At 54.8% G+C, this 55,795-nt stretch carries 57 protein-coding genes; 22 read left to right on the plus strand and 35 right to left on the minus strand.

The window, feature by feature from the left end:
- Window positions 1-163: 163 nt before the first annotated feature.
- The 3 genes from AX755_RS22595 to AX755_RS22605 all read right to left on the minus strand — a co-directional run bounded on the left by AX755_RS22595 (window position 164) and on the right by AX755_RS22605 (window position 2,808).
- Window positions 164-859, minus strand: a complete 696-nt coding sequence (locus AX755_RS22595; RefSeq protein ID WP_062857494.1) for an alpha/beta fold hydrolase — start codon at window positions 857-859, stop codon at window positions 164-166.
- A gap of 128 nt (window positions 860-987) precedes the next feature.
- On the minus strand, window positions 988-1,704 hold the full coding sequence (locus AX755_RS22600; RefSeq protein WP_062857495.1) for an SDR family oxidoreductase: 717 nt from the start codon (window positions 1,702-1,704) through the stop codon (window positions 988-990).
- Window positions 1,705-1,974: 270 nt separating this feature from the next.
- Window positions 1,975-2,808 (minus strand): MipA/OmpV family protein, encoded by an 834-nt coding sequence (locus AX755_RS22605; RefSeq protein WP_047351743.1) that lies wholly within the window; start codon window positions 2,806-2,808, stop codon window positions 1,975-1,977.
- Window positions 2,809-3,013: 205 nt separating this feature from the next.
- Here AX755_RS22605 and AX755_RS22610 point away from each other — a divergent pair, with 205 nt between their 5' ends.
- From AX755_RS22610 to AX755_RS22620, 3 genes are all read left to right on the plus strand, one after another.
- The gene (locus AX755_RS22610; RefSeq protein WP_062857496.1) at window positions 3,014-3,691 is read left to right on the plus strand and encodes a response regulator; all 678 of its coding nucleotides are present in this window, start codon (window positions 3,014-3,016) and stop codon (window positions 3,689-3,691) included.
- Entirely contained in the window at window positions 3,691-5,079 is a 1,389-nt protein-coding gene (locus AX755_RS22615) for a sensor histidine kinase (protein WP_029883653.1), read from the plus strand. The genes AX755_RS22610 and AX755_RS22615 overlap by 1 nt, the downstream gene beginning before the upstream one ends.
- A 171-nt stretch (window positions 5,080-5,250) precedes the next feature.
- Window positions 5,251-5,730, plus strand: coding sequence for an RrF2 family transcriptional regulator (locus AX755_RS22620; RefSeq protein ID WP_013096741.1), 480 nt, complete (start codon window positions 5,251-5,253; stop codon window positions 5,728-5,730).
- Between the two features lie 58 nt (window positions 5,731-5,788).
- On the opposite strand, the gene oqxB is transcribed toward AX755_RS22620, so the two are convergent.
- Together oqxB and AX755_RS22630 are read right to left on the minus strand one after the other, a co-directional pair.
- Window positions 5,789-8,941: a multidrug efflux RND transporter permease subunit OqxB gene (gene oqxB / locus AX755_RS22625; protein ID WP_020688167.1), complete on the minus strand. Its 3,153-nt coding sequence runs from the start codon at window positions 8,939-8,941 to the stop codon at window positions 5,789-5,791.
- Window positions 8,942-8,964: 23 nt separating this feature from the next.
- Entirely contained in the window at window positions 8,965-10,140 is a 1,176-nt protein-coding gene (locus AX755_RS22630; RefSeq protein ID WP_062857497.1) for an efflux RND transporter periplasmic adaptor subunit, read from the minus strand.
- A gap of 334 nt (window positions 10,141-10,474) precedes the next feature.
- Here AX755_RS22630 and AX755_RS22635 point away from each other — a divergent pair, with 334 nt between their 5' ends.
- Complete coding sequence (locus AX755_RS22635; RefSeq protein WP_023620848.1) at window positions 10,475-10,837, plus strand: helix-turn-helix domain-containing protein; 363 nt, start codon at window positions 10,475-10,477, stop codon at window positions 10,835-10,837.
- Window positions 10,838-10,885: 48 nt separating this feature from the next.
- Here the strand turns inward: AX755_RS22635 and AX755_RS22640 are convergent, their stop codons facing one another.
- The gene (locus AX755_RS22640) at window positions 10,886-11,716 is read right to left on the minus strand and encodes an alpha/beta fold hydrolase (RefSeq protein ID WP_062857498.1); all 831 of its coding nucleotides are present in this window, start codon (window positions 11,714-11,716) and stop codon (window positions 10,886-10,888) included.
- A gap of 238 nt (window positions 11,717-11,954) precedes the next feature.
- Between AX755_RS22640 and AX755_RS22645 the strand changes: the two genes are divergently transcribed.
- Window positions 11,955-12,266 carry a YebG family protein gene (locus AX755_RS22645; RefSeq protein WP_038419338.1) on the plus strand — a complete coding sequence of 104 codons (312 nt, stop codon included), beginning with the start codon at window positions 11,955-11,957 and terminating at the stop codon, window positions 12,264-12,266.
- A 121-nt stretch (window positions 12,267-12,387) separates the two neighbouring features.
- On the opposite strand, the gene AX755_RS22650 is transcribed toward AX755_RS22645, so the two are convergent.
- Window positions 12,388-12,798: an ASCH domain-containing protein gene (locus tag AX755_RS22650; protein ID WP_062857499.1), complete on the minus strand. Its 411-nt coding sequence runs from the start codon at window positions 12,796-12,798 to the stop codon at window positions 12,388-12,390.
- A gap of 105 nt (window positions 12,799-12,903) precedes the next feature.
- Between AX755_RS22650 and AX755_RS22655 the strand changes: the two genes are divergently transcribed.
- Complete coding sequence (locus AX755_RS22655) at window positions 12,904-13,581, plus strand: DUF1963 domain-containing protein (protein ID WP_062857500.1); 678 nt, start codon at window positions 12,904-12,906, stop codon at window positions 13,579-13,581.
- Between the two features lie 52 nt (window positions 13,582-13,633).
- Here AX755_RS22655 and AX755_RS22660 read toward each other — a convergent pair whose 3' ends face one another.
- Window positions 13,634-13,951: a hypothetical protein gene (locus tag AX755_RS22660; RefSeq protein WP_062857501.1), complete on the minus strand. Its 318-nt coding sequence runs from the start codon at window positions 13,949-13,951 to the stop codon at window positions 13,634-13,636.
- A 193-nt stretch (window positions 13,952-14,144) separates the two neighbouring features.
- Here AX755_RS22660 and AX755_RS22665 point away from each other — a divergent pair, with 193 nt between their 5' ends.
- Window positions 14,145-14,645 (plus strand): DUF523 domain-containing protein, encoded by a 501-nt coding sequence (locus AX755_RS22665; protein WP_047023951.1) that lies wholly within the window; start codon window positions 14,145-14,147, stop codon window positions 14,643-14,645.
- Window positions 14,646-14,715: 70 nt separating this feature from the next.
- Window positions 14,716-15,639, plus strand: a complete 924-nt coding sequence (locus tag AX755_RS22670; RefSeq protein ID WP_061771639.1) for a LysR substrate-binding domain-containing protein — start codon at window positions 14,716-14,718, stop codon at window positions 15,637-15,639.
- Window positions 15,640-15,685: 46 nt separating this feature from the next.
- On the opposite strand, the gene AX755_RS22675 is transcribed toward AX755_RS22670, so the two are convergent.
- The 6 genes from AX755_RS22675 to AX755_RS22700 form a co-directional block, all read right to left on the minus strand.
- On the minus strand, window positions 15,686-16,156 hold the full coding sequence (locus tag AX755_RS22675) for a hypothetical protein (RefSeq protein ID WP_013096730.1): 471 nt from the start codon (window positions 16,154-16,156) through the stop codon (window positions 15,686-15,688).
- Window positions 16,157-16,307: 151 nt separating this feature from the next.
- Window positions 16,308-17,246 carry an omptin family outer membrane protease gene (locus AX755_RS22680; RefSeq protein WP_013096729.1) on the minus strand — a complete coding sequence of 313 codons (939 nt, stop codon included), beginning with the start codon at window positions 17,244-17,246 and terminating at the stop codon, window positions 16,308-16,310.
- Between the two features lie 243 nt (window positions 17,247-17,489).
- Complete coding sequence (locus tag AX755_RS22685) at window positions 17,490-20,561, minus strand: efflux RND transporter permease subunit (RefSeq protein ID WP_062857502.1); 3,072 nt, start codon at window positions 20,559-20,561, stop codon at window positions 17,490-17,492.
- Window positions 20,558-21,664 (minus strand): efflux RND transporter periplasmic adaptor subunit, encoded by a 1,107-nt coding sequence (locus AX755_RS22690; RefSeq protein ID WP_062857503.1) that lies wholly within the window; start codon window positions 21,662-21,664, stop codon window positions 20,558-20,560. The genes AX755_RS22685 and AX755_RS22690 overlap by 4 nt, the downstream gene beginning before the upstream one ends.
- Before the next feature lie 74 nt (window positions 21,665-21,738).
- A complete protein-coding gene (locus AX755_RS22695) occupies window positions 21,739-22,353 on the minus strand; it encodes a TetR/AcrR family transcriptional regulator (RefSeq protein ID WP_014831802.1) in 615 nt (204 codons plus the stop codon).
- Between the two features lie 152 nt (window positions 22,354-22,505).
- A complete protein-coding gene (locus AX755_RS22700; protein ID WP_013096727.1) occupies window positions 22,506-22,973 on the minus strand; it encodes a nuclear transport factor 2 family protein in 468 nt (155 codons plus the stop codon).
- Between the two features lie 103 nt (window positions 22,974-23,076).
- Here AX755_RS22700 and AX755_RS22705 point away from each other — a divergent pair, with 103 nt between their 5' ends.
- Window positions 23,077-23,655 (plus strand): TetR/AcrR family transcriptional regulator, encoded by a 579-nt coding sequence (locus AX755_RS22705; RefSeq protein WP_023620834.1) that lies wholly within the window; start codon window positions 23,077-23,079, stop codon window positions 23,653-23,655.
- 51 nt (window positions 23,656-23,706) lie between these two features.
- Here AX755_RS22705 and AX755_RS22710 read toward each other — a convergent pair whose 3' ends face one another.
- The 4 genes from AX755_RS22710 to AX755_RS22725 form a co-directional block, all read right to left on the minus strand.
- Window positions 23,707-24,303, minus strand: a complete 597-nt coding sequence (locus AX755_RS22710; RefSeq protein WP_020688138.1) for an NAD(P)H-dependent oxidoreductase — start codon at window positions 24,301-24,303, stop codon at window positions 23,707-23,709.
- Window positions 24,304-24,377: 74 nt separating this feature from the next.
- The gene (locus AX755_RS22715) at window positions 24,378-24,971 is read right to left on the minus strand and encodes a TetR/AcrR family transcriptional regulator (protein ID WP_062857504.1); all 594 of its coding nucleotides are present in this window, start codon (window positions 24,969-24,971) and stop codon (window positions 24,378-24,380) included.
- 63 nt (window positions 24,972-25,034) lie between these two features.
- Window positions 25,035-25,805 (minus strand): hypothetical protein, encoded by a 771-nt coding sequence (locus tag AX755_RS22720; RefSeq protein ID WP_029883111.1) that lies wholly within the window; start codon window positions 25,803-25,805, stop codon window positions 25,035-25,037.
- 1 nt (window position 25,806) lies between these two features.
- Window positions 25,807-26,004, minus strand: a complete 198-nt coding sequence (locus tag AX755_RS22725) for a hypothetical protein (RefSeq protein WP_013096722.1) — start codon at window positions 26,002-26,004, stop codon at window positions 25,807-25,809.
- Window positions 26,005-26,262: 258 nt separating this feature from the next.
- On the opposite strand from AX755_RS22725, the gene AX755_RS22730 reads away from it, so the two are divergent.
- The 8 genes from AX755_RS22730 to AX755_RS22765 are packed head-to-tail and all read left to right on the plus strand — an operon-like array spanning window position 26,263 to window position 32,135.
- Entirely contained in the window at window positions 26,263-26,697 is a 435-nt protein-coding gene (locus AX755_RS22730; RefSeq protein ID WP_013096721.1) for a nuclear transport factor 2 family protein, read from the plus strand.
- Complete coding sequence (locus AX755_RS22735) at window positions 26,694-27,413, plus strand: SDR family NAD(P)-dependent oxidoreductase (RefSeq protein ID WP_062857505.1); 720 nt, start codon at window positions 26,694-26,696, stop codon at window positions 27,411-27,413. Before AX755_RS22730 ends, AX755_RS22735 begins: the two co-directional genes overlap by 4 nt.
- Entirely contained in the window at window positions 27,410-28,672 is a 1,263-nt protein-coding gene (locus AX755_RS22740; protein WP_062857506.1) for an NAD(P)/FAD-dependent oxidoreductase, read from the plus strand. The genes AX755_RS22735 and AX755_RS22740 overlap by 4 nt, the downstream gene beginning before the upstream one ends.
- Entirely contained in the window at window positions 28,669-29,391 is a 723-nt protein-coding gene (locus tag AX755_RS22745) for a DUF1365 domain-containing protein (protein WP_062857507.1), read from the plus strand. The genes AX755_RS22740 and AX755_RS22745 overlap by 4 nt, the downstream gene beginning before the upstream one ends.
- Window positions 29,388-30,608: an SAM-dependent methyltransferase gene (locus AX755_RS22750; protein WP_062857508.1), complete on the plus strand. Its 1,221-nt coding sequence runs from the start codon at window positions 29,388-29,390 to the stop codon at window positions 30,606-30,608. The genes AX755_RS22745 and AX755_RS22750 overlap by 4 nt, the downstream gene beginning before the upstream one ends.
- The gene (locus tag AX755_RS22755; protein ID WP_062857509.1) at window positions 30,605-31,090 is read left to right on the plus strand and encodes a DUF2878 domain-containing protein; all 486 of its coding nucleotides are present in this window, start codon (window positions 30,605-30,607) and stop codon (window positions 31,088-31,090) included. The genes AX755_RS22750 and AX755_RS22755 overlap by 4 nt, the downstream gene beginning before the upstream one ends.
- Window positions 31,087-31,611 carry a hypothetical protein gene (locus AX755_RS22760; protein ID WP_062857510.1) on the plus strand — a complete coding sequence of 175 codons (525 nt, stop codon included), beginning with the start codon at window positions 31,087-31,089 and terminating at the stop codon, window positions 31,609-31,611. The genes AX755_RS22755 and AX755_RS22760 overlap by 4 nt, the downstream gene beginning before the upstream one ends.
- Window positions 31,608-32,135, plus strand: coding sequence for a DUF3833 domain-containing protein (locus AX755_RS22765; protein ID WP_058678958.1), 528 nt, complete (start codon window positions 31,608-31,610; stop codon window positions 32,133-32,135). Before AX755_RS22760 ends, AX755_RS22765 begins: the two co-directional genes overlap by 4 nt.
- Window positions 32,136-32,137: 2 nt before the next feature.
- Here the strand turns inward: AX755_RS22765 and AX755_RS22770 are convergent, their stop codons facing one another.
- Window positions 32,138-32,596, minus strand: coding sequence for a DMT family transporter (locus AX755_RS22770; RefSeq protein WP_062857511.1), 459 nt, complete (start codon window positions 32,594-32,596; stop codon window positions 32,138-32,140).
- A 4-nt stretch (window positions 32,597-32,600) separates the two neighbouring features.
- Entirely contained in the window at window positions 32,601-33,035 is a 435-nt protein-coding gene (locus AX755_RS22775) for a DMT family transporter (protein WP_062857512.1), read from the minus strand.
- Window positions 33,036-33,130: 95 nt separating this feature from the next.
- Between AX755_RS22775 and AX755_RS22780 the strand changes: the two genes are divergently transcribed.
- Complete coding sequence (locus AX755_RS22780) at window positions 33,131-34,072, plus strand: LysR family transcriptional regulator (protein ID WP_062857513.1); 942 nt, start codon at window positions 33,131-33,133, stop codon at window positions 34,070-34,072.
- Here the strand turns inward: AX755_RS22780 and AX755_RS22785 are convergent, their stop codons facing one another.
- The 4 genes from AX755_RS22785 to AX755_RS22800 form a co-directional block, all read right to left on the minus strand.
- Window positions 34,073-35,101: a methionine synthase gene (locus AX755_RS22785; RefSeq protein WP_062857514.1), complete on the minus strand. Its 1,029-nt coding sequence runs from the start codon at window positions 35,099-35,101 to the stop codon at window positions 34,073-34,075.
- Window positions 35,102-35,128: 27 nt separating this feature from the next.
- The gene (locus AX755_RS22790; RefSeq protein WP_013096709.1) at window positions 35,129-36,103 is read right to left on the minus strand and encodes a DUF1852 domain-containing protein; all 975 of its coding nucleotides are present in this window, start codon (window positions 36,101-36,103) and stop codon (window positions 35,129-35,131) included.
- 145 nt (window positions 36,104-36,248) lie between these two features.
- Complete coding sequence (locus tag AX755_RS22795) at window positions 36,249-36,740, minus strand: Hcp family type VI secretion system effector (RefSeq protein WP_045295210.1); 492 nt, start codon at window positions 36,738-36,740, stop codon at window positions 36,249-36,251.
- 253 nt (window positions 36,741-36,993) lie between these two features.
- Complete coding sequence (locus AX755_RS22800; RefSeq protein ID WP_062857515.1) at window positions 36,994-37,515, minus strand: DUF2778 domain-containing protein; 522 nt, start codon at window positions 37,513-37,515, stop codon at window positions 36,994-36,996.
- Between the two features lie 268 nt (window positions 37,516-37,783).
- Here AX755_RS22800 and AX755_RS22805 point away from each other — a divergent pair, with 268 nt between their 5' ends.
- On the plus strand, window positions 37,784-38,323 hold the full coding sequence (locus AX755_RS22805) for a DUF2058 domain-containing protein (RefSeq protein ID WP_013096708.1): 540 nt from the start codon (window positions 37,784-37,786) through the stop codon (window positions 38,321-38,323).
- A 6-nt stretch (window positions 38,324-38,329) separates the two neighbouring features.
- On the opposite strand, the gene AX755_RS22810 is transcribed toward AX755_RS22805, so the two are convergent.
- Both AX755_RS22810 and azoR read right to left on the minus strand, forming a co-directional pair.
- Window positions 38,330-39,016: an RluA family pseudouridine synthase gene (locus AX755_RS22810; protein ID WP_062857516.1), complete on the minus strand. Its 687-nt coding sequence runs from the start codon at window positions 39,014-39,016 to the stop codon at window positions 38,330-38,332.
- A 90-nt stretch (window positions 39,017-39,106) separates the two neighbouring features.
- Window positions 39,107-39,712 carry an FMN-dependent NADH-azoreductase gene (azoR, locus tag AX755_RS22815; protein ID WP_013096706.1) on the minus strand — a complete coding sequence of 202 codons (606 nt, stop codon included), beginning with the start codon at window positions 39,710-39,712 and terminating at the stop codon, window positions 39,107-39,109.
- Between the two features lie 204 nt (window positions 39,713-39,916).
- Here azoR and hrpA point away from each other — a divergent pair, with 204 nt between their 5' ends.
- Window positions 39,917-43,819 (plus strand): ATP-dependent RNA helicase HrpA, encoded by a 3,903-nt coding sequence (hrpA, locus tag AX755_RS22820; protein WP_062857555.1) that lies wholly within the window; start codon window positions 39,917-39,919, stop codon window positions 43,817-43,819.
- A gap of 64 nt (window positions 43,820-43,883) precedes the next feature.
- Here the strand turns inward: hrpA and AX755_RS22825 are convergent, their stop codons facing one another.
- The 4 genes from AX755_RS22825 to AX755_RS22840 all read right to left on the minus strand — a co-directional run bounded on the left by AX755_RS22825 (window position 43,884) and on the right by AX755_RS22840 (window position 48,761).
- The gene (locus AX755_RS22825) at window positions 43,884-44,543 is read right to left on the minus strand and encodes an O-methyltransferase (protein WP_062857517.1); all 660 of its coding nucleotides are present in this window, start codon (window positions 44,541-44,543) and stop codon (window positions 43,884-43,886) included.
- An 84-nt stretch (window positions 44,544-44,627) separates the two neighbouring features.
- Window positions 44,628-46,007, minus strand: coding sequence for an efflux transporter outer membrane subunit (locus AX755_RS22830; protein WP_057072204.1), 1,380 nt, complete (start codon window positions 46,005-46,007; stop codon window positions 44,628-44,630).
- Window positions 46,004-47,086 (minus strand): HlyD family secretion protein, encoded by a 1,083-nt coding sequence (locus AX755_RS22835; protein WP_062857518.1) that lies wholly within the window; start codon window positions 47,084-47,086, stop codon window positions 46,004-46,006. Before AX755_RS22835 ends, AX755_RS22830 begins: the two co-directional genes overlap by 4 nt.
- Before the next feature lie 22 nt (window positions 47,087-47,108).
- Window positions 47,109-48,761 carry an MFS transporter gene (locus AX755_RS22840; RefSeq protein ID WP_032618457.1) on the minus strand — a complete coding sequence of 551 codons (1,653 nt, stop codon included), beginning with the start codon at window positions 48,759-48,761 and terminating at the stop codon, window positions 47,109-47,111.
- A 221-nt stretch (window positions 48,762-48,982) separates the two neighbouring features.
- On the opposite strand from AX755_RS22840, the gene AX755_RS22845 reads away from it, so the two are divergent.
- A complete protein-coding gene (locus tag AX755_RS22845; RefSeq protein WP_062857519.1) occupies window positions 48,983-49,777 on the plus strand; it encodes a YdcF family protein in 795 nt (264 codons plus the stop codon).
- A 68-nt stretch (window positions 49,778-49,845) separates the two neighbouring features.
- Here AX755_RS22845 and AX755_RS22850 read toward each other — a convergent pair whose 3' ends face one another.
- The 3 genes from AX755_RS22850 to gap form a co-directional block, all read right to left on the minus strand.
- Window positions 49,846-50,508, minus strand: coding sequence for a DUF1120 domain-containing protein (locus AX755_RS22850; protein ID WP_061771904.1), 663 nt, complete (start codon window positions 50,506-50,508; stop codon window positions 49,846-49,848).
- A gap of 260 nt (window positions 50,509-50,768) precedes the next feature.
- Complete coding sequence (locus tag AX755_RS22855; protein WP_062857520.1) at window positions 50,769-51,431, minus strand: DUF1120 domain-containing protein; 663 nt, start codon at window positions 51,429-51,431, stop codon at window positions 50,769-50,771.
- Window positions 51,432-51,681: 250 nt separating this feature from the next.
- On the minus strand, window positions 51,682-52,683 hold the full coding sequence (gene gap / locus AX755_RS22860) for a type I glyceraldehyde-3-phosphate dehydrogenase (RefSeq protein WP_013096696.1): 1,002 nt from the start codon (window positions 52,681-52,683) through the stop codon (window positions 51,682-51,684).
- 189 nt (window positions 52,684-52,872) lie between these two features.
- On the opposite strand from gap, the gene cybB reads away from it, so the two are divergent.
- Entirely contained in the window at window positions 52,873-53,403 is a 531-nt protein-coding gene (cybB, locus tag AX755_RS22865; RefSeq protein WP_062857521.1) for a cytochrome b561, read from the plus strand.
- A 68-nt stretch (window positions 53,404-53,471) separates the two neighbouring features.
- On the opposite strand, the gene AX755_RS22870 is transcribed toward cybB, so the two are convergent.
- Both AX755_RS22870 and AX755_RS22875 read right to left on the minus strand, forming a co-directional pair.
- Window positions 53,472-54,539, minus strand: coding sequence for an oxidoreductase (locus AX755_RS22870; protein WP_062857522.1), 1,068 nt, complete (start codon window positions 54,537-54,539; stop codon window positions 53,472-53,474).
- Window positions 54,540-54,552: 13 nt separating this feature from the next.
- A complete protein-coding gene (locus tag AX755_RS22875; RefSeq protein WP_020688693.1) occupies window positions 54,553-55,296 on the minus strand; it encodes a DeoR/GlpR family DNA-binding transcription regulator in 744 nt (247 codons plus the stop codon).
- Window positions 55,297-55,795: the final 499 nt, after the last annotated feature.

The following is a 55,795-nucleotide window of genomic DNA, read 5'->3' on the forward strand; positions in this document are numbered from 1 at the left end:
ACGCTTCTTCATGGGGATGTCCTCATGTGGCTTATGAAGACATTACTAACATCGGGGTGTACTAATCAACGGGGAGCAGGTCAGGAGGAGTGAAATATGGGCTGTTGCGCTACATACCCTGATGAAGTAAGTCAGGATATTTGCCGGATAAACCCCCAATAATTTACGTAGCCGGGATCCATTCAACAATAGTTCTTGCCAACTCCCTGGGCTGTTCGAGCGGAATCATATGGCCGCAATCCAGAATGATTCTTAACGACGCATAAGGTATGGCTTCGACCAATTCTTCTGCCTCCTTCATCGAACGGATGGCATCATCTTCACTGGCGATAACCAGTGTTGGACAACGTATCGTTGCAGAAGGTATACCTTGCCTGGATAAGGATGATTGCGTGATGAAGGCTTCAAATCCCAGAGAGCATCCCATTTTCTGGATAGCTGAAATCATATCCTGATTTGATGTGTTTAGAGGGTGGAGTGACCGGGCAATAGCATGTCTGCTCAGCCCCTTAAACGTTGTGGGGGACAATGACTGCACGCTTTTCCGCTTTGCTTCAGCCTCTAACGGCGTATCTTCCCGTAAGGAACTGGCAATAAGCACTAAGGACTCTACACGTTCAGGGAATTCTGCTGCCAGTTGCCGGGCAATATACCCTCCCATCGAAAAACCTATCAAAGAAAACTTCTCAGGCAGAAGAGTAATCAAATGCTGCACTACATCATGAATGGTTCGTCCTTCAGTTACAGATGCATGATGAACAATACAGTTTGACGGGAGGTATGTTTCAAATTCATGCCAAAGCATTTCATTCAGCATAAACCCGGGAATTAAAACGATTTTACGCGGCTTTAAACTCATAGATCTCGCTTCAATGCATCAGTGTATTTATTGGATTAGACAGGTTAAAAATATCTTACTAACTGCGACAATATCAAATTTCGGCCCTGGATAGGCGTTATCTATTTCCACAGAGTTTCTGAATGTTTCTAACGTCCTCCCAGGCTTCCTCCACCATCAACAGGCAGCACTACGCCAGTAATAAAACTCGCTTCTGGTGATAAAAGAAAGGCTATTGCTGAAGCCACTTCAGCAGGAGAACCCAGTCTGCCCATTGGGATTGTCGATAAAATACGTTGTTCTGCTTCACTTCCAACAGGTCGTGTTTTATGAAAAAGCTCTGTCTCTATTGGCCCAGGAGCAATCGCATTTGAGGTGATCCCGAATTGAGCAAGCTCTAATGCCCAGGTCCGTGTACAACCTACCAGAGCACTTTTTGCTGCTGAGTAAGCTGTTCTGTCAATCGCACCGTAGATGGCACGGCTACATACATTAACTATTCTTCCCCAGCCTCTGCTCTTCATGTTGCCGATGAGTGCTTGTGTTATTTGAACTGCCACCCGTACGTTTATATCCATGACATGCAGGAACGTTTGAATATCAATGCCTCCAAGTTGTTGGGGTAAGGCTACACCCACATTATTTACAATGCCGTGAATTTCGTGATTTTTGACTATTTTTAATAAAATTAAGTTAGTCTCATCAGCGCTACTCAGGTCAGCCGTATATAAAACCCCCGGAAAGCTGGCATCAACATTACGGGCAATACCCACAACCTGGTGACCCTGTTCTGATAATTTGTCACTGAGTGCTCTTCCTATCCCTTTTGTTGCACCAGTGATTAGATAAGTGCGATAAGGCCCCATATTAAAATCCTCAGTTTCGTTTGGCAGAATGAGAATCCAATGCTTACTGAAATCCCATTTTTTACTAACCCTTTATTAGGCTAGCAGAATAATTGCCAACGTTTGCTCCTCGCTCAAAACCGACGCTCACGCAGGAACAGAATGGCGTATTGGTACACATGCCAGCCTGCAATCATGACCTGTCAACCTGACGCGATACGTTCCTTATCCCTATCAAGTGCCGCCCCGTCATCTAACACGGGGCGGATTTTGGCGTTCCATCCAAATAAATCAGAAACTGTACGTAACCTTCAAACTTCCCGTCGGCGAGGTTTTTCGCTGAACAATCGGGCTGTCGGCTGCATCCCCCATCAGCTGCGTAACGCCTGCGCCAGCAACCACGCTCCAGCGTTGGGTGAGCTTGTGCGTCCAGTCGAGATTCGTTGACCAGGCATAAATTCCGGCGCCAGCGTCATATCGGGCAAACCCGGATGCGGCGGACTGGGATGCATTCACCCCGTAGTAAGTCTGCATGTACTTGCTGCTGCCCCAGCTACCGGTCAGCGACAGCGTCACCGCGTTGTTCGGTGAGGTAAAGAGCGGGCTGGAAATGCCGAAATGCAGCGCTTCGCCGTTGTCTCGCTCCGAAACCGGCACCTCTGCCTGTAATTGCAGATTCAGCCAGTCGGTGACTTTGTACCCCAGCCCTGGCACCACCAGAGCCGAACCTTTGATGTCGCCCATACCGCGCAAATAATCGCTGCCGCCGCTGATCGAATCGCTGTCCACGTCTCGATCCTTACGGCCCGCGCGATAGCTCAGCGCCGCGCTGTAATCCAGGTTGCCGATGTTGTTGCCGTAACCGATCCCTCGCGTGGTGCTGACGAAGAATCCGTTATACATCGCGTAATCCACCACCACCGCCGTGGTGGCGCGGTTTTTATCCGAACCCGAATAGCGGGGCGCAACATCCACGCCTCCGCCTAAGGTCAGCACGTTGCCCTGTTGTTCTGAGGCCAGTACCGGGGTGGCCAGTAATGCCAGCAGCGCGCCTGGCACGATGTTCTTCAGACTGAGCCCCGGGAGCGAAAGGGGGAACGAGTGACGCAGTTCGATATGTCTCATTAAAGAAGTCCTTTTGGATTCAAATGATTACGTTACAAGCGGTGTTAATCGCCAGAGCGCCCAGTTTGAATGTCCACCCTAAGGTTCTTATGAGCTCAAAATGAAGAAAGACTGAAGCAGATGCCGATGATGCAAAACTGTTAAATTACCTGTTACCGTCTCTTTCTTAAGACGTTCTTCATTCACGGTTGATAAAGTTGCCCTTGTGAAAATATTACTAATTGAAGACGACCTGGATCTCGGCAATGGCGTGCGTATTGCCCTTGCAGATCAAGGATTAGATGTCATATGGGTCCGCCGCAAAGAGGATGCGCTGCATCAACTTGCTGTCTGCGCGCCTGAACTTATTCTGCTCGACCTGGGGCTGCCGGATGGCGATGGTATGAGCCTGATGGCGTACGTGCGTCAGCAGCTAAAAGGCATCCCCGTTATTATCCTGACGGCGCGAGGAACGCTGCAGGATCGCCTGAGCGGGCTGGATGCCGGTGCCGATGACTATCTGGTTAAACCGTTTGTGCTCGCCGAGCTGCTGGCCCGGGTGAGGGCGCTTGCGCGACGCAGTTATGGCTATCAAAACGAGGCGGTAGAAATCAGAGGATTATCCCTGCATGTGCCGACGCGTCGCGTCACGGTGAGTTCCCGCCATATTGAGCTGACGGCCAGCGAATACGCGCTGCTTGAAACCCTGATGTTGCGTGCTGACCGCGTGCTTACGCGCCGTTTTCTGGAAGAAAGGATCTTTGGTGCGAAAGAAAACATGAGTAATGCGCTTGATGTGCATATGGGGAACCTGCGTCGAAAAATTGGCGACGGCTATGTACGAACGGTGCGGGGCGTCGGGTATGTCATTGATACCGTTGCGATTCAGAAGGGAGCATATTGATGCGAAACCTGTGGCGTTTCCTGCGGGTGCCCACGCTGGTGCGGCGAATCATGGTCGCTCAGATGCTTCTGCTGACACTGCTGTGGTGTCTTTTTTTAACCTGGATGCTGTGGGATGACTTGCGTAGCCCCCCGATCCTGACCGGCGATAAGACATATAAAACCATATTTACCCTTGTTGAACACATGGAAGGGCGTACGCAGGAACGAAGCGAGGTGCTGGAGCAGTTCAGCCAGGCGTTGCGGGAAGATTACGGCGGAGGAGACGATGCGGGACTCTCCATCACCATGATTATTCGCAAGCATAACGCAATACTGTATGCCTCTGCTGGCGCACCGATAGGCGTGAAAAATACCCGGTTGGGGAAGATTGAGCGAATTCACAGCGACGGGCGTAGCTGGACCAGCCGCACGCTAAAATCCGCGAATTCCGACGTGGAGGTGACGCTGGTGACGCCTGCTGCGGGGTGGAATTTCTTTATCTACCTCAACTCGCGCGGCTACTACATCATGCCGCTGCTGGTGTGTATTCCTTTTCTGCTGTTTCCCGCATGGCTGTCCATCCGCATCGCTATGCGCCCGTGGAACAACGTCGTGAATGAAATTGCCTCACGCGCGCCAGAAGATCTCTCTCCGTTAAAGGCGGTTCCAACGCACCGGGAGCTTAGCCAGATGGTGAATGCGACTAATCAGTTCCTTGCCAGGGTGCGAGAAAGCACGGAAAGGGAGCGGGTATTTATTGCCGATGCCGCTCACGAACTGCGCACGCCGCTGGCTGCGATGCGAATCAATGTGGAGGCGTTGCAGGCCTACGTCAGCAGTGATAATCAACAGGCGCTGCTGGCGGGAATTATTCGCAGCAATAGCCGGGCGGCACGTCTGGTTAATCAGCTTTTGCTGATGATGCACAGCGAAGCAAGCGTGGATACGGCGATGGAGCCGGTGCCGCTTACGACGCTCATCCAGGAGCGCATGGCGGTGCTGGCACCGCTCGCCGCGGAACGTAATATTGAGCTTGAATTCTACGCTCTGGAAGAAAGCTGGGTGAGCGGTGTCAGAGAACGTCTGATGTCGCTTATCGATAACGTGATTGAAAATGCCATTAAATACAGCCCGCAAGGCGGGCGGGTGGCGGTCGATCTCTTTTCGGCGGAGACGTCCACTCAATTCAGCGTCTCCGATGCCGGGCCGGGTATTCCGGTTGCGTTGAGGGAACGGGTGTTTGACCGGTTTTTCCGCGATCCGAATCAGGTGCAGAACGGGAGCGGGCTGGGTCTGGCCATCGTTAAAGCGGTGGCGCAGCAGCACAACAGCAGCGTGAGCCTGAGTACCTCTGCTGACGGTGGGCTCAGGGTGACGGTTGATTTTCCCAACCCGGCGTTTGCCTGAAGAAAACGGGAGGGTGATCCCATTTCGTGCGCGATGGAAACTCTTTTTTACGGGGCGGGTCAAAGTAGATAGCTTCAAAATAATTACGGTATTTGTTATATTGTTGCTTATTGATTATTCACCTCTGCGGTGCCAAAAAGAATAAGATTCACCGCAACCCAGGATACGTAAATGTTAGATTACCGCTTCCCGACAGCTTTGCAGATGGTTCTCAGCGTAGCGATGGCGGAGCAATTGGGTGAACGTTCGACGAGTGCGATTCTGGCCTACGGCCTGGAAGCGAATCCGAGCTTTATCCGCAAACTGATGGTTCCCCTCACGCGTGACGGTATTATCGTCTCAACGCTTGGTCGCAACGGCTCAATTCATCTTGGCCGCCCGCCGGAACAGATCACCCTGCGTGATATCTACCTTTCTGTTATAGAAGACAAAAAGCTGTGGGCGTCGCGCCCCGACGTACCGGCGCGCTGCGTGGTGAGCGCGAATACGTGCTGGTACTTTAAATCCATCGCTGAAGAGGCCGAGCAGGCGTCACTCGCGGTCTTAGCCGGTCATACCGTGGCAAGCGCGCTGGAAGAGCTCAAGAAAGCGGATACCAGCGGGTGCGATCCGGTGCCCGAACTGATTGCCCAGTACAAGAAAGCGCATTAATGGCTGCATAAAAAAACCGCCTTCATCGTGAAGGCGGTTTTTTGTTATCTGCAGCGTATTACGCGGGCAAGACCTCTCTTTCCACTTTGCCGCGCGTGACAAATTTACGCAGCGTCACGTAAAACACCGGCGTCAGGAACAGGCCAAACAGCGTTACGCCCAGCATACCGGAGAATACCGTGATCCCGGTGACGCCGCGCACTTCTGCACCCGCACCGTGGCCGAGGATGAGCGGGATGGTCCCGGCGATAAAGGCGATGGAGGTCATCACAATCGGGCGTAAACGCAGGCGGCACGCTTCGAGCGCCGCTTCCATTATACCTTTGCCCTGGATTTCCAGCTCGCGGGCGAACTCCACGATAAGAATCGCGTTTTTACACGCCAGCCCCATCAATACTACCAGCCCCACCTGCACGAACACGTTGTTATCACCGCCGGTCAGCCAGACGCCAAACAGGGCAGAGAGCATCGTCATCGGCACGATAAGGATCACCGCCAGCGGCAGCGTCCAGCTTTCGTACAGTGCCGCCAGGACCAGGAACGCCAGCAGAACCGCGACCGGGAAGACGATTAACGCCGTGTTCCCCTGAGTGGCCTGCTGGAAGCTCAGATCCGTCCACTCGATATTCATCCCGTTCGGCAGAATCTGCTTAGACATCCCCTCCAGTTGCGTCATTGCCTGGGTAGAGGAGAGGACGCGCGGGTCGGCATCGCCAATCAGGTCCGCCGCCGGATAGCCGTTGTAGCGGATCACCGGATCGGGCCCGTAAGTGGTACTGATATTGACCATACTGCCAATCGGCACCATTTCGCCCTGATTATTACGGGTGCGCAGATTCGCAATATCTTCCACGCTGTCGCGATACGGCCCGTCGGCCTGCGCCATCACGCGCCAGGTGCGGCCGAACTGGTTAAAGTCATTCACATAGGACGATCCCAGATAGGTTTGCAGCGTCCCGAACAGATCGGTCAGCGACACGCCCTGGGCTTTGGCCTTATCCCTGTCGACCTGCACATCCAGCTGCGGAACGTTCGCCTGGTAGGTGGAGATAGGGAAGTGCATTCCCGGCGTCTGCATAATTGCGCCCGACATGGTGTTCACCGCATTTTGCAACGCACCGTATCCCAGACCGGCCCGATCCTGGATGTACAGCGAGTAACCCGACCCCTGACCCAGCCCCAGAATAGGCGGCGGCAGAATGGAGAAGCCAAAGCCCTGCTGGATTTGCGCGATTTTGGCGTTGATCTCGGCGTTAATTTCCGCCGCCGTGTGTTTACGCTGATCAAACGGTTTCAGGCCAAAGAAGACCGTCCCGGTATTCGGCGTATTGGTGAACTGCAGCGCATTCAGCCCCGGGAAGGCGACCGCATAATCCACGCCCTCGGTGTTCATACCGATTTCGCTCATTTTGCGGATCACCGCATCGGTACGTGCCAGCGATGAGCCTTCCGGCATTTTCACGCCGCCAATCAGGTACAGCTTATCCTGAGTGGGAATAAACCCGCCGGGTACGGCTTTAAACATCACGCCTGCGGCACAGAGCAGCAGAACATAGACCACAAACACCGCACCGCGTCGTCCGAGCGTTTTGCCCACCAGCCCCTGATAACCGTTCGAGCTACGGTGGAAGAAGCGGTTGAACGGACGGAAAATCCAGCCGAACAGGCGATCGATAAGCCGGGTAGGGAGGTCCTTCGGCGCGCCGTGCGGCTTCAGGAGCAGGGCGGCCAGCGCAGGCGAAAGCGTCAGCGAGTTAATGGCGGAGATCACCGTTGATATCGCGATCGTCACCGCAAACTGCTTGTAGAACTGACCCGTAACCCCCGAAAGAAACGCCATCGGCACGAACACCGCGCACAGCACCAGCGCAATCGCGATAATGGGCCCGGAGACCTCACGCATCGCCTGATGCGCCGCCGCCAGCGGCGCAAGCCCCTCTTCGATGTTTCGCTCGACGTTTTCCACCACCACAATGGCGTCGTCCACGACGATACCGATCGCCAGCACCAGCCCGAACAAACTCAGGGTGTTAAGCGAAAAGCCCAGCAGATAAAGAACGCTGAACGTGCCGACCACCGAGACCGGCACCGCGATCAGCGGAATGATCGACGCACGCCAGGTTTGCAGGAACAGAATGACCACCAGTACAACCAGCACCACCGCTTCCAGCAGCGTCTGCACGACCGCGCGAATGGAGTCACGCACGAATACCGTCGGATCGTACGGTGCCGCCCATTTCATGTCTTCCGGGAAACGGGTAGACAGTTCTGCCATTTTAGCGCGCACCGCGTTAGACAGATCGATGGCGTTCGCTCCCGGCGACTGGAAGATACCAATCCCGACCGCGTCTTTATTGTTGAGCTGGGAGCGCAGCGCATAGCTGCCGGAGCCCATTTCAATGCGCGCCACATCGCGCAGTCGCACCAGCGAGCCATCCTGCGCGGTTTTCAGGATAATATTGCCAAACTCTTCTTCAGTATGCAGACGACCCTGCGCGTTAATGGAGATCAGGAAATCGCTCTCTTTCGGCAGCGGCTCGGCGCCCAGCTGTCCGGCGGACACCTGCACGTTTTGTTCCTGCATTGCCGTTACCACGTCCGAGGCGGTCAGGCCGCGTGCCGCCACCTTATTCGGATCCAGCCAGACGCGCATCGCGTATTCGCCCGAGCCAAAAATCTGGATTTGGCCGACGCCGGGCAGACGCGCCAGTTCATCCTTCACTTTCAGCGTGGCGTAGTTACGCATATAGAGTGAATCGTACTTACCGCCGGGCGAAAACAGATGCACCACCAGCGTCAGCGTCGGCGACTGCTTCTGGGTGGTGATACCCAGACGGCGAACGTCTTCCGGCAGGCGCGCTTCGGCCTGTGACACGCGGTTTTGTACCTGAACCTGGGCCTGATCCGGGTCGGTTCCTGGGCGGAACGTGACGGTGGTCACCAGTACGCCGTCGGAGCCGGCGACGGACTTCATGTACATCATGTTTTCAACGCCGTTGATCGCTTCTTCCAGCGGCGTCGCCACGGTCTCTGCAATCACCTTCGGGTTGGCGCCGGGATACTCCGCGCGCACCTGCACGCTTGGCGGCACAACGTCAGGGTATTCGCTCACCGGCAACAGCGGGATGGCGATTAAGCCTGTGATAAAAATCAGTATCGACAGCACCGCGGCAAAGATTGGCCTGTCGATAAAAAAGCGGGAAAAGTCCATGGGTCGGATTCTCAGATAAGGGATCAGTTAAGGGCGGCGCGGGTGGTCATGGCAACGGTTTTCGCGTTTACCGGCATGCCCGGCATAAACACTTTTTGTAAACCGTCGACGATGACTTTATCGCCAGGCTTCAGCCCCTGCTGGACGATACGTAAACCGTCGGCCAGACGCCCTGGCGTAATATCACGACGCTGCGCTTTACTCTCTTTATCAACGACATAGACATACTTACGATCCTGATCGGTCAGTACTGCCTTGTCGTCGATAAGCGTGGCCTGGAACTCCGCGCTGCCCGGCAGGCGGACGCGGGCAAACAGTCCCGGCGTGAACTGACGCTGTGTGTTATCCAGCAGCGCGCGCATGCGGATGGTGCCGGTACTTGGCGTTAACTGATTATCAAGAAAATCGACTTTGCCCTGATGGGGATAGCCATCCTCGCCCACCAGCCCAATCTCAACCGGTAGCGCCTGGTGATTGCTGGCGGCACCTTGCCCGCTGAGGGCGAGTTTTTGATAGTGAAGGTAGGTTGACTCATCCACGTCAAAGTAGACGTAAACCGTCTTCTGCGAGACCAGCGTGGTGAGCACGCTGGCGCTGTCACCGGCGGTAACGAGGTTCCCGCTGGTGATCAACGCGCGGCTGGCGCGCCCGTCGATAGGGGCGGTGACTTTAGTGAAATCCAGGTTCAGTTGCGCGGCATCCACCGCCGCCTGTGCGGCGCGAATGTCGGCCTGGGCCTGGACGGCAGCAGCGCGGCGCTGCTCCCACTCTTCACGGGATACCAGATGGGTATTGACCAGTTTATCGGTACGGTTTGCCTCGCTTTGCGCCAGGCTGGCCTGCGTTTTGGCTCTTGCCAGCGCTGCCTGCGCCTGTTCCAGCGTGGCGCGATAGGTTCTGTCATCGATCGTGAACAATACCTGGCCTTTTTTGACCTCCTGACCGTCGGTGTAATTCACTTTATCAATGTAGCCGGAGACGCGAGGGCGGAGCTGTACGCTTTCCACCGCTTCGATCCGGCCATTAAAGCTATCCCACTGGCTAATGGATTTGACGACCACGTCAGCGGCGCTGACGGTGGGCGCTTGTGGCGCGGCATTTTGCGCGACACCCTCGTCACACCCGACGAGCAGGGCGGAGAGTAACATCGCGCCCAACGCGTTCAGATGAAAATTACCCCAGGTTTTTTGCAGGCTCATTATTTTTATTCCGGTAGTTGTAGCCGCCGGGCAAGACGCAACGGGGGACGCCGCGCCACTTCCTTTGTCCGGGCTGGCTTAAGGCCATTTGTGTCGTTCATCGCCACAAAACTGTAACAATTGTGAATACACTATCGCGGCGATTGTAGGTAGGCGCTAAATTTAGTGCAAGAATAATTGTTGCACTTTATGTGCTATTTGAGGCCGGGGAAAAAGGCGCGTTTCCGGCAGGGATTTAAATGCAACAATAAAACTTGCATTTAACATCAAAACGGGCCATCTTTAAATGCAACAAACAAAGGTGCTTTTTACTACGTGGCGTGTGGGGGAGAAGATGGACACTGGCGCATTTATTCACGATCTGCTCGACTGGATCGATAACAACCTGGATAGTCGTCTGGACATTGAGACCGTATCAAAGCGTGCAGGCTATTCAAAATGGCATCTTCAGCGGATCTTCAAAGAACACACGGGTTATCCTATTGCCGAGTATATCCGTGCGCAGAAACTTCAAAAATCGATGGAGCGGTTAACCCATAGCGATGAGCCGATCCTGAACGTGGCGATTGCGTTGGGCTTTGACTCCCAGCAGTCTTTCAATCGCAGCTTTAAGCGTCAGTATGGTCAGGCGCCGGGGGCATGGCGTCGCAGCATTGTCAGCCCGAAAACGCAGCATCTATGCCGAACATCCCCCTAGCCTGGGCGGGAACCGTTTTGCTCCCGCCTGAGGGGATAATGTGCGGGGTTAACTGTTTATAAAGGCGAGAAGATCGGCATTGATCTGATCGGCATGTGTCGTTGGGATACCGTGAGGCGCGCCTTTATAGGTATGCAGGGTTCCGTTCTGGACCAGCTTGACTGACATCGCGCCGGAATCTGCATACGGCACCACCTGATCGTCATCCCCATGGATGACCAGAACAGGGATGGATATCCCTTTGAGGTCTTCCGTGAAGTCAGTCTGCGAGAAGGCCACAATCCCATCGTAATGCGCCTTGGCGCTTCCCATCATCCCCTGACGGTACCAGTTATAGATGACCGCTTCGGAAGGCTTCGCCCCCGGGCGATTAAATCCATAGAACGGTCCCGCGGGCACGTCATAATAGAACTGAGGACGATTCGCCGCCAGCTGGGCCTGAAAATCATCAAACACTGACTTTGGCGTACCCTGAGGATTACTCTCCGTCTTCACCATCAGGGGCGGTACAGCACTGATCAGTACGGCTTTGGAAACTTTGTCTTCACCGTGCCGGGCGATATAACGCACCACCTCACCGCCGCCGGTTGAATGCCCGACATGCATCGCACCCTGTACGCCAAGATGTTCCACAACGGCGGCCACATCGTCAGCGTAGTGATCCATATCATGGCCGTCCCACACCTGATCTGAACGACCATGACCGCGACGGTCATGGGCCACAACGCGGAATCCTTTATTGACGAAGAACAGCATCTGGGCGTCCCAGTCATCACTGCTTAGCGGCCAGCCGTGATGGAAAAAGATCACTTTCCCGTCTTTTGGACCCCAGTCCTTGTAGTAGATATTGACGCCATCGCGAGTTGTTACATAACCCATGATTATTCTCCACTCAGATAGACAGATTGCATGAAAGGCAGAAATGAAATGCGGTATACGGCCCGAGTCGGCCGCGAATTAAGAAGTGTAGTTCATACGCTGGCCGTCTGGGTTAAGGCTCACCCACAGGCGGGCAGAGTGGGGCAACGGTAAGGGGGACGGACAGAAAATAAATTTTAGCTGCAACCTACACCGTGAAGGGTTATACTGTATATAAATACAGTTAAAGGGGCGCGTCATGGCGGTTGAAACAAAATATGTTGTTGTAAGAAAAGGTGAAGAGAAAATGACATTTGCCAGTAAGAAAGAGGCTGACGCGCACGACAAACTGCTCGACATGGCAGACGCGTTCACCGACTGGCTGCTGCAAAGCGGACTGCAGATGGACGAAACGCAGGCTGAAGATCTGGGGCTGTATCTCGCCGAGCAGAAAGAGGCCGTGCAGCATATTCTGCGTACCAGCAAACTGCCCGATCTCAACGCTGTAACCGACAAAACAGAATCTGATGAGGCTGGCAGTAAAAAAATCCGAGCCGTGAAAGCTGCCTGACAGGGACATTTACGGTGGAAAAACAGTCGAGGTACTGCAATACGTCTTACACAGGGCGCCGGTGGCGCCTTTCACCCCCTCACTGCTATGTCCTGGCCCGGGCGATTAATTTTCTCTCCTTTCACAGCACCTCAACCACTTCAAATTCTTCTGCTATCAACTCCATATCTTCAGAAAAATGACCTTCTCGGGTGAAAAATCGTTGATGCTCTTTCTGCCAGTATTCAAGGCTTAAATCGCCTTCACCTTCTTTACGGGCAAACGCCTCGGTCACATCACAAAAACGCACCAGTCGCATTGAAACCAGCCGGGTTACACAGACCGGAACATTCTGGCCATCAAGAATAATGTTATAACTCCCGATCCGCGGGGCAGACTCCTCCTGCTGATAAGAGGCAAAAGATCCGCAGGAAGCGGTTTTGATCCCTTTTTTAATCAGGTCTGCAAGCTCGCTGGCCAGTTCCGGGTTGTCGCCCATTTGCCAGGCACCGGCGCCTGGGTACTTCACTTTTAATTTCTCAACCGCAAACATGACAAGCCCTTTTTATATGCAGGTCTGATGAATAATGATTACGATATAATAAAAATGTCTTTATTTCAGACTGTATAGAGCATCTCCATACGTAAGGCGACAAATATGAAATCCAGGAGTGCGTTAGTTTTAGACGAACTCAGATCCAAATTACGTCCTGCATCGGTGGCACAAGTGGGCGGTTTTCGTCCCCCGGCAGACCCCCTTACATCCTGGTTTTTAAACGGTGTCGCTCTTCCCGGTGAAGGATTACCACTCTGGAAGGGGCAGCCGATGTTTCCGCTTCTTCAGATTCGTATAGATGAGCTTCCCGTTATCCCTGAGCAACTGAAGGACGTGGCACTCCTGGTGCTCTTTCACAATATTGAAAGCCATCCATTTGATAAACCTCATGGTGAAGGTTGGCTCATACGGGAATATGCCACCCTTGAAGGGCTTGAGTTATTGCCAGCAACAGACACGCCTTATCGCGCATTTCCGATTCGATGGATGGGTGTTAATGATGACGCGCCGGGATGGGAGGATGCCTGGGATATTATTGACCTTTCTGACGTAAACGATGATCAGGAGGCAAGTGACCGCTTCCATGATGATTTCAAACGCTACAGGGGAACCAAGGTCGGAGGATACCCGCTGGAGATACAACATGGCGTGGGGATAGAAGACTTTGTCTTTCAGGTGGGATCAGAGGAAAAGGTCAACTGGATGTGGGCGGATAATGGTATCGGCTATTTTCACAAATCAACGGAGGGACTCTGGACGTTTTCGTGTCAGTTTTACTGAGCATACGTCATCACAATGCTATGAATGACCCATGCCCGGCCATTTCTGCGACTCAATCTCTCGACTTATCCGCCTCAACATTTACGCTGATGTTCAGCCTCTTAGCTTCCATAATCAGCATCTTTTGGGCTAGCGCCATATCGCCACCGTGCACTTTATCTATCAGATGTTGTATAAGCGACATCATCAGGAAATGCTTATTAGCGGGATAGAAATCTGTCATGTCGATGCCGTTATCCTTCAATTGATGGTGTGCCGTAGATTCTGTATCTTCAATGATTTGAGCAATTTTCTCATTCATTACGTTGATTTGCGCAAAAACAACACGGTTTATCATTTCAATTTGTTCAGGTGTGAAATTCTGTTCCATCCTAATCCCTCATCAACGTATCGAATTCAGACAATTTACGATGCTGAATAATAATACTGAACAGCCAGACGATTAAACAGGTGCTTATCTTCCTCAACTATATTTCTCACACACAGTCAACCTTCACCATCCACGCCAGTACCCGCAGCGTGTTACACTTCCTCACTTTCATCATCTACACGACAGGGAAGCGATGATAAATAAAATTCTGGTCAGTGCGTGCCTGATGGGGTTCAGGGTGCGTTACAACGGCAGCGAAAAAGCGAAGGCGATGGCGCAACTCTCCCGCTGGCAAGCGGAGCAGCGGTTAGTGATCCACTGCCCTGAACTGGCTGCCGGGTTGCCGGTGCCCCGACCACCAGCAGAGATTTTGTCGGCCGACGGTCGGGATGTCATGCGCGGGCAGGCCAGAATCATTGAGAATACGGGCCAGGATGTCACAGAGCACTATCAGCTTGCCGCCTGGCTGGCGCTACGTACCGCACAGGAGCATGGCTGTCGCGCGGCGCTGCTCACGGATGGCAGCCCAACCTGCGGGAGCCAGCATATCTATGATGGTTCTTTTAGCGGCGTGCGCAACACGGGGATGGGTGTCGCGGCAGCATTACTCGCTGAACATGGGATCGCGGTATTCTCAGAAACGCAGCTTCCGGCGCTGATACGCTGGATAGAAGAAAGTGAAAGGGTCAATTAACCGACCCGATCGTCATTTAACGTAAGCCCGGTGTATTACGGGTTTAACCGCCGCCTTGTTAAGGGAAACGATGTCGTTACCACCACTCTATGCCCTGCGCGCCTTTGAAGTCGCTGCGCGAGTAAACTCCTTCAGTAAAGCCGCTGAAGTGCTCAATATTACGCCGGGCGCGGTCAGCAGACATGTCCGCACCCTGGAAATGTGGTTCGACTGTGAGCTGTTCAAACGGCAGGGGCCGAGAGTGGAGATCAGTGAGGCGGGGCGTGTTCTGGCCGGGCAGCTTCACGAAGGGTTCAGGAGCATCGAGTGGGCCTGTCGGGCTTTCAGAAGTGAAAACCACCTGTTGCGGCTGAAGGCACCCAGTACGCTCACCATGAGATGGTTGCTTAACGTCCTGCGATCGTTTCGTGAACATCATGAAAAACCCAACGTTGAAATAGCCAGCGTCTGGATGGACATCGATACCGTTGATTTCACGCGAGAGCCCTATGATTGCGCGATCCTGCTGGGCAACGGCCATTTTGGCGAGTCAACGGAGAGCCGATTGCTTTTCAGTGAATGGCTTATTCCGGTCTGTAACCCCGCTTTACTGGAATCTGCCCGAGAGCAACTTTCGCAGTGCGATCTGATCCATCCTTCCCCGGACAGACGCGACTGGCGGCGGTGGCTGAGAAGGACGGGGTTATTCCCCGGGCTTGATATGAGTCGCGGAGCGGTTTTCGACACCCTTGAACAGGGGAGTAGTGCCGCCATGAACGGCCATGGCGTCGCGATTGCCGACCTGCTGCTTTCGCTTGACGCGCTGAATAGCGGACTGCTTGCGCTGCCTTTCAAAGAAGCCATCGCCACCGGAGACGGTTATTACATTGTCTGGCCGAAAAATTCACTCAGGAAAAAGAGTATTGAATGTCTGCTGGACTGGCTTGACCTGCATGCCCCGGTCATTCCTTCTCTTGATATCATCTGTCTGGAATACGACGAGCATCGGCTGTAGTCATCAAAAGCAGGATATGCCGCGGGCGTATCCTGCTCTATAGACTTCAGGCGTATGGAATATTTGCCATTTTTTTATACCTTTCCGGCAATGCACCGTTCAGGTTGAGAAGTTTATCGAGAATAGCGATCGCAGGCGTATTGTTTGCGCGCTCTGAATCTACTATCGCTGCACGCAATATAGTGGCAGCCGACGTGACGTTCTGAAAGTATGCCTCAGACTCGGGCGTTTGTAATTCACCTGAAAGGGCGTAACGCACCAGCGGCCATCCTGAAAAATCCAGTACGGGAAGGGGCTCACCTTCTTTTGGCAGATTAGCGGCGAGCAACGCTTCAGCTTGCATGGGGTCGTTGTGAGCGGCACACAGAATGTGAAGGCGATGCACAAAGGCCGCAAGGGTAACATCGTTCTCTTTTTCTGCTGACAGCGATTCCAGCAGTGCCGATAAATTGGCGCCGGATGAATATTCATCTAGTGAGACCAGCTTCATTAAATGAAATATAACGTCAAGCGTCATGTTTGCTCCCTGAACATTTATCAATTTTGAAGAATGATATTTCAGGGACGTCGCGTTTGAAAAACGACAAATAGTCAGAATCAATGTGAGTTTAACTCAACATCACAAAAAGGCCCCGTCAGGGGCCCGATCTTGATTAACCACAACGGGATCAGAAGCGGTATTGCAGACCCGCAGTAATGGTATAGTTGCGGTTTGAAATACCGGCAGCATCTCCGCCAATAGAGCCCGATTCGCCAGTATTGGTATCAATAATCTGCGTACCGCCTTTACCTTCTTCGTAACTGCTATAGGTAAATTCTGCGAACACTTTGGCGTTCGGCGTGACGTAATAACCTGCGTCAACCGACGCACCGTAGTAGCGGGAATCCGAGGTCTTCTCACGGAAGGTCAGATCGCGCATATAGTGCTCGTCGTTGTCGTGCGCGCGTACCCAGTCACTGAATTTAAACAGGGCATTGAATTCAAAATCATTGAAACGGTACTGACCCGCCAGGCCAATGTACGGCATGGAGAAGCGCTGGCTATAGCCAATACCGCGTTCACCTGCCGGGAAGTTGCCTGTATTGGTGCCGTTATCATAATTATAAGAGCCACCGGTCGCCGTCCAGCTGAAGCGCGTTTCCTGATAACCTGCGGTTACGCCAGCTTTATAGTTATCGCCCTGGAAGATCCAGCCTTTAACGTTGAGATCGTATTCATTGGCGTAATTGACGTTGGTCGCAGGATGGGATGAATGGTCTGTCCAGGAGGATTGTTTTGCATTCATCCAGTCGTAGTCATCCATATGACCCGAGCCTGATGCCAGAGACGTCCAGCCGCGGGCGTTCAGTGTCAAAAATGAATAAGCATCCCAGGAAATATCACCTTTCAGAATGGCGACATTTTTGATTTTCCAGTCGAGCTGGCTGATTTTTCTTCCTGTGACTTCGTCGTACACCATTTCATGGGATTTTCCGCTCAGCATCCCGGCAGAGGCTGAAACCGATAAACTTTCCGGTGAAAAATCCGGTATGGCTTGTGCGGATCCTGCATATACTGCCCCTGAAAACGCGGCCATCATCATTCCGGCAACAATATTTTTTGTCATTTTAATTTCCCTAAATCAAATTTAATCAATGCCTTGCAGACAAATCTTAAAAGTCATACAAATAAGAATCAACTGCCAGTTTTGGTATTTTTTTATTATTTGACCTAGGGAGCGATATTTAACTTTGGGCCGCCTCAGTGAGGCGGCGAAAGGTGGGATGAATAAACATTGAGTCGGTGCAAAATAGCTGTCGGTAATTAAAAATGCACTCCCGGATGTAATAAACTTAACGCATTCTCCCCGTTAATTTGAATCGCTCCTCGCAGGACGGATCCTGAACCAGATCGCATACATCGCCGGCAGGAAGACAAGGGTGATGATCGTTCCGCCCAGCGTCCCGCCAATCAGCGTATAAGCCAGCGTCCCCCAGAATACGGAATGGGTCAGTGGTATGAATGCCAGCACGGCGGCCAGGGCTGTCAGTAACACCGGCCGTGCCCGCTGGACGGTTGCTTCGACCACCGCATCGAACGGGGCGAGACCTTCCTTCTGGTTATGCGTAATCTGTCCGATAAGGATCAACGTATTTCGCATAAGAATGCCTGAAAGCGCAATCAACCCGACAAGTGCATTGATACCAAAAGGTTGATTGAACAGCAGCAGCGTGGGAACCACGCCGACAAGGCCCAGCGGGGCAGTCAGAAAGACCATCACCATCGCGGAGAGAGATCGCACCTGCACAATGATGATCAGTAACGTCAGGGCAATCATTATCGGGAACAACGGCACCATGGCCTGTGTGGCTTTACCTGATTCCTCAATTGAGCCTGCCATCTCAATGCGGTATCCGGGCGGGAGCGTATCAATGATCGGTTTTAGCTGTTTTATGATCGCCACCGACACATCCGGTGGCTGAAGATTGTCGGCGATATCTCCGCGCACGGTAATGGTGGGCGTGCGGTCGCGACGACGCAGGAGCGGGTCTTCCATTTTGACCTCAATCTGACCGATTTGCGACAGCGGCACCCGCTGTCCCGCACTGCCAACCAGGGTAAACCCGTCGATCTTCGCCGGATCAAGACGAATATCACCCGCAGCGCGTCCTGTTACTTGTACAGCGCGAATGTCTTCACGCACGGCGGTAATCGGTACACCCGATAACAGGAACTGGAGCTGCTGAGCCACGCTATTTGAGGTCAAGCCGGTGGCCTGCAGACGGTTCTGATCGAGGGTGAAATGGAGTGTGGGCACCCGTGAACCCCAGTCGGTGTTGACGGTTCTCATCATCGGGCTGGCCTGCAGAACGCCTTTAACCTTATCGGCGATGTCGCGAAGCGTATCGACATCGGGCCCCATCACACGCCAGGCAACCGGGAAGGGGGAGTAGGGGCCAAACACCAGTTGTGTGACACGCACGCGCGCTTCCGGCGCAAGTCCACCGGCGACCGCTTCCCGGAGCCGGAACTTGAGCGCCTCGCGTGACGTCTGGCTGTCCGTCATCACCACGATTTTCGCAAAAGAGGGATCGGGTAATTCAGGTGCCATGGCCAGGTAAAAACGTGGTGAACCCTGCCCGACGTAGGCGGTCACGATGCTGGCCTCCGGCTGCTGTTTTAACCACGCTTCGATTTTCGCCGTTGCGGCGCTGGTCTGCTCAATTGAGGTGCCATAAGGCATCTGCACTTCCACCAGCACTTCCGGACGGTCGGACGTAGGGAAAAACTGTTTTTTTACCAGTCCCATACCCACTACGGCCAGGGTAAAAATGAAGACCACGGAACCGGCCACGATCCACTTTCTGGCAATCACCCGGGCCAGCAGCTGGCGAAAGCGGTTATAGCGCGGGGTGTTATAGATGGCGGCATGGCCCCCTTCGACTTTGGCGATATCTGGCAGGATCTTTACGCCAAGATAGGGCGTGAACACCACCGCAACCAGCCAGGAGGCAATCAGGGCGATGCCGACAATCCAGAACATATTGCTGGTGTATTCCCCGGCGGTCGACTGGGCGAACCCGTTTGGCATAAAGCCAATCGCCGTCACGAGGGTACCGGCCAGCATAGGCGCGGCGGTATGGCTCCAGGCGTAAGCGGAGGCTTTGATTCGGTCGTAGCCTTCCTCCATTTTCACCACCATCATTTCAATGGCGATAATGGCATCATCAACCAGTAAACCCAGAGCAAGGATTAGCGAGCCCAGCGTTACGCGGTCAAAGTTTATCCCCGCCGCCTCCATCACCACGAAGACGACTGCCAGCGTCAGGGGAACCGCCGCCGCGACTACCACGCCCACGCGCCAGCCCATGCTGACAAAGCACACCACCATCACCACAAGCAGGGCGACGAAGAATTTGATCATAAATTCATCCACCGACGAGCGGATATTCACGGACTGATCGGTGACTTTGGTCAGGGTCATTCCCAGCGGCAGGTTCTCGTTGATCTTAGCCGTTTCGGCATCCAGCGCTTTCCCCAGCGCCAGACCGTTCCAGCCCTCCCGCATCACAATACCTAACAGCAGCGCCGGTTCACGCTGGTTACGGATCTGCAGAGTCGGAGGATCTTCATAACCGCGTTCAACCGTTGCCACATCAGACAGCCTGAGCGTTTTACCCTGAGCGACCAGCGGCGTATCGCGGATCTTCTGCAACGTATCAAAAGCACCATCAAGGCGAATAAAGATCTGCGCACCCTGTGTTTCTATGGAGCCTGCTGGCGTGAGAACGTTCTGACTGTTCAGCGCGTTGAAAATATCCTGCGGTGCCAGCCCCATCGTTGCCAGACGGTCATGAGAGAGGGCGATATAAATCCGCTCGGCCTGTTCGCCGATGATGTTCACTTTTTTGACGCCAGGCACATGCAGGAGTTGCTGGCGCAGGCTTTCAGCATCACGCACCAGCAGACGCTGCGGTTCACCCTTTGCCTTCAACGCAAAGAGGGCAAAGGTGACATCCGCAAACTCGTCATTGATCATCGGGCCCATCACGCCCGCCGGGAGATTTTTGCTCTCATCGCCAAGCTTTTTGCGCGCCTGATAGAACTCTTCCTGCACCTCGGAGGGGGGCGTCATGTCCTGTAAGGAGAGGGTGATAAACGCCATGCCCGGGCGGGTATAGGTTTCGGTACGGTCATACCACCTGAGTTCCTGCAGCCGTTTTTCCAGCGGTTCAGCAACCTGATCCTGCATTTCCTGTGCGGTTGCGCCGGGCCAGACGGTAATCACCGTCATTTGCTTTACCGTGAAGGGCGGATCTTCAGCCCGTCCCAGTCCAAAGAAGGCGTAAATACCGGCAAGCGTCACCAGAATAATCAGAAACAGCGTGATGGCACGCTCGCGCACGGCAAGCGCTGAGAGGTTGAAGCGTCCGTCGCTCATGGCTGACTCCCCGCCAGAGCCGTACCGCGTTGTTCAGCCAGACGGACAGCTTCACCGTCATGCAGAAGATGGGCGCCCAACGCCACAATTTTCTCGCCCGGTTTGACGCCGCCCGTCACCTGCGCGGCATCGTCGCTCACGCTCAGCACGTTGACGGGCTGCCACATCACTTTTGCGGGCTGCGCGGAGATCCGCCACACGCCGGGCCCTTTGCCTGCATCGTACAGAGATGCCAGCGGAACCTGCATTACCTGACGTTCAGCATTTTGTTCGATATACAGGGTGACGGTCGCACCCAGCGGCGCGTTAGCCAGCGAGCCTTCCAGCACATAGCGTGCTTCATAAGTGCGGGTGGTGGTATCGGCTGCATCAGAGAGCAGGCGCAGTGTCGCGGTAACAGGCTGTGCCTCGCTGCCATAGCGCGTTGCCAGCGCTTTACTACCGACGGCAGGGCGCAATGTCTCTGGCAACTGGACGAGCGCCTCGCGTTGCCCTGAGCGGGCCAGTCTGATCACCGCCTGACCCGCACTGACCACCTGGCCGGGTTCTGCAAGCGTCTCCATGACCACGCCGTCGGAATCGGCCAGCAGCACGGCATAGCCGGTCGCATTTTGCGCGACGGTGGCCTGAGCGCGTGCGGCACTGAGTTCAGCTCTGGCGGCATCCGCCGCCGCTTTTATCTGGTCATACTCCGAGGCAGAGACAGCACCTGTTGCCACCAGGCCGCGATAGCGCGCCTCATCGCTGGTGGCTTTTCTCGCCCTGGCCTGGGCGGCATCCACCGCCTGCTGCTGTGCTTGTGCCTGTAACTTCAGGTCAACCGGATCCAGACGCATTAAAGGCTGGCCCTGCTTAACGGTCTGCCCCGTATCAACAAGGCGTTCAAGGATTTTGCCCTGAACCCGGAAACCGAGATCGCTTTGCGTTCTGGCAACGACCACACCCGTAAACGCGCGGGACGCATCGTTCGCCGGTTCAACGGAGGCGGATCTGACAAGCGGTGGCTGGGTGCGCGGATCGTCGGTGGCGGGGTTATCACCGCATGCCACCAGGGCGAAAGGGAGGAGACAAACGGCAAAACGGGCTGAATGAAGCCTGAGCATGGGGAAACCTTATCGTATCAAAGGACGGTTTCCGCATTCTCAGACTAGTGACCAATAAAGTCAATGGTCACAAATCAGGGGGCCAGGCTTCGTAAAATCAGGGAAGGGAGGAGGAGTGCTGCGGTCGGGGCGGTTTCGAGGTTATATTGCAACTGCACGGGGTTGATGAAAGGGCACATCACCATGTATATGGCATAGGTCACCTCATCCAGTGGCGTTTTTCTTTCGAACTCCCCGCTTTGTCGGCCTTCAACAATGATGCTCTCAATCAGCTTCATCAGGCTCTCGGTATACCGCTCGGTAGACGGCCACTTATCCCGCGCGGCAACGGCGGCGATATCATAAAGTTTACGATCGTGGAAAAAGAGTTCGCTGCCAGCCTCGGTTAACGCCCGGAAAAGGCGGCGCATTTTTTCACTGGCCGACGGCGCGTCGGCGATGGCTGTTTCCACTGCCGTCATGATCAGCGCCAGGCGGTTAGCGCAGATAACCTCGCCAATTGCCTGTTTGGAATCGAAAAATTTATAGATATAGGCTTTTGAAAAACCGATGGATTTAGCCAGTTCTGCCACGGTGGTTTTTTCATAGCCGTAATGGCCGAAGTGCTCAAAAGCCGCTTCGACGATTTGCTCGCGGACAGAGTGGTCAAGGGGACCACGCGTGGATGGGGTGTTCATATTTTTCGTCATTGTTTCAGCTTAGCGCGACGGGCATCAGTTGACAACGAGTGACCATTATATAATTTGGTCACTCTTTTAATCATGTATTTTTCAGTGCTGTGAGCCTGAGTGTATCACTCTTTGCCCGGAGTTATTGCACAAGCCCGGAGAGATGAAGGATCCTATAACCCCAGATCGCTCAGTGATGGGTGATCGTCCGGGCGTCTGCCCAGCGGCCAGTGAAACAACCGTTCAGATTCCTTGATGGGCATATCGTTGATGCAGGCAAAACGCCGCTTCATGAGGCCGTCCGGCTCGAATTCCCAGTTTTCATTGCCGTAAGAGCGGAACCAGTTCCCTGAATCATCATGCCATTCATAGGCATAGCGCACGGCGATGCGGTTGTCAGTAAATGCCCAAAGCTCTTTTATCAGGCGATAATCCAGCTCTTTCTTCCATTTCCGCTCAAGGAACGCCTGCGCCTCCGCGCGGTTCGTGGCGAACTCCGCACGGTTACGCCACTGCGTGTCCAGCGAATAGGCCAGTGCGATTTTTGCCGGGTCGCGGCTGTTCCAGCCATCTTCTGCCAGCCTGACTTTTTCAATGGCGCTTTCACGGGTAAACGGCGGTAAAGGGGGGCGTGTGTTCATCTCGGCTACCTCGGGTTGATAGTATGTAGACAGGTCTGTCTACTTGCGTTAATCTATGCCTGTAAATACCGTCTGTCAACACACTGTTTGAGGCCAGATAAGCGTGAATACTCTCACTACGAATAACGATCAAAAAGTCAGCGTCAGGGATAAAATATTGCTCACCGCGCACGAACTCTTTTATTCCACCGGGTTCAGAGCAACGGGCGTTGATACGCTTATCAAACAGGCAAAAGTGACTAAAGTGACGTTTTATCGCCATTTCCCGAGTAAGAGTTTGCTTATTCTTGCCTATCTGCAATATCGGCACGAGCTGTGGATTACCTGGTTTGAAACCACGCTTCGACAATATCTCGAAGAGGGGCGGGCTGCATCAGACGCATTAGCAGCAACGCTTAACGGGTGGTTTATTTCCCCGTTGTTTCATGGCTGTGCGTTTATTAATGCCAGCGCAGAAGCAAAATCAGAAGACAATGAAAGTGAAATAAAAGCCATTTGCCGCAACCATAAATCTGAAACCCGGGAAAAAATTGCCACCCTCACCGGTATTGCCGATGAGGCTATTAACACGCAAATTTTAATGCTGATAGACGGTGCCATCATACATGCGCAAATGGGTATGGATACCAAAGAGGTGGTCAGTCAGTTGCGAAGGGGACTTGAAGCGCTGATACCGCGCTAATTACGGCTTTGAGTGCGCAGCCAAACCTCGGGAATGGCTGCGCCGTACGATTCAGATCTTAGTGAGGCTTTGCAGGAAATCGTCCACCTGCTGAGGAGTGGCTGAATCGGCCTGATAGAGGATATCGAGCGTCACGTTTTTAAGGCCACAGAAGCCAAACACCCCTTCAACAATCTGGGTCTGAATGGCACCGGAATAACCGTGCTTATCGAACCCGGCCAGATCGCTGCCCGCCGTTGCGACCAGGCGCACGGGCACATCACGTAAATTACCCACGATGCGACCATCTTCAGCCACTTTATAGGCCCAGTTCACGGTCAGCACCCGATCAAACCAGCCTTTCAGAAGGGCGGGAACGGACCACCAGTATATCGGGAAGACAAATACCAGCATATCCGCGCGCTCGACACGCTGCTGCTCGCGCAGCACCTCGTCCGGCAGCGCGCGGGCATCGCCGTGGTAGAGGTCAAGGTCGGGTCGAATCATGGTCGGGGAAAAACCTTCGGCATGCAGATCGGCTATTTCAACCTGCGTACCCTGTTCCTGTAACTTCCCGGCAATTCGCTGCGCGAGGGATTGGGATAACGAATTTTCGACCGGGTGAGCCGTCACGATCAGGGCAGTATTGATGACGTTTGATGCAGACATAGAGACCTCAACAGGATGAGTGAAGATGCCTCTATGTTACTATTGGTAACTTAACTGTCAATCTGGCAGGGCACTCATTTTGTGCTGTCCAGATAGGTATTGAGGACGCCGGTCATCGCGCCGCTGAGCATCTCTTCGGCAACGTTACGCGCGAGGATCCCATTTCCGGCAGCCGTACTGAGCGCATCCGCGGCCCCAATAATGGCCGTCAGGGCCGCTTCACCTGTTACCCCTTGCAGCACAATAAAAGGGGCAAGCGCCATCCGCAGGCAGTCTGCGCAGTCGTTCACGCAGGCCTCGCGGAAAATCTGCAGCGCCCGCGAGCCGGACAGAGCCGCCGCAATGGGGCCCGTTTCGGGGCCCGCAGAGATCGCGCAGTCGATATACGCGGCGCTGAAAAAACGGATCGTCTGTGCCAGCGTTTTATTGTCTCTGTTCAACGTCTCGCGAAATTTCTTGAGCTGCCTGTCGCTGAAGTCCTGGTAGAGTGCCATCAGCAGCCCTTCACGATCGCCAAAATGATCGTAAGGAATGGGTTTGGTGACGTTGGCGCGCTCGGCCAGGAAACCCAGCGTAAGGGCCTCAGTGCCTTGCTGGCGCACAATTCCGCGCGCGACTTCCAGCAGCTGTGCGCGGCGTTCTTCTTTTCTTAAGCGCTTAACAACCATCTTTTCCTCAAATCAGTTAACTACTAAAGGTAGTTTACACGTCTTACTGAATGGATGAGAAGCTCATTGCGCGGCTTTTTCCTGCTGAGCCATGTCGAGCACGCTGGCGCTTGCCGGGTCGAACAGCGCAAGGCTCTCAATCTGGTTGAGCATAATCACCTTTCTGAAATCCATCGCACTTCTGGGCTCAGAGTCGAGGGTGATGTCATGCCCGTCATACCATTTGCTGTAGTTATTTTCGATGCGAAAATTCATCGTCTGGCGATCGCGATAGCCACTCAGCATGGGAATAAGCACGATATTGGCCGTTTTCTCATATTCCAGCGTCGCCGTATGGATCATGCCGACATAGATACGCCCCGACCGTAGCGTCACCTGCGCCAGCTCGCCTTGCTCCATGCACTGATAAAGCAGTTGTTCAATCCCGCTCGCCTGTGCCAGGCGCTTATAGAGCTTTTTCCTGCCTTCACCGTCCAGTCGGGCGCTGCCCGCCCAGTTTGAGCGATAAAGACAAAACAGGATGGCGAAAGCCAGCATCACCACTACGGGTGCCTGGATACCCAGGAAACTCCAGTTCATAAAGTCCATCTGCCAGTCGGCATAACGCTCTGACGTAAAGTGGAAGGTGTTGTCAGCCGCGGAGAGGGCGAGCAGCAGCAGCCAGAGCAGCCCGGTGGCGATCACGCCTTGCAGAACGAAGATCGAGCCGTAAAGGGCAACCAGAAAATAGACATCCCAGCCGAAGGAACGCTTGATTTTGAAGCGGGTAGAGAGGTCGCGGCTGGTGTACCAGTACCCGCAGACCATCAGCACCATAAATATCGCCGTTCCCATATTACGCCCTCTTTAACGCATTGACGTGGCGCAGAAAATCCTGGCGTACCTCGTTGCTTTTGTAGTTCACCGAGGCATTACCATCCTGGTCGATGATAATCCGGTCGCCATCCTCAACGGCTTCAATGATTTCCTGCTGACTCATCACCTGAAGTAACGATTCCGGGCTGGAGAAAAGGGAGAGAAAGAAACGTCTCATCGCATGTCATCCTTATGAATAAAAAGAATAAGCCTGGAAGAGAACGGGGGAATTTACCTTAGGGTTAACCTGAAAAAGTAGCCCGATGGCGGTCAGACCTTATTGCGCCTCAACTTCAAGCACGAAAGTAACTTACCCAACCAACTGATAATTAAAATAATAAAAATATATTTCTGCACAAACTTGGACAAATAACTCGAATTGTGTAAGTTTTAATTATGCGCTTACGCTACGTTGTTTACCGCCAGGATGTGACCCATGAACCTTTTGCCTGACGTCATCAGTCGGTTTGTTGATTACTACACCGCGCTGGATTCCCAGCCGCCCTCGGCGCTGGCGGGGCTTTACCATCCCGATGCCACGCTTATCGATCCGTTTGGTGAACATAACGGCCTGTTCGCCCTGCAGCGCTATTTCACCCATCTGCTGGCGAATGTCGAACACTGTCGTTTCACGCTTGATTCCCCTTTGATCGGCGAGCATCGCTTTGTTGTCACCTGGGTCATGCACTGGTCGCACCCGCGCATTGCCGGTGGCGAGCCTCTGGAACTGCCTGGCTGCTCCGTGGTGGACGTGGAAAAGGATCGGATTATTCGCCAGCGGGACTACTACGATGCCGGAGAGATGATCTACGAACATCTGCCTTTGCTTGGCTGGGCGGTTCGCGGCGTGAAGCGGAGGGTGAAATCATGATGACGGTCCTGATCACCGGCGCCAGTTCAGGCATTGGGGCGGGGCTGGCACAATCTTTTGCCCGTGACGGTCACCATGTCATCGCCTGCGGGCGGGATCCGGCGCGTCTGGAAGCCCTGCATCAGCACAGTTCAAACATTACGGTACGCCTGTTCGATATGACAGACAGGGACGCCTGTCGCCAGGCGCTGACGGGCTGCGCGGCCGACCTGACAATCCTCTGTGCCGGAACCTGCGAATATCTGGAACATGGCGTGGTGGACGCCGCGCTGGTAGAGCGGGTGATGACCACTAACTTTCAGGGGCCTGTCAATTGCCTCGCCGCGCTGCAGCCACAGCTTGTGGCCGGTAACCGCGTGGTGCTGGTGAGCTCTATGGCTCACTGGCTGACGTTTCCACGCGCTGAAGCGTACGGCGCATCCAAAGCCGCGCTCGCCTGGTTTGCGCAGAGCCTGCGTCTTGACTGGGAGCCAAAAGGGATTGCGGTCACCGTGGTATCGCCCGGTTTTGTCGACACCCCGTTGACCCGCAAAAATGATTTCGCCATGCCGGGCAGGGTGAGCGTTGAAGAGGCGGTAAAAGCCATTCGCCGTGGCCTGGAAAAAGGGAAAAACCACATCGCGTTTCCGGCGGGATTTGGTCTGACGCTGCGGCTGCTTTCCGGGCTGCCAGCGTTCTTACAGCGCGCACTGCTGCGCAGGATGGTGCGCTCATGAAGATCGCCATTATCGGCAGCGGCATCGCCGGGCTGACCTGCGCCTGGCGCCTTGCCGGCCATCATGAGGTCACCCTGTTTGAAGCCGGTGCCACCCCCGGCGGCCATACCGCCACGGTTGACGTGCCGACGCCACAGGGTACCTACGCCATCGACACCGGTTTTATCGTCTACAACGACCGCACCTATCCGCGCTTTATGGGGCTGCTTAGCGAGCTGGGCATTAGCGGGCAAAAAACGCAGATGAGCTTCTCGGTACACAATCCGCAAAGTGGGTTGGAGTACAACGGCCACACCCTGACGACGCTCTTTGCACAACGTCGTAACCTGGTGAACCCGGCGTTCTGGCGTCTGCTTGGGGAGATTGTCCGTTTTAATCGCCTGGCGAAGCAGGCGCTGAAAGAGGTCGTGGAGCCCGGCGCGACGCTGCAAACGTTCCTGGAACAGCATCGCTTTACGCCGTTCTTTGCACGTCATTATATTCTCCCGATGGGGGCGGCCATCTGGTCGTCGTCGCTACAGGAGATTAAACGTTTTCCGCTGCCGCTCTTTTTACGCTTCTTTGAGAATCATGGTCTGCTGGATATCACTCAGCGCCCGCAATGGTACGTGGTACCCGGCGGCTCGCGGGAGTATATCCGCGCTATTCTGGAACAGCTGGGTGACCGGCTCACGCTGCACCTCAACGCGCCGGTGCAGCGGGTAAGCCGTGATGCACAGGGGGTCACCCTCGATCTTGAAGAATCGAGCCACCGTTTTGATCAGGTGATTTTTGCCTGTCACTCAGCCCAGGCGCTGGCCATCCTCGACGCACCTTCCGCCGCTGAGCAGGAGGTGCTGGGCGATATTGGCTGGCAGCGTAATGAGGTGGTACTGCACAGCGATCCGCGCTGGCTGCCGGTGCGTCAGCGCGCCTGGGCCAGCTGGAACTACCGCCTGAGCGACCAGGATCAGGCCAGCGCCTGCGTAACGTACAACATGAATATCTTGCAGGGGCTGCCCGCCGGTAGCCCGCTGTTCTGCGTCACCTTAAACCCGGAAACGCCAGTGGACGAACGCTTCGTGCTGCGGCGCTTTGTGTATGAACATCCACTGTTTAACCCGCAAAGCTGGCGGGCACAGGCGCGCCGCAGCGAAATCAACGGTCACCAGCGGAGCTGGTTCTGCGGCGCGTACTGGTACAACGGCTTTCATGAAGATGGCGTGCGCAGCGCGCTGGACGTCGTTAATGCGATAACAGCCGGGGAGGGAAACCGATGAACAGTTGCCTCTATCACGGCGTATTACGCCACCGCCGTCTCCAGCCGAAAACGCATGAGTTCAGCTACGGCGTCTTTATGGCCTGGCTCGATCTCGACGAGCTGGATAAGTTGCCCACCGTTGGCGTGCGGCGCAACCGGTTTGCCGCCGCATCGTTCCATGATGCGGATTATCCGCTGGGTTCGCCGCTTAAAGAGAACGTGCTGAATCGGCTGGAAAGCCTGACCGGCGAACGTCCTGAGGGGCGGGTGATGCTCCTGACGCAGCTGCGCTACTTCGGCTTTCATTTTAATCCCGTCAATTTTTACTACTGCTATGACCCGGCAGAGACGCTGCGCTGGGTGCTGGCCGAAGTGCGCAATACGCCCTGGAACGAACGACATTATTACGCCGTCAATGGTCAGCACGCCCAGCCCACGGAGAAAGCCTTTCACGTTTCTCCGTTTAACCCCATGGACATGGTTTACCACTGGCGCTTCAACAACCCGGATAACACGCTGCATATGCACATTGAAAATCATCAGGCGTCAAAGGTATTTGATGCCACGCTGGCGCTTCGCCGCGCGCCGCTGACCCGTCCGGCACTGCGTGGGCTGCTGCTGCGTATTCCGCTGATGACGCTCAAAACCGTTTTCGCGATTTACTGGCAGGCGCTGCGGCTGTGGCTTAAGCGCATGCCTCTGTATAACCATCCTGTCAGCAGGAGTGAACGCTCATGACCGATCCTGTCTTTGCGCTTGAACCCGATATCCCGCGCAACGTTCGCGTCGCGCGCTGGCTGCTCTTTCGCGTGCTGAGCGGCCTTCGTGGCGGCTCGCTCACGCTGCGTGAAGGGGCGCAGACCTTTCATTTCGGTGAGCTGTCTGCCGCGCTGCATGCCGACGTTGATATCCTCAGCCCGGGCGTCTACTGGCGCGTCCTGACCGGGGGCAGCCTGGCCGCGGCGGAAGCCTGGATGGATGGCGAATGGGAAACCACGCAGCTCACGTCGCTTCTGCAACTGCTTGCGCTAAACAGCCAGGTACTGGGGCGGCTCGAAAACGGGTTCCGCCTGCTTGGCAGACCGCTGGAGCGGCTTCGCCACTGGACGCGGCGCAACTCCCGGGCGCAGGCGCGGGAAAACATTGCGGCGCATTACGATCTGGGTAACGCGTTTTATGCCCATTTTCTGGACAAGGAGTTGCTCTATTCCAGCGCGCTGTTTAGCGGGGAGGAGCAGGATCTTGGCGACGCGCAGCGGGCGAAAATGGCGCGTCTGTGCGAACAGCTGGCGCTGAACCCAAGCGATCATCTGCTGGAGATTGGCACCGGCTGGGGGGCGATGGCGGAATACGCAGCCCGTCACTACGGCTGCCGGGTGACCACTACCACGCTGTCGCAGGAGCAGTATCGCTGGGCGACAGAGCGGATTGCCCGGGCCGGTCTGCAGGACCGCGTTGAGGTGTTGCTCTGCGACTATCGCGATTTAACCGGCGAGTATGACAAGCTGGTGTCGATTGAGATGATTGAAGCCGTCGGGCAACGCTATCTGCCAACGTTCTTCCGCACCTGTCAGGCGCGTCTGCGTCCGGGTGGGCGCATGGCGATTCAGGCCATCACCATTCAGGATCAGCGGTATCGCGATTACAGCAAAAGCGTGGATTTTATTCAGCGGTATATCTTCCCCGGCGGCTTTTTGCCGAGCATAACGGCGATGAACGCGCTGATGACGCGCCATACCGATTTTGTGGTGCGCAACCTGTTTGATATGGGGCCGGACTACGCGCGCACGCTGGCGCACTGGCGTCAGCGCTTTCTCCATGCCTGGCAGGAGATTGAAAAACTGGGATTTGATGAGCGGTTTCGCCGGATGTGGCTCTATTACTTTGGCTACTGCGAAGCCGGGTTTAACGCCCGCACCATCAGCGTGGTGCAACTGACCGCCGAGCGCGTATGAAACGTTACGTGCAGGTTTTCGCTTTGGCTATCGCGTTCGATCTCTACTGGACGCTGGTGGTGCTGTTTCGCGAGCGTGGCCTGATTATCTGGTGCGTGCTGGCGATCTTCGCCTGCCTGATGTTGCCGCCTGCACACCGCGTTTATGCCATTCTGCTGGCACTCGCGGGCACTCTGCTGGATTCACTCTGGGCGCTGACGGGGCTGATCGCCTTCACCGGTGAATCGCTGATGCCCGTGTGGATGGTGGCGCTGTGGCTGATGTTTGCCACCGTCTGGACGCAGCTCACCCGCACCACAACGTTACCCGGCTGGATGCTGATGCTGCTGGCTTCCGTGGGCGGTCCGGTGGCGTATCTTATCGGGGAGCGGCTCGGTGCCATCGCCTTTCTGGAGCCAACCTTTATCGTCGTCAGCTGGATGGTGCCGGGCTGGCTGGTGCTGATGCTGTTTTACCACTTGCTGACAGGGAGGCAACAATGAGAGCCGCACTCCTGTTCCTCTGGCTCATCACCCTGACGCCTTTCGCCCTGGCAGCCGACTGGCTTGGCTGGCGTAAGGTGGGGGATGCCACGCTGACCTGGGGGCCTTTCACCGTTTATACCTCCCAGTTGCGCACCCCTGAAGGGCGCTACACCGGCAAGATGCAGGATCAGGCGCTCATTATCACCTACGCGCGTGACATCGACAGTGAAGACCTGGTCGAGGCAACCCGCGACCAGTGGCGAGCACAGGGGGTTTTGCAGCAGGAACCGCAGAGCGAAGCCTGGCTGCGAATGCTTGCCTCGCTGTGGCCGGATGTCGGGCCGGGGGCGCAGCTGGCGTTCGTGCTTAACGATAAGCAGGGACAGTTCTGGTACCGCGCGCCTGCCGCATCGGGCACTTTCAGACCTCTGGGGCCGTCTCAGTCGCAAGCGTTCAGCACCCGTTTTCTGGGGATCTGGCTTGATCCCCGCACGCAATACCCTGAGCTGCGTCAGCAGTTAATCGGAGGACAACAATGAAACGTTTTTTGATCATGGCGCTGGGTGTGACGATGTTGCTGGCAGGCTGCAGCACGGACGTGACGGAGTACCGCCAGCAGCAGCCGCGGCTTGATATATTCCACTATTTCCAGGGCAAAACGGAAGCGTGGGGGATGGTGCAGGATCGCAGCGGGAAGCAGCTCCGCCGCTTCCACGTGGAGATTGCCGGGGACGTGATTGGCGACACGCTGACGCTGAATGAACATTTTGTCTACGACGATGGCGAAAAACAGCAGCGGGTATGGCATATCCGCCGCGTGGCGACCGATCGTTATGAGGGCACGGCGGGCGATATTGACGGCGTGGCGACGGGGCAGGCGGCGGGCAATGCCTTCAACTGGCGGTACAGCATGAACGTGAAGGCCAACGGCAGCACCTGGCTGCTGCACTTCGACGACTGGATGTACCTGCAGGATGGCACACACCTGTTTAATAAAACCGAGATGAAGAAATTTGGCGTCACCGTCGCCACGGTGACGCTGTTCTTTACCCGCAAGGCGTAACGTTACTCGTGGGGAGGGGCGTTTCTACTGCCTGAGTAAATGAAAAACAACGCAATACCCAGGCAGAGGACGGCGGCCAGTCGGCTCATCGAAAACGGAATGGCCGCATTGCCCAGCCAGCCAAAGTTATCAATCAGCATACTCATGGTGAGCTGACCAAAAATCACCGCGACCGTGGCGACGGCGGTGCCGATGCGCTGCACCGCCAACACCATGATCACAATGTACGGCACGCCAAACATCGCCCCGAGAAGCTGCCATTTCGGCACGTCCAGCAGGGTGACTGTCTGTTTTGGTTCAAAGAAAAAAATCAGCAAGGCGGTGACCAGCGCGCCAACGGAGAACGTCAGGAACGCGCTTTTGAATACGCCCACGCGGCTGCCGAGTTGCCCCTTGATCGCCGCCTGAACACTTAGCGTCGCGCCGCCGCACACGGCCAGAATAATCATCATCAGTGTCATCGTGTTACCCCTGTGAGACCAGAATCAGTGCCGCAATAATAAAACCCAGCGCGACGATCCGTTTCGCGTTGATCTTCCTGTGCGGTGTGCCCAGCAGACCGTAATGGTCGATCAGCAGGCTTTTAAAAACCTGCCCCGCCAGAATGCCAATCATCGTCAGGGCGATGCCGATGGCCGGGGTGGCGAGGGTGAGGATCACCACGTACACCGGGCCAAGTACCCCGCCGAGCAACTGCCAGCCAGGCTGGGCAAAAAACGACGGGCTGTTGCGCGGGCTGAAGAACAGCATCAGCAGAAACGTCAGCGCGGCGCCGACGCCAAAAATGCTGAACGTGGCCCATAAATCACCGACTTTTCCACCCAGCGGCCCCAGCAGGCCAGCCTCTACGGAAAGCCCCATCCCCCCGGCAATCGCCAGTAAAATCAAAACAAGCTGCATTGTTATTCCTCCGTTTGCAGGCGGAGAAGATTACGTCGGTCTGGTCATGAGAAAAATGCCATAATGCAGGAAACACCTTTGCAGGATATGCACGAATGTACGACGCCGGGAGCATGAACCTCCGTTCGCTGAAGATTTTTATCGCGGTTTTTGAAGCCGAGAATTTTTCCGTGGTCGCGCGCCGCGAGGGCCTTTCCGCCTCGCAGGTTTCGCGCATTATCCACCAGCTTGAGGACACACTCGGCCAGCAGCTTTTTTACCGCAATACCCGGGCGGTGATCCCCACAGAAAGTGGTCATCTGTTTATCCGCTATGCCAGGGAGATGATGACGAGTTTTGAGGAGGCTCGTCGGGAGCTGGATGCTCGTTCAACGGAGCCTTCCGGCACGATCCGCATTAATGCACCGGTCTTTTTCGGCCAGCGGCACATTGCGCCAGGGCTGCCTGGTCTGACGGCGCGCTATCCGCGGCTGAATATCGAGCTGACGCTGACCGATGATTTTATCGACCCGCACAAGAATGCCGCCGACGTGATCTTTCGCATCGGCGTGCTGACGGACTCCACCTTTCACGCGCGCATTTTTGGTCAGCAGCGCTACCATCTGGCCGCCTCGCCGGACTATCTGCGACAGCACGGCGCGCCGCAAGGGCCGGACGATCTGGCGCATCATAAATGCCTGGTCTACCGTGGTTCGTCGGGGCCTAACCGCTGGCTATTTCGCGGTCCGGGGGAGGAGTGGGTGCACTACCCGGTGATGCCATTAATGACGTCAAATAATGCGGAATCGCTGCTTGCTGCCGCGCTGGGCGGGATGGGGATTGTGCTGTTTCCGGACTGGCTGATTGGCGACCGCGTGCAGCAGGGCGAACTGGTCGCACTCCTGCCAGGGCTGGAGTGCGCCATTCATACGGAGCCCCTGAATATTGCGGCGATCTACCCAAACGCGCGGCATCCGCCCCTTAACGTCAGGGCGGTAATTGATCATTACGTCGGGTGTTTCGGTACGCCGCTGTACTGGCAAACGCAGGGCAGGTGATTACGCGCCAAGCTCGTTGCGGATAATCGCGGCTCCGGCGCTCAGCGCCTTCAGCTTACCGTTGGCAACCTGACGGGAAAGCGGCGCCATACCGCAGTTGGTTGACGGGTAAAGCTTGTCGGCATCGACAAACTGCAGTGCTTTACGCAGTGTGCCAGCCACTTCTTCCGCGGTTTCAATGGTGTTGGTTGCCACGTCGATGGCGCCTACCATCACTTTTTTGCCGCGGATCAGTTCCAGCAGATCCATCGGCACGCGGGAGTTGTGACACTCCAGCGAGATGATGTCGATATTCGATGTCTGAAGCTTAGGAAACGCCTCTTCATACTGACGCCATTCTGAGCCAAGGGTCTTTTTCCAGTCGGTATTGGCCTTGATGCCGTATCCGTAGCAGATGTGTACCGCTGTTTCGCATTTCAGCCCTTCAATGGCACGCTCCAGCGCCGCAATCCCCCAGTCGTTGACCTCATCAAAAAAGACATTAAATGCCGGCTCATCAAACTGAATGATATCGACACCTGCGGCCTCTAACTCTCTTGCCTCCTGATTGAGGATTTTAGCGAACTCCCAGGCCAGCTTTTCGCGGCTTTTATAGTGCGCGTCGTAAAGGGTGTCGATCATGGTCATTGGCCCCGGCAGGGCCCACTTGATTGGCTTATCCGTGAGCTGGCGTAAGTATTTTGCGTCGTCCACGAACACCGGTTTTTGACGCGCCACGGCGCTGACCACCGTCGGCACGCTCGCATCGTAGCGGTTACGAATGCGCACGGTCTGACGGTTTTCAAAATCCACGCCGCTGAGGTGTTCAATAAAGGTGGTCACAAAGTGCTGGCGCGTCTGTTCGCCATCGCTGACGATATCAATCCCCGCGCGGATCTGCTCATCAAGCGATAAACGCAGTGCATCCTGCTTACCGGCCAGTAACTCCTGATCCTCTAATTTCCACGGTGACCACAGCGTTTCAGGTTGTGCAAGCCAGGTTGGCTTAGGCAGGCTGCCAGCGGTTGACGTCGGGAGCAATGTTTTCATATGTATAACCCTTTTAAATTCGATTAATTAACGCGCGTAGTTATCAGACCACTGCTCGAGTACGTGTTTGTAAGGCTTAATAAATTGTTCTTCCGTGAATTTACCCTGCTCAATGGCCAGCTGGCTGCGTTCGACACGGTCATAAACAATTTTGGTTAATGAGTGATCCTGCTGATTCAGGTCGGGGCGATAGCAGTGTCCTGCCGCCGAGTTAGCGTTATAAATTTCCGGGCGATAGATCTTCTGGAACGTCTCCATCGTGCTGATGGTGGCGATCAGTTCAAGATTGGTGTAATCACTGAGCAAATCGCCGGTGAAGAAGAAGGCAAACGGCGCCACGCTGTTTTCAGGCATGAAATAGCGTACCTTCAGGCCCATTTTCGCGAAGTACTGCTCCGTCAATGACTCGCCATCCGGCGTGTACTCAATGCCCAGCACCGGGTGCTGGTTACCCGTGCGACGATAAGTGTCTTTGCTGGACACACTCAGGCAAATCACCGGTGCTTTTTTGAAATTCTCACGGTATTCCGGCGAATTAACAAAATGGCGGAAGATATTGCCGTGCAAGACACCAAACTTCTCCGGAATGGTGAAATGGGGCTGGTTTTTATTATGCTCCAGCAGCAGGACGCTGAAATCGTAATCGCGCACGTAAGAGGAGAAGTTATTGCCGACAATACCGTCGATGCGTTCGTTGGTTTTTTTATCGACGATTGTGGTTTGCAATATTTCAATGGCCGGGAAGGTTTTCTCCGCACCAATATTCAGATCCACAGAGACGATCTCAAGCTCGACCGCGTAACGATCGGCATTGGGGTTATCCCAGCGCGCCAGGGCGTTAAAGCGGTTATTGATCATCACCAGGGTATTACGCAGGTTCTCCTGACGCTTTTCCCCGCGGGCGAGGTTGGCAAAGTTGGTGGTCGTACGCGTATTTTCTGACGGGTTATAATTTTCATCGAAGCAACTGCGCTTAAGGGTAAATGTAAAAGCTTTACTCATCTTGGTTATGCATCCTAAGTTCATGTTGCCAGGAAGTTATCAATGCATAATTTATGCCTGACGCGGTAGCGCAGGGGAAGTGACTTAATTTCACAGCAACATGAGCGAACTTCATGAAGGCTCAAGGGGCATGCGCCCCTTGATGTCAGGCTGAAGGGCGTTCGTTCCAGGCGTCGCTGTGCATGATGTTCCCATCGACGATACGCCAGGTAATTTTTTCATACTGCAGGCTTACGCTTTCAACATGGTTCATTTTATCGTTGGCCGCGATTTTCACGTTCGGCACGCTGCAGTTAACACCGGTGACCTTTACATTCTCCATTAATACGGTGTAATAACAGACCTCCTGTCCAGCATCATTAATATGATAGAACTTAATTTCAGCACTTTTTAGCGCTTGCCCGGTAGAAGCTGCTTTATAGAGATAGGGCGTGGAGCTATCAACTTCCTTTTCAATCCGCATGGATGAATGTTGACGCGTGCCGGTGATCTTACCGTTAGCACTATCTACCGGGAGATTTAGACCATGACTTAGCCCTATGATCTCAATGCTACCTTCACGGTCCTGAACGTCTACGGATCCTTTAATATGTGCTCCGCCATCGTCTTTTAGCCACATATAGGGGGGAATTGGCATTCTTTATTTCCTTATTCTATTGATTAGCAGCATTGTTAATCGGTAAATAACCGTAGTAAGGGTAAATACAGTTAAAATATCTATATACGTATATGTGTCATATAGTGTTTCAGCATTAACATCACCATAAATAAAATCACATACGGAAGAAGCCACGTCATGATTAAGATAGAATTCAGCAGGCTCCAGCGTGCGACCTACCATCAGGCTAATGAGTAGAAACCCGATCGTTTTGAATAGCCTGATGCTCCATTTACGGGCAGGTGTTGGGATAGCCACTATTAATCACCTCAACCCAACCGCGTGCCATAAGTGAACGCATACAGGGAACCTGAATAAGTTCGGTACTCATCAGAGCGTTACGGATCAATGCGTAATCAGAATTATGGGCAATCGTGATACATCCTTCTGATTGCGTACCCGGATGCAGACGAAATAATCCACGATATATGTTATCAATCCAGGTTCCATCGTCGATACCCCAGTCATCCTTGTACAGAGCAAACCACTCATCACGGCCAAACTCTGCACCGGATCGGACTTTGTGCCACTGGTCCTGCAACTTAGCTTTTATCCCTGATATGAAGCCTCCGGTTCCTCTGTCAACTATCCAGTATTTTCCCGGAGGAATAGGTCCCGAGCCTTTAACAGCGCCACATAGTCCATTGTTTCGATAGATTCCCTGCCCGGAATGCGCCATAAACACGCCTACGCCGTGCAGGTTAAAAGGCGCATAGTCAGCACCGTTAAGCAGCATTGTTCCTTTTAAGGCCATATTTTCTCCGTACCCTTATAATAAGAGAAAGGCAGCCTACGCCTGTAGAGGGTACAGATACTGAACTCACATCATATTTATGAGTTGCTCATTTTTTTTAAGAAAATGACCTGACAATTTTTAATCACTCGTTAGGCGTTAACGTTAATAAATGCTGAATGAATAATGAACCAGCCTCAGGCAACTAAATGCCATGCCTACTTCTCTAACACACGCTCCGCAATTCCCGCTATAATCCCCAAAATTTCCAACCGGTTTAAACACACTCATGACAAAACTCACCTTACAAGAGCAGATGCTGAAAGCGGGCTTAGTCTCCAGCAAGAAAATGGCCAAAGTTCAGCGCACGGCCAAGAAATCCCGCGTGCAGGCGCGTGAGGCCAGAGAGGCGGTAGAAGAGAACAAAAAAGCGCAGCTTGAGCGTGACAAACAGTTGAGCGAGCAGCAAAAACAGGCCGTGCTCGCCAAAGAGTTTAAGGCGCAGGTGAAGCAGTTGATTGAGATGAACCGCATCACGGTGGCAAAAGGCAACATCACCTTTAACTTCACCGACGGCAATCTGATCAAAAAAATCGAGGTGGATAAGGCAACCCAGACCCAGTTGATTAACGGTCGTCTGGCCATCGCGCGTCTGGTGATTAACGCTAACGGCGATTGTGAATATGCCATTATCCCGGCGGTGGTGGCGGATAAAATTGCCCAGCGCGATGCCGACAGTATTGTGCTAAACAGCGCCCTGAGTCAGGAAGAGCAGGATGAAGACGATCCGTATGCCGATTTCAAAATCCCTGACGATTTGATGTGGTAAGACGGTTCAGAACGGTGCGGCGTGACGGGCGTTAACCGGCTCGCCGCTCACCGGATGAATAAAATTCAACTGACTGGCATGCAGCATCAGCCTCGGCGTTGTTCCGCTGCCAGGCCACGTCCGTCCTCCATATAAATCGCAGCCTAAAATCGGGTGGCCCAGCAGCTGACAGTGAATGCGCAACTGGTGGGTTCGCCCCGTTTCAGGCGTCAGTTCTACCCGCGTGAACGGCATCGCCGCGTTTTGATGCAGGCGTTCCACCACCCGATAGCGGGAACGGGCGGGTTTGCCGTTAACGGCACAGATCGACATCAGCGGAAACAGCGCCGGATCTTTGGCAATCGGCGCATCAATCACCCCTTCATCGTTTTCCAGGTGGCCGCAAAGCAGGGCGCTGTAGACTTTTTCCACGCTGCGCTGGCTGAACTGCTGGCACAGCGCGGCGTTGATCGACTTATTACGTGCAATCACCATCAGGCCGGACGTGCCAAAATCCAGGCGATGCACCAGCGTGCAGCCAGGAAAGTTTTGAACCAGACGATAGTGCACCGAATCGAGATTTTGCGGATTTTTACCCGAGAGGCTAAGCATACCGGAAGGTTTATTGATCAGCAGCAGATGTTCATCCTGCCAGAGGATCGCAATGTCGTCATGACACGGTGGGGCTATAAAAGAATCAATAATCGCAGACATCAGGCCGCCCGGCTGGAGAGTGGGAGCGGATGATAACGAAATGCGGGAGAAAAGAAAAACCCTCTCACCGGGCGGTGAGAGGGGGAAATCTTAGGCAGCCACCAAGCTGTCGATCGCGGCTTTCGCGTCGGTCTGTGCTTTGGTCGCCACTTCAGGACCGTAAGCGATACCTTCTGCAAACACGAAGTTCACGTCGGTGATCCCGATGAAGCCCAGGAACAGGCTCATGTACGGCGCAACCAGGTCGGTTGGGGTATCTTTATGAATACCGCCACGGCTGGTCAGCACGATGGCACGCTTGCCTTTCACCAGACCTTCCGGGCCATTTTCGGTGTAACGGAAGGTAACACCAGCGCGAGCCACCAGGTCGAAGTAGTTCTTCAGCTGGGTTGGGATGTTGAAGTTGTACATTGGGGCGTTGATCACGATTACGTCGTGCGCCTGCAGTTCAGCAATCAGCTCATCAGAGAGCGCCAGGGCTTCCTGCTGGCGTGGGCTCAGCGGTGCATCGCTTGGACGCAGCGCGCCAACCAGCTCGCCATCCAGCACAGGAATTGGGTTTGCAGCCAGGTCACGCACGGTGATTTGGTCTGCGGAATGGTGTTCACGCCACTGTTCAACGAAGTAATCAGACAGCTGACCAGACTGAGAGTACCCTGCCAGAATACTGGATTTCAAAACTAATACTTTGCTCATGGGTGATTCCTGTTTTGCATTTGATTGAAGGGGGTTGCCCCGTTGCTTGTTGACACTTTATTCACAATCCTGCCACAGAGATAGCGCAATATATCGAAGCCTATGTTCGAATTTTTTGAATAAGGCGTGGAAAGCGCTGATGTGGTACTCTATAGCAATCATTACAAAGAGATTTTATCCGGCAGTGCACTGCCCGTTAATGTTATGACAGAACAACAAAAACTGACCTTCCCGATGCTCCTGCAACAGCTTGATTCACTGATGCTGCGCGATAAACAGCGCTTTGCTCGCCGCTTGCACGGGGTGAAGAAGGTTAAAAATCCTGATGCACAACAGGCCATTTTCCAGGAGATGGCGAAAGAGATTGAACGGGCGGCAGGGAAAGTTGTGCTGCGCGAAGCGGCACGTCCGGCAATCACCTATCCTGAAAATCTGCCCGTCAGTCAGAAGAAGCAGGAGATCCTCAACGCCGTGCGCGACCACCAGGTGGTGATCGTGGCGGGGGAGACCGGCTCGGGGAAAACCACACAGCTGCCAAAAATCTGTATGGAGCTCGGCCGCGGAGTGAAGGGCCTGATTGGTCATACCCAGCCGCGTCGTCTGGCGGCGCGTACCGTGGCGAACCGTATTGCCGAGGAGCTGCAAACGGAGCCGGGCGGCTGCATCGGTTATAAGGTGCGTTTCAGCGACCATGTGAGCGATAACACCATGGTCAAGCTGATGACCGACGGTATCCTGCTGGCGGAAATTCAGCAGGATCGTCTGCTGATGCAGTACGACACCATCATTATTGATGAGGCGCACGAGCGCAGTCTGAACATCGACTTCCTGCTCGGCTACCTTAAAGAGCTACTGCCGCGTCGCCCGGATCTGAAAATTATCATCACCTCCGCGACCATCGACCCGGAGCGTTTCTCAAAACATTTCAATAACGCACCGATTATTGAAGTTTCCGGTCGTACCTATCCGGTAGAAGTGCGCTATCGCCCGATCGTGGAGGAGGCGGAGGATACCGAGCGCGACCAGTTGCAGGCAATTTTCGACGCCGTTGACGAACTGGGCAATGAGAGCGCGGGCGACATTCTGATCTTTATGAGCGGCGAGCGTGAGATCCGCGATACCGCCGACGCGCTCAGCAAGCGCGATCTGCGCCACACGGAAATTTTGCCGCTTTACGCACGTCTCTCCAACAGTGAACAGAACCGCGTGTTCCAGCCACACAGCGGGCGCCGCATCGTGCTGGCAACCAACGTGGCGGAAACCTCGCTGACCGTGCCGGGCATCAAGTATGTGATTGATCCGGGTACGGCGCGTATCAGCCGCTACAGCTACCGCACCAAGGTACAGCGTCTGCCGATTGAGCCGGTTTCACAGGCGTCGGCCAACCAGCGTAAAGGGCGCTGTGGACGTGTGTCGGAGGGGATCTGTATTCGTCTCTATTCAGAAGACGATTTCCTCTCCCGCCCGGAGTTTACCGACCCGGAGATCCTGCGCACCAACCTCGCTTCCGTCATCCTGCAGATGACCGCGCTGGGGCTGGGCGATATCGCCGCTTTCCCGTTTGTCGAAGCGCCAGACAAACGCAATATTCAGGACGGTGTACGCCTGCTGGAAGAGCTGGGGGCGATCACCACTGACGAGCAGGCCACCGCGTATAAACTGACGCCGCTGGGACGGCAGCTCAGCCAGTTGCCGGTGGACCCGCGTCTGGCGCGCATGGTGCTGGAAGCGCAAAAACACGGCTGCGTGCGTGAGGCGATGATCATCACCTCGGCGCTCTCAATACAGGATCCGCGTGAACGGCCAATGGACAAACAGCAGGCGTCGGATGAAAAACACCGTCGCTTCCACGACAAAGAGTCGGATTTCCTTGCCTTCGTGAACCTGTGGAACTACCTCGGCGAGCAGCAGAAAGCGTTGTCATCTAACCAGTTCCGCCGTCAGTGCCGCGTGGATTTCCTCAACTACCTGCGCGTGCGCGAGTGGCAGGATATCTACACCCAACTGCGCCAGGTGGTGAAAGAGTTGGGTATTCCGGTGAACAGTGAACCGGCGGAGTACCGCGAAATTCACATCGCATTGCTAACCGGACTGCTGTCCCATATCGGCATGAAGGATGCCGAAAAGCAGGAGTATACCGGTGCGCGCAACGCCCGTTTCTCTATCTTCCCCGGCTCCGGGTTGTTCAAGAAACCACCCAAGTGGACCATGGTTGCCGAACTGGTGGAAACCAGCCGTCTGTGGGGGCGTATTGCCGCGCGTATCGATCCGGAATGGGTAGAGCCGGTGGCGCAACACCTGCTGAAACGCTCATACAGTGAACCGCACTGGGAGCGCGCGCAGGGGGCGGTGATGGCAACCGAAAAAGTGACCGTCTACGGCCTGCCGGTGGTGGCCGCGCGTAAAGTCAACTACAGCCAGATTGACCCGGCGCTGTGCCGCGAGCTGTTTATCCGCCACGCGCTGGTGGAGGGCGACTGGCAGACCCGTCACGCCTTCTTCCGTGAAAACCTCAAGCTGCGTGCTGAAGTGGAAGAGCTGGAGCACAAATCCCGTCGTCGCGACATTCTGGTGGATGACGAGACGCTGTTCGAATTTTACGACCAGCGCATCAGCCACGATGTCATTTCCGCCCGTCACTTTGACAGCTGGTGGAAGAAGGCCAGCAAAGAGACGCCGGACCTGCTCAACTTTGAAAAGAGCATGCTGATTAAAGAAGGGGCGGAGTCGGTCAGTAAGCTCGACTACCCGAACTTCTGGCATCAGGGCAACCTTAAGCTGCGGCTGACCTATCAGTTTGAGCCGGGAACGGACGCGGATGGTGTCACCGTTCATATCCCGCTGCCACTGCTAAACCAGGTGGATGAGAGTGGATTTGAGTGGCAAATTCCCGGCCTGCGCCGCGAACTGGTGATTGCGCTGATCAAATCGCTGCCGAAACCGGTGCGGCGTAACTTTGTTCCGGCCCCTAACTACGCCGAAGCGTTTTTAGGCCGCGTGACGCCGCTGGAACTGCCGCTGCTGGATGCGCTGGAGCGTGAGTTCCGCCGCATGACCGGTACCACCATTGACCGCGAAGACTGGAACTGGGATCAGGTGCCCGATCACCTGAAAATCACCTTCCGCGTGGTGGACGATAAAAACAAGAAGCTGCAGGAAGGCGGTTCGCTCACCGCGCTGAAAGAGGCGCTGAAAGGCAAAGTGCAGGAGACCTTGTCCGCGGTGGCGGATGATGGGATTGAGCAGAGCGGGCTGCACATCTGGAGCTTTGGTCAGCTCCCCGAAAGCTACGAGCAAAAACGCGGCAACTACAAAGTGAAGGCCTGGCCTGCGCTGGTGGATGAGCGCGACAGCGTGGCGATCAAGCTGTTTGATAACCCGCAGGAACAGCAGCAGATGATGTGGCGCGGGCTGCGCCGCCTGTTGCTGCTCAACATCCCGTCGCCGATCAAGTATCTGCACGAGAAGCTGCCGAACAAAGCCAAGCTGGGGCTGTACTTTAACCCGTACGGCAAAGTGCTGGATCTGATCGACGACTGCATCTCCTGCGGCGTGGACAAGCTGATCCACGAGGCGGGCGGTCCGGTCTGGTCAGAAGAGGGCTTTGCTCAGCTTCATGAAAAGGTACGCGCGGAGCTGAACGACACCGTGGTCGATATTGCCAAACAGGTCGAGCAGATCCTCACCACCGTGTTCAATATCAACAAACGCCTGAAAGGGCGCGTGGATATGACCATGGCGCTGGGGCTGTCGGATGTCAAAGCGCAGATGGCGGGCCTGGTGTACCGGGGCTTTGTCACCGGCAATGGCTTCAACCGTCTCGGCGACACGCTGCGTTACCTGCAGGCGATTGAAAAACGGCTGGAAAAAATGGCCATCGATCCGCATCGTGACCGTGCCCAGATGCTGAAAGTGGAAAACGTGCAGCAGGCGTGGCAGCAGTGGTTGAACAAACTACCACCGGCACGTCGTGACGATGAAGACGTTCAGGCGATCCGCTGGATGATCGAAGAGTTACGCGTCAGCTTCTTTGCCCAGCAGCTCGGTACGCCATATCCGATTTCGGATAAACGTATTTTGCAGGCGATGGAGCAGATTTCGGCTTAACACCCTGTTTTCTCCCTCTCCCGGTGGGAGAGGGCCGGGGTGAGGGCATCAGGCCGCACAATTTTCACCCGTTCACAATTGCCAGCGTAAACCCATCCCACCCCTTAACCCCGACCGTTTGCAGCGCGGTGGTGGTTAAGCGCGGATTGTCCCCCATCATCTCGATAAACCGGCGAACATCCTGCACGCGCGCGTCGTCGCTTTGGCCGTTAATCACTTCGCCATCGCGCACCACGTTATCGCCGATAATCACCGTGCCGGGGCGGGAGTAGTGCAGCGCCCATTCGAGGTAGCCGGGATTGTTTGGCTTATCAGCATCAATAAAGATCAGGTCGAACGGCGGAACGTCGCCAAAATTTTCCAGAGAAGTCAGCGCCGGGCCTTCGATGAGTTCAATGCGTTGGTTGAGACCGGCAAGCTGAATATTCTGCCGCGCCACGCGGGCATGCGTGGAATCGGCCTCAAGCGTAATCAGCTTTCCGTCCGGCGGCAGGGCGCGCGCCATCCAGATTGAACTGTAAGCACCCAGCGTTCCGATCTCCAGAACGCGCCGCGCCTGCGTCATGCGCACGAACAGTGCCAGCAGTTGCCCCTGATTGGCCGCAACATCGTGTTCGGGGAGTCCGGCGCGCTGGTTGTTTTCCAGTACCTTGCTCAGTACCTCATCTTCAGGAATAAGCGACGAAATCATGAAATTATCAACTGCAGACCACTGTTGTTGCATAAATTGTCTCCTGAGGGGGAATCGCCGGGTGGCGGCTGCGCCTTACCCGGCCTGCGTGACGAAATCCAGGCCCGTTAAGCGCCTTCAGACATTGACCCAACCGCCGCCCAGCGCTTTATACAAATCAATCTGCGCCAGCAGCAGGTTATTTTTCACCTGCACCACGTTGGTTTGCACCGAGTAAAGTGTACGCTGTGCGTCGAGCACATCCAGATAAGATGAATAGCCGTTGCGATAGCGGTTCTGCGCAATGCGCAGCGTCTCCTGGGCCACCTCCTGCTGGGCCAGCAGTTCGCTAAGTTGTTCCTGATAACGCGTGATGGCGTCAAGGCTGTTGTTCACTTCGGCAAACGCATTGCGCACGGTTTTCTCATAGGCGTACAGCGCCTGATTACGCTGCGACTGGGAGATATCCACCTGCGCATTCAATGCCTGGCGGTTCAGCAGCGGGGCGAGAATACTGCCGCCTGCGCTCCAGAGCTGCAGAGGGTTGTCCAGCAGTCCGGAAAGGGTGCGATCCTGAATCGATCCGGTCGCCGTCAGGTTGATCGACGGCAACAGGCTGGCGCGCGAGGCGGCAAGGCTGGCATCGGCCGCAATAAGCTGACGCTCCGCCTGAACGATGTCAGGTCGTCGGTTAAGCAACGATGACGGCAGCTGTGAAGGCAGCCTGAGCGGGGTAAGCATGCTGAAGCTTTCACTGCGCGCCACCTCGCCCGGGTTACTGCCCAGCAGCAGACTCAGGGCATTCTCTTGCTGCGCGATCTGATGCTGCAGCAGCGGCACCTGCGCCCGGGTGGCCCGCAGCTCAGAGTCAGACTGCATCAGCTCCAGGCGCGAACTGTAGCCCGTTTCAAACTGCCGTTTAGCAAGATTAAATGCCTCTTCGCGTGATTTCAGCGTGGATTCGGTGACGCGAAGCTGTTCGTCAAGCGAGAGCAGGGTGACATACCCGGAGGCCACCGACGAGGCGACAGTTAAATCTGCGGCAGCGGCGGCGGCTTTTTGCGCCTCCAGCGAGGCCTGCGCGGCATTGGCCGTGCTGCGGTTGACGCCCCAGATATCCACATCATAGCTGGCGGTGAGGCTGCCTTTGTACAGCGTACTGTATACCGGTAACCCCGTGGCGGCCGATTGCGTCCGGGCGCGGGTGCCGGTTACGCCCGCATCCAGCGACGGAAACAGGCTGCCGTCCGCGGCATAGACTCTTGCCTGATACTCATTGATCCGTTCGCGGGCGATCAGCACGTCGCTGTTATTTTTCAGCGCCTGATCCACGTAGCGGTTGAGGTTGTTGTCGTGAAAATTTCGCCACCAGAGTTGTTCAGGCGCGCTGGCGGGGCCGGATGCCGCCCGCCACTGGGCAGGAATGTGCAGTGACGGTTGGGCAGGTTTTACATCCACCGACTGGCATCCGGTAAGCAGCACGGCAACCAGCAGGCTGGCTAGCGGGCGAAGGGTCATTGCTTCGCCTCCCGCGTATCAATGGTCACCTGTACCGACATGCCAGGACGTAGCAGTGCTGACTCTTCAGGTTTACCCAGCACTTCGATACGCACCGGAATACGCTGGGCGATTTTGACAAAGTTCCCGGTGGCGTTATCCGGCGTGATGGCACTGAATTCGACGCCGGTCGCCGGGGAGATGCTCTCCACGCGGCCCTGATAGGCTTTGTTATTGAGCGCATCGACGGTAAATTTCACCGGCTGGCCCACGCGCAGCTCCGCGAGCTGGGTCTCTTTAATATTGGCGATCACCCAGTGCTGCGGCGGTACCAGGGTGGTGAGATGGGTCCCGGCCGTGACATACGCGCCCAGACGCACCGCGATCTGCCCCAGCTGGCCGTCACGCGGCGCCACAATGCGGGTGTTTTGCAGGTCGATTTGTGCCAGCTCCAGCGCCGCTTTGGCGTTTTCCACATCCGCCTCCAGCGCACCGCGATTCACAATTACCGTCTGTAGATCCTGGCGCGACATTTCAAGCGTCGCTTTGGCCTGCTCAATATCGGCGCTGCCCTGGGCCGCGCTGGCCAGCGCCGCGTCGCGTTCGCGGATGGAGAGCGAGCCGTCAGCCGTCAGATCTTTCACCCGCTTTAAATCCGCCTGGGTTTTCAGACTCTGGGCGCGGGCATTTTTCAGCGCAGCGTCATTTTTTACGATGACGGCTTCAGCGCTTTTACGCTGCTGGAGATTGTTATTCAGGGCGGCAATTTTCATCGCCAGCTGCGCCTCGGCCTGATGTACCCGCTGGCGATAGATACGGTCATCGATCTGCAACAGCAGCTCGCCTTTTTTAACCTGCGCGAAATCCTGTACCTTCACTTCGGTGATATAGCCATTCACCTGCGGGCTGATGAACGTGGTCTGGCCGCGCACGTAAGCGTTATCGGTAAACTGCGCGTGGCGGGTGAACGGCGGCAACTGCCACGCATAAAGGATCACCAGCACGCCGACAATACCGATGGCAGCGGCGGTGAAAACGGAAACAATGCGCACATTTTTGCGGGTGTTGGCCTGCTCTTTGGCGGCATCCTGCTGACTCATAAACTCTCCAGAAATATTTCAATTATTTGTTGCCGGTGGCGTTCTTAAGCGCCATACGGGCAGTGATGCGCAGGCGCAGCAAGCGCCATAAAATCCAGATCAGCGTGGCCGCGGCAATACTCGCGGTCAGTAAATAGGTGTCGTTGTAAGCCAGAATGTTTGCCTCAAGGGCGGTCACCGTCTGCAACTGGGTGATCGCCTGCGTGCCCAACAGGGCGCTGTCGCCAATCAGGCTTTTGTACATCTGGGTATAAAGCTGAATCCGCTCGTTAACCAGCGGATTGAGCGTGGTGAGCTGGTCCGCCAGCAGGCTGGAGTGATACTTTTCGCGCCAGGTCTGGAAGGTACCGAGAATAGCTGAGCCCAGCAGGCCGCCGAGGTTCTGGCTCATGCCAAACATTACCGAGAAGCTCACCAGATTACGCGGGTCGGCGATGACGCCGCCAATGGCGGCCAGCATCGCGGGGGCGAGGAAGAAGGCGCTGCCAAAGCCCAGCAGGAACTGGCTGAGCATCAACTGATCCGGGCGCGTCAGGTTGTTGGACTGGCTGTCCAGCAGCGAGGCGACAATCATCAGCACCAGGGAGGTGATAATCGGCCACGCCAGTTTGGTCGGTTTAATGGTCAGACAGCTGGTGACGATCCCGCAGACGATCCCGGCAAATATGGACCACGCCAGGTGCGTCATCTGCTCGTTCTGTAACCCCACGTACTGCAGCCAGCCGATGACGCCGGTGTTTTGCTCGGCCAGCACGATGCGGATCAGCAGCATAATCAACCCAAGGCGCACGATACTGCCGCTCGACAGCCAGCGGGTGTTCAGCAGCGGGTTACTGCGGTTATGTTCAAACACGATGGCGGAAACAATCAGCACCAGCGAGAGCGCCAGCGACCAGCCGATCCACGGCGCTTCAAACCACCAGTCCAGACGGCCCAGCGACAGCACCGCGCACAGCAGCGCCATACCCGGTGCCAGTAAAAAGAAGGTGATAAAGTCTTTTTTCTCAAAGACCTTACGCCGATCGCCCGGCGGCAGTTTCAGCGCAATCACGCACGCCAGCGAGATGAGGGCCAGCCCCAGCTCGAAGAAATAGAGCCCGCGCCACTCATCAAGCTGCAACAGCTCGGTTGAAAAGAGCCGCGCCAGCGGAATGGCCAGCGACGAGCCGGTGATGCCAATGGTCAACGCCTTCAGGCGGTGTTTCGCCGGCCAGGCCTGGATCTGGTAATAAATCCCCAGCGAGCTGAGCGCGGCGGCCACCATCCCGTGCGCGGCGCGCACCATCAGCGCCGAGCTAAGATCGTTGACAAACAGGTGGAAAAAAGTGACCAGCACATACAGCACCAGAAAACCTTCGGTGAAGGCGCGCAGACCGTACTGCTGGCGGAATTTCACCAGCAGCAGGTTAATGGAGATATTGGTCATTACATAGACCGCCGGTAGCCAGGCGATCTCGGTTGACCAGGCGCCAAAGGTGCCCTGCAAATTTTGCAGGTTGGCGGTGACTACCGCATTCCCCAGGGCGCCCGTCAGGCAAACCAGCAGACCGACAACGCCATAGGCAATCCGCTTTGGCGTGCTGTGCTCCGGCGTGGAGGGTGAACCCAGCAGGGCGGGTTTCTCGTGTGGCTGCCACTCGCGAGGAGCATAAGGGTCGCGTTCGGGCAGGCGCATAACGTCGTTTACCTTTGATAAAATGGGAGAATTAACAGGCTGGCGATTCTACGTCTGCCGTAAAACATAATACAAGTGAATATGATTTACGCATGTTAATCAAATGTTGAACTGAAGGTTTTAGGAAAAAGAGCGGCCTTATCTCTGGCACTTTAGGAATCAACGCCTGTTTTGACGCGACAAGTGCGGTACGCTAATCCAAATGCTGTAAGGAGGTTATGATGATACCGACAATTTTTCCCTGTTTGTCCGGCAGCACGCTCAGTGCCGTAAACACGGTTGGGCAGTGGCTGGCGCAGGATGACCTGCAACCGGGTCAGTCTGTGGATATGGTGATTCTGGCGGGGAATGCCGTCATTCCAACCATCGAAGCTGCCTGCCGTCTGGCGGCGGAGCAGGGGGTGCCCATGATCATTAGCGGAGGCATCGGACACTCCACCACTTTTCTCTATGCCGCGATTGCGAAACATCCGCGCTATCACACCATTCCCACCACGGGCCGGGCAGAGGCGGCCATCCTGGCGGATATCGCCCGTCAATTCTGGCAGATCCCGGCCGACCGGGTGTGGGTGGAAGATCAGTCAACGAACTGCGGGGAGAATGCCCGCTTTAGCCGCGAATTAATGAAGCACCATCAGTTTGCCCCTGAAAGGGTGCTGGTGGTGCAGGATCCAACCATGCAGCGCCGTACCATGGCAACGTTCGCCCGCGTATGCCGGGACGAACCCGTATCGCCGGAATGGGTGAGCCACGCGGGCTTTACGCCCGTCCTGCAAAACGGCGACGATGGACTGGCGTTCAGCGATTCCGGTGAAGGGCTCTGGCCGGTGGAACGCTATTTGTCGCTGGTGCTGGGGGAACTGCCGCGCCTGCGCGACGACGTTAACGGTTACGGTCCGGCAGGGCGTGATTTTATTGCCCACGTGACGATACCCGATGAGGTCGAGGCGGCGTGGAATATCTTACGCAACGATGTCATTTTGACCGATGCGCTGGTAAGCCGATCCCTGTTGTGAATGTGGACGCGTAAAAAATACCGGGCCAGCGTTAGCCGCTGACCCGGTATTGAATAAAGGGCGAATAATTACAGATAAACCAGCGTCATGGTGTTCTGGCCGTCCAGCGCGGTGTCGTCGGTAATGGCCAGGGTGGAGGTATCCCAGATCACCAGGTTGGTCACGAAGTTAAAGTTAGCCGTGGTGATGGCCAATGGGGTGGTGGTGCCGGTTTGAGCAAAGGCGATGGTCTGGTACGCATCGCTGCGCGGAACACCGGTTTTTTTCCATTTGGTTGCGGACCAGTCGTGGTTTTGTCCAATACTGTCGGCGGTTTTACCGTCTACGGTGACATCGGTCATCCACATGCCATAGTTACCAATCTTTTTACCGTCGTTCGTCATACCGACGCCATAAGTATAATATTTTGCCGTCTGATTCGTATTACCCGCAATATCAACCGGCAGCTGCGCGTTGCTGTTGCCGCGGTTATCGATAATGGTAAAGCCTACTTTTGTAGGCGCGGTGCAGTTAATGGCCACAGGTATCTGTTTCTGGCCGATTTTATTATTTGATGTTTCGGATAATTCACCGAGGCGAATATAGCCGTAATCAATAACGCCGCCGTTACCCAGCTCAGCAGTACATGCTGCATTAGTTAAAGTACCTTTAACCTGGATAACAGCCGTTCCGGCTGCGAAAACAGAGGTGGTGCTAAAAGCGATGGCAGTAGCCAGAATGACTTTTTTCATCCTTGATTTTCCTTTTCTTGAGTGTAATACGTACGGGGAAGATAAGAGAACGCAGCGATGGCGCCCTCATTCATCTGGCGGGAATAATATTTATTATTAGGTTTTTGGTATATTTATTAAAAATGAATTTATTTTGTAGAAAAAATAAAGGCGTGCGTGAACGACAAATGAAAGGAATCCTTTTATTTGTTATGTGAATATAACAGTGGTAAAAGTACCGGTTCAGGCGAAAGCTGAACCGGTATAAGCAAATTACATGATTAGAGATATACCAGCGTCATCGTCGCCTGACCGTCGAGAGGGGTATCGTCGGTAATGGCCAGCGATGTGGTATCGCGAATCATCAGGTTAGTAACAAAGTTGAAGTTAGCGGTGGTGATGGCGATAGGTGCCTCCGTCCCGGTTGCCGCAAAGGAGGTGGTGGAGAACGCATCGCTGCGTGGAATACCGGATTTACGCCATTTAGTCGCTTCCCAGTCATGGTTTTGGGTCACGGGGTCTACCGTGTTGCCATCCGCCGTGACGTCCGTCATCCACATGCCGTAGTCACCAATTTTTACGCCTTCGGTCGTGGTGCCCACGCCGTAGGTATAATATTTAGCAGACTGGTTCAGGTTACCACCAATATCCAGCGGCAGCTGTGCGTTGCTGTCGCCACGGTTATCAAGAATGGTAAAGCCCACTTTGGTTGGCGCAGTACAAGTAATGGTGACAGGCACCTGTTTTTCACCCAACTTGTTATTTTCCGTTGCAGAGAGTTCTCCGAGACGAATATAGCCGTAATCAATGACCCCGCCGTTACCGATAGAAGGCGAACAGGCCGCATTGGTCAGAGTCCCTTGTACTTTTAATACAGCGGTAGGTTCTGCGAAAGCTGATGCGCTGGCCAGTGCAATTAATGAAGTCAAAATAACTTTTTTCATTGTTGTTCCTTAACAATTTCATTGGTGGTGTTTGTTTTGACAGACCGCTTGCCTGTCTTGTGATTTATATTATTGGGAGTGTTTATAAAATTAAAGCAAGCATATTTAAAACTTCATTTTAGAAGTTCTAATGATAATTAAGATATGATTCAAAAATTCCGTGAATAATTTTATTCTGGAAAACAGATGATAAATAATAAGCGGTGCGGTAAGGGAGAGCGACGGATGGTATGACCACCCGTCAGCGTTATTAAAGTGCGGCATATTTATCAAGCGTGCGCACCAGCTGCGTCACAAAGCCATACTCGTTGTCATACCAGGCGACGGCTTTCACCAGCTGCAGTTCGCCCGCCTCGGTCACTTCGGTCTGCGTGGCGTCAAACACCGAGCCAAAGTGCGAGCCAATCACATCTGATGACACAATCTCTTCATCGGTATAGCCAAAGGATTTATTTCCCTGCGTCGCTTTTTTCAGTGCGGCATTCACCTCTTCAACGGTGACCTTTTTGCCCAGAATGGCGACCAGTTCCGTTACCGAGCCGGTTTTCACCGGTACGCGCTGGGCATGACCTTTCAGTTTGCCGCTGAGGGCCGGGATCACCAGGCCAATCGCTTTGGCGGCACCCGTGGTGTGGGGAATGATGTTCTCCGCCGCCGCGCGTGAGGCGCGCAGATCTTTCCCGCGCGGACCATCCACCAGCGCCTGGGTACCGGTATAGGCGTGAATGGTGGTCATGGTGCCCACTTTAATCTCAAAAGCATCGTGCAGGGCTTTTGCCAGCGGGGCGAGGCAGTTGGTGGTGCAGGAGGCGACAGAGATAATGGTATCACTGGCGTCAATGGTGTCGTCGTTAACGTTAAACACAATGGTTTTCATCTCACCTGCCGGCGCGGAGATCAGGACTTTTTTGGCGCCAGCATCCAGATGCGCTCTGGATTTTTCTTCCGACGTATAAAAACCGGTGCATTCCACGACGATATCCACCCCAGCGGCTTTCCACGGGATATGTCTGGCCTCTTTCTCGGCGTACACCGCGATGGTTTTACCGTCCACAATCAGCGCGTCTTCGGTGAAATCCACGCTCCACGGGAAGCCGCCGTAGTTAGAATCATGCCGGAGCAGATAGGCCAGCACTTTGGGAGAGGTGAGGTCGTTGATGGCGACGACGGTGTTGCTGTCCTGGGTTTCAAGAAGGCGACGAAGTACCAGGCGTCCAATGCGTCCAAATCCGTTAATGCCAATTTTACTCATGGTTTTCTCCTGTAAACGTGTCGATGCGACAGTTTGAACTTATCCAGGCTTAGACCATGAGGGGCGGGGCAGCAATTGAAGATGCTTCATGCCCCGGGAAGTATTTGAAAATCCATACAGAAAAGTTAATGAATTTTTAAGGAAAGGTCGTTATGTTGGCGCGGTAACTGTTTTTTATCGGAAAATCACATGCGCACTAAATATACAGGCCTGCAAATCGGCATTCACTGGCTGGTGTTTCTGTTAGTTATCGTCGCCTACTGCGCCATGGAGTTCAGAGGCTTCTTTCCGCGTACCGACCGACCGCTGATCAATATGATCCACGTCTCATGCGGGATCGCTATCCTGGTTTTGATGGTGACACGTCTGCTGGTGCGCCTGAAGTTCCGAGCGCCGCCGATTGAGCCGAAACCGAAAGCGATGATCACAGGCCTTTCGCATCTGGGGCATCTGGTGATTTATATGCTGTTTATTGCTTTGCCGCTGATTGGCCTGGTGATGATGTATAACCGTGGAAACGACTGGTTTGCCTTTGGCATCGCCATGCCGCACGCGGCGGAATCCAACTTTGATCTGGCTGATGGGCTAAAAGAGTGGCACGAGACGCTGGCGAACCTTGGCTATTTTGTCATTGGCCTGCACGCAGCGGCGGCGCTGATGCATCACTATTTCTGGAAAGATAATACGCTGCTGCGCATGATGCCGAAAAAGCGGCAATAGCCCTCAACACTTTTGCCGCCTTTCTCGCCGGGTGGCGCTGCGCTTACCCGGCCTACAAAACCCATTTTTTATTGCAGCAGAGCACGCTCTTCAGCCGTTAACGCCAGCCCCTGGGTTGACCCGGTCTCTGACGATTTCACCGCCGCTTCCAGTACCGCCATCACCGCTAACGCCTCGACAGGATGAACCGGATTGGCAATCTTCCCGAGCAGAGCATCGCGCACATTAATGTAATACTGGCGCTGATCGCCTTTCGGCGTGGTAATGGTCTGCGGCGCGCCGTCAGCCCCAAAGAAGACCATACTGTCGCTGTCCTCACCCCAGGTTTCACTTCCCGGAACGATGCCAGTCAGCAGCTGGGCTTCCTGCTGATCGATACGGGCCTTCACCACGCTGCCCTTATCCCCATGGACGGTAAAGCGCGCGGTACCCCCGGCGACCAGCATGCTGGCGTGCAAAATAACCTTATGATCAGGGTAGTTTAAGACCACATGCGCCCAGTCGTTCACTTCCGCGCCGTCGCGCAGCGTCGCGATATTCCCTTGCACCGAGTGAGGCAGACCAAAGAGCTGTAGCGTCTGGTCGATCAGATGCGGCCCCAGGTCAAACCACAGCCCGCTTCCCGGTACGTTCTGTTCTCTCCAGCGCACGCGCACTTCCGGGCGGAAGCGGTCAATGTGCGACTCAAACAGTTTCACCTTCCCGAGGGTGCCCTGTGTGATAACGTCCTTAATGCCCAGGAAATCACTGTCCCAGCGGCGGTTGTGGAACACGGAGAGCAGAAGCTGCTTTTCCTCCGCCAGGGCAATAAGATCGCGCGCTTCCTGCATATCGAGCGTGAAGGGTTTATCCACCACCACGTGTTTTCCGGCGTTCAGGGCCAGCGTGGCCAGCGGAGCATGGGTGGCGTTAGGGGAGGCGATCACCACCAGGTCAATATCCGGGTGCGTAATGGCCTCTTCCGGGGTAGCAACCACCTGCACATCCGGCAGATCGCGCTTAACTTTTTCCTCATCACGGGAGGAAACCACCGCCAGCGTAAGCCCGTCCACAGACTGGATGAGCGGGGCATGGAAGGTTTTACCGACAAAACCATACCCGATCAGCGCAATGTTGATTGACTTCATTTTACTCATGACCTTCTCCACGTTAATGAGCGCAAACCGTGACGGGCACGGTGCTCTGGTCCCCAAGCTCAGGCCAGGGACGATCTAAAAACAGTTGATGAATTTCGTCTAACCCGCACACCAGATACGGCTCACAGCGGTTGACTTTCAGATGGTCTGCGACGATCCAGTGCGTCTGGCTGGCGGCAAGCATCGCCCGTTTGACTTCTGCATCGGCTTCCGTCCCGGCACTCAGACCGAGTGATGAATGAAGGGCGCAGGCGCCAAGGATGGCGATATCCGCCCGATACCGAGAAAGCAGGGAGAGGGTGGCACCGCCAGCAAACAGGCGTTGCTTCTGATCCCATTTCCCGCCGAGCAGGATCAGTTCGATATCCTCCCGGTCGCTAAAAGCGTGGGCGATATCCAGCGAGGTGGTGATCACCGTCAGCGGCCCCTGAAGAAAAGAGGCCACCGCCATGACCGTACTGCCCGCATCCAGAAACAGCGTAGAGCCCGGCGGAACCTGCTGTGCCACCTGTTTTCCCAGCCGCTGCTTGGTCGCCGGCAGGAGCGTATTTCTGCCCTGGCGATTCATGGCCGACAGATTGAGCGCGATAGCGCCTCCGTGGTTCTTCTGCGCCAGCCCTTGTTTTTCGAGGTCCGTGAGATCGCGGCGAATGGTATCCGCAGAGACCTGCAGCTTTTCTGCCAGCTCAGTGATGCTGGCCTGTCCCTGCTCGCTGATAATGTCGAGCACATATTTTTGACGCGCGGTTTTGTGCATGGCAGCAATCCTGCAAAATGTCGCAATAGTTCGCATAATACAGCATTTTGTCGCAGAGAAAAGGGCAACCACACATTAGTTCAGTTGCGTGATAATTGAGCTGTTATTGATTAAATATAAGTGAACGGTTTCTAAGGGTAATCAATATGTTATAACGATGTTTTATCTCGCTATTTGGATTTTGTAACCAGTTAGCTTCGCTTTACTGGTTTGTTGGTCTATTAAAAAACTATTTAAACCAACAAAATTCCACAAAAGTGAATTTTAACGGCTTTTTATGCCAATAAATAGGGCGAAGCTACTTAAGTTGACATTTCTTTGAAAATCTTTGTGTCTGACGCGCGTGGAAATTAACGCAAAAATGTACATCCGGGTATTTTTAAATTTCACTTAAATAACAATGACTTTATTAGTTTCATTTGAAAGGCTATTTTTAAGAGTTTGTCCAGAAACCCCATGATTTTTCTTAATTGTAACACCACATTAACATTGTGGGTGT

Origin of the sequence: Enterobacter sp. SENG-6, assembly GCF_001605945.1 — a bacterium.
GTDB lineage: Bacteria > Pseudomonadota > Gammaproteobacteria > Enterobacterales > Enterobacteriaceae > Enterobacter > Enterobacter cloacae.

Excerpts from the sequence above, each read along its gene's own strand:
- AX755_RS22645 (WP_038419338.1), top strand. The coding sequence starts at position 11,955 with ATGGCGGTTGAAACAAAATATGTTGTTGTAAGAAAAGGTGAAGAGAAA.
- AX755_RS22765 (WP_058678958.1), top strand. The coding sequence starts at position 31,608 with ATGAAACGTTTTTTGATCATGGCGCTGGGTGTGACGATGTTGCTGGCA.
- AX755_RS22635 (WP_023620848.1), top strand. The coding sequence starts at position 10,475 with ATGGACACTGGCGCATTTATTCACGATCTGCTCGACTGGATCGATAAC.
- AX755_RS22790 (WP_013096709.1), bottom strand. The coding sequence starts at position 36,103 with ATGAGTAAAGCTTTTACATTTACCCTTAAGCGCAGTTGCTTCGATGAA.
- AX755_RS22855 (WP_062857520.1), bottom strand. The coding sequence starts at position 51,431 with ATGAAAAAAGTTATTTTGACTTCATTAATTGCACTGGCCAGCGCATCA.
- AX755_RS22845 (WP_062857519.1), top strand. The coding sequence starts at position 48,983 with ATGATACCGACAATTTTTCCCTGTTTGTCCGGCAGCACGCTCAGTGCC.
- AX755_RS22685 (WP_062857502.1), bottom strand. The coding sequence starts at position 20,561 with ATGAGCGACGGACGCTTCAACCTCTCAGCGCTTGCCGTGCGCGAGCGT.
- oqxB (WP_020688167.1), bottom strand. The coding sequence starts at position 8,941 with ATGGACTTTTCCCGCTTTTTTATCGACAGGCCAATCTTTGCCGCGGTG.
- AX755_RS22675 (WP_013096730.1), bottom strand. The coding sequence starts at position 16,156 with ATGACGCTTGACGTTATATTTCATTTAATGAAGCTGGTCTCACTAGAT.
- AX755_RS22670 (WP_061771639.1), top strand. The coding sequence starts at position 14,716 with ATGTCGTTACCACCACTCTATGCCCTGCGCGCCTTTGAAGTCGCTGCG.
- cybB (WP_062857521.1), top strand. The coding sequence starts at position 52,873 with ATGCGCACTAAATATACAGGCCTGCAAATCGGCATTCACTGGCTGGTG.
- AX755_RS22760 (WP_062857510.1), top strand. The coding sequence starts at position 31,087 with ATGAGAGCCGCACTCCTGTTCCTCTGGCTCATCACCCTGACGCCTTTC.
- AX755_RS22770 (WP_062857511.1), bottom strand. The coding sequence starts at position 32,596 with ATGACACTGATGATGATTATTCTGGCCGTGTGCGGCGGCGCGACGCTA.
- AX755_RS22665 (WP_047023951.1), top strand. The coding sequence starts at position 14,145 with ATGATAAATAAAATTCTGGTCAGTGCGTGCCTGATGGGGTTCAGGGTG.
- AX755_RS22660 (WP_062857501.1), bottom strand. The coding sequence starts at position 13,951 with ATGGAACAGAATTTCACACCTGAACAAATTGAAATGATAAACCGTGTT.
- AX755_RS22735 (WP_062857505.1), top strand. The coding sequence starts at position 26,694 with ATGATGACGGTCCTGATCACCGGCGCCAGTTCAGGCATTGGGGCGGGG.
- AX755_RS22640 (WP_062857498.1), bottom strand. The coding sequence starts at position 11,716 with ATGGGTTATGTAACAACTCGCGATGGCGTCAATATCTACTACAAGGAC.
- AX755_RS22690 (WP_062857503.1), bottom strand. The coding sequence starts at position 21,664 with ATGCTCAGGCTTCATTCAGCCCGTTTTGCCGTTTGTCTCCTCCCTTTC.
- AX755_RS22785 (WP_062857514.1), bottom strand. The coding sequence starts at position 35,101 with ATGAAAACATTGCTCCCGACGTCAACCGCTGGCAGCCTGCCTAAGCCA.
- AX755_RS22710 (WP_020688138.1), bottom strand. The coding sequence starts at position 24,303 with ATGTCTGCATCAAACGTCATCAATACTGCCCTGATCGTGACGGCTCAC.
- AX755_RS22725 (WP_013096722.1), bottom strand. The coding sequence starts at position 26,004 with ATGAGACGTTTCTTTCTCTCCCTTTTCTCCAGCCCGGAATCGTTACTT.
- AX755_RS22655 (WP_062857500.1), top strand. The coding sequence starts at position 12,904 with ATGAAATCCAGGAGTGCGTTAGTTTTAGACGAACTCAGATCCAAATTA.
- AX755_RS22650 (WP_062857499.1), bottom strand. The coding sequence starts at position 12,798 with ATGTTTGCGGTTGAGAAATTAAAAGTGAAGTACCCAGGCGCCGGTGCC.
- AX755_RS22875 (WP_020688693.1), bottom strand. The coding sequence starts at position 55,296 with ATGCACAAAACCGCGCGTCAAAAATATGTGCTCGACATTATCAGCGAG.
- hrpA (WP_062857555.1), top strand. The coding sequence starts at position 39,917 with ATGACAGAACAACAAAAACTGACCTTCCCGATGCTCCTGCAACAGCTT.
- AX755_RS22835 (WP_062857518.1), bottom strand. The coding sequence starts at position 47,086 with ATGAGTCAGCAGGATGCCGCCAAAGAGCAGGCCAACACCCGCAAAAAT.
- AX755_RS22745 (WP_062857507.1), top strand. The coding sequence starts at position 28,669 with ATGAACAGTTGCCTCTATCACGGCGTATTACGCCACCGCCGTCTCCAG.
- AX755_RS22715 (WP_062857504.1), bottom strand. The coding sequence starts at position 24,971 with ATGGTTGTTAAGCGCTTAAGAAAAGAAGAACGCCGCGCACAGCTGCTG.
- AX755_RS22720 (WP_029883111.1), bottom strand. The coding sequence starts at position 25,805 with ATGGGAACGGCGATATTTATGGTGCTGATGGTCTGCGGGTACTGGTAC.
- AX755_RS22615 (WP_029883653.1), top strand. The coding sequence starts at position 3,691 with ATGCGAAACCTGTGGCGTTTCCTGCGGGTGCCCACGCTGGTGCGGCGA.
- AX755_RS22630 (WP_062857497.1), bottom strand. The coding sequence starts at position 10,140 with ATGAGCCTGCAAAAAACCTGGGGTAATTTTCATCTGAACGCGTTGGGC.
- AX755_RS22730 (WP_013096721.1), top strand. The coding sequence starts at position 26,263 with ATGAACCTTTTGCCTGACGTCATCAGTCGGTTTGTTGATTACTACACC.
- AX755_RS22795 (WP_045295210.1), bottom strand. The coding sequence starts at position 36,740 with ATGCCAATTCCCCCCTATATGTGGCTAAAAGACGATGGCGGAGCACAT.
- AX755_RS22600 (WP_062857495.1), bottom strand. The coding sequence starts at position 1,704 with ATGGGGCCTTATCGCACTTATCTAATCACTGGTGCAACAAAAGGGATA.
- AX755_RS22775 (WP_062857512.1), bottom strand. The coding sequence starts at position 33,035 with ATGCAGCTTGTTTTGATTTTACTGGCGATTGCCGGGGGGATGGGGCTT.
- AX755_RS22755 (WP_062857509.1), top strand. The coding sequence starts at position 30,605 with ATGAAACGTTACGTGCAGGTTTTCGCTTTGGCTATCGCGTTCGATCTC.
- AX755_RS22830 (WP_057072204.1), bottom strand. The coding sequence starts at position 46,007 with ATGACCCTTCGCCCGCTAGCCAGCCTGCTGGTTGCCGTGCTGCTTACC.
- AX755_RS22750 (WP_062857508.1), top strand. The coding sequence starts at position 29,388 with ATGACCGATCCTGTCTTTGCGCTTGAACCCGATATCCCGCGCAACGTT.
- AX755_RS22680 (WP_013096729.1), bottom strand. The coding sequence starts at position 17,246 with ATGACAAAAAATATTGTTGCCGGAATGATGATGGCCGCGTTTTCAGGG.
- AX755_RS22805 (WP_013096708.1), top strand. The coding sequence starts at position 37,784 with ATGACAAAACTCACCTTACAAGAGCAGATGCTGAAAGCGGGCTTAGTC.
- gap (WP_013096696.1), bottom strand. The coding sequence starts at position 52,683 with ATGAGTAAAATTGGCATTAACGGATTTGGACGCATTGGACGCCTGGTA.
- AX755_RS22810 (WP_062857516.1), bottom strand. The coding sequence starts at position 39,016 with ATGTCTGCGATTATTGATTCTTTTATAGCCCCACCGTGTCATGACGAC.
- AX755_RS22850 (WP_061771904.1), bottom strand. The coding sequence starts at position 50,508 with ATGAAAAAAGTCATTCTGGCTACTGCCATCGCTTTTAGCACCACCTCT.
- AX755_RS22870 (WP_062857522.1), bottom strand. The coding sequence starts at position 54,539 with ATGAGTAAAATGAAGTCAATCAACATTGCGCTGATCGGGTATGGTTTT.
- AX755_RS22605 (WP_047351743.1), bottom strand. The coding sequence starts at position 2,808 with ATGAGACATATCGAACTGCGTCACTCGTTCCCCCTTTCGCTCCCGGGG.
- AX755_RS22740 (WP_062857506.1), top strand. The coding sequence starts at position 27,410 with ATGAAGATCGCCATTATCGGCAGCGGCATCGCCGGGCTGACCTGCGCC.
- AX755_RS22825 (WP_062857517.1), bottom strand. The coding sequence starts at position 44,543 with ATGCAACAACAGTGGTCTGCAGTTGATAATTTCATGATTTCGTCGCTT.
- azoR (WP_013096706.1), bottom strand. The coding sequence starts at position 39,712 with ATGAGCAAAGTATTAGTTTTGAAATCCAGTATTCTGGCAGGGTACTCT.
- AX755_RS22780 (WP_062857513.1), top strand. The coding sequence starts at position 33,131 with ATGTACGACGCCGGGAGCATGAACCTCCGTTCGCTGAAGATTTTTATC.
- AX755_RS22695 (WP_014831802.1), bottom strand. The coding sequence starts at position 22,353 with ATGACGAAAAATATGAACACCCCATCCACGCGTGGTCCCCTTGACCAC.
- AX755_RS22840 (WP_032618457.1), bottom strand. The coding sequence starts at position 48,761 with ATGCGCCTGCCCGAACGCGACCCTTATGCTCCTCGCGAGTGGCAGCCA.
- AX755_RS22700 (WP_013096727.1), bottom strand. The coding sequence starts at position 22,973 with ATGAACACACGCCCCCCTTTACCGCCGTTTACCCGTGAAAGCGCCATT.
- AX755_RS22595 (WP_062857494.1), bottom strand. The coding sequence starts at position 859 with ATGAGTTTAAAGCCGCGTAAAATCGTTTTAATTCCCGGGTTTATGCTG.
- AX755_RS22620 (WP_013096741.1), top strand. The coding sequence starts at position 5,251 with ATGTTAGATTACCGCTTCCCGACAGCTTTGCAGATGGTTCTCAGCGTA.
- AX755_RS22800 (WP_062857515.1), bottom strand. The coding sequence starts at position 37,515 with ATGGCCTTAAAAGGAACAATGCTGCTTAACGGTGCTGACTATGCGCCT.